Source organism: Bdellovibrio bacteriovorus (genome assembly GCF_001592745.1).
In the GTDB taxonomy this organism is placed as follows: Bacteria; Bdellovibrionota; Bdellovibrionia; order Bdellovibrionales; family Bdellovibrionaceae; genus Bdellovibrio; species Bdellovibrio bacteriovorus_B.
In genome coordinates, this window is the sequence record NZ_LUKD01000001.1 from 1,955,890 (window position 1) to 2,013,560 (window position 57,671).

54 protein-coding genes (1 of these 54 running past the window's edge) are annotated in these 57,671 nt (G+C 45.7%); 38 read left to right on the plus strand and 16 right to left on the minus strand.

Annotated features, from left to right (window positions below; all coding sequences use genetic code 11):
• Positions 1 to 159 precede the first annotated feature (159 nt).
• The 7 genes from AZI87_RS09365 to fliW all read left to right on the plus strand — a co-directional run bounded on the left by AZI87_RS09365 (position 160) and on the right by fliW (position 5,521).
• Positions 160 to 891 (plus strand): rod-binding protein, encoded by a 732-nt coding sequence (locus AZI87_RS09365; RefSeq protein WP_063206274.1) that lies wholly within the window; start codon positions 160 to 162, stop codon positions 889 to 891.
• Positions 892 to 969: 78 nt separating this feature from the next.
• Positions 970 to 1,299: a flagellar biosynthesis anti-sigma factor FlgM gene (flgM, locus tag AZI87_RS09370; protein ID WP_063206275.1), complete on the plus strand. Its 330-nt coding sequence runs from the start codon at positions 970 to 972 to the stop codon at positions 1,297 to 1,299.
• A gap of 82 nt (positions 1,300 to 1,381) precedes the next feature.
• Positions 1,382 to 1,903 (plus strand): flagellar protein FlgN, encoded by a 522-nt coding sequence (locus AZI87_RS09375; protein WP_063206276.1) that lies wholly within the window; start codon positions 1,382 to 1,384, stop codon positions 1,901 to 1,903.
• A gap of 78 nt (positions 1,904 to 1,981) precedes the next feature.
• Positions 1,982 to 3,388, plus strand: coding sequence for a flagellar hook-associated protein FlgK (flgK, locus tag AZI87_RS09380; protein WP_063206277.1), 1,407 nt, complete (start codon positions 1,982 to 1,984; stop codon positions 3,386 to 3,388).
• A gap of 70 nt (positions 3,389 to 3,458) precedes the next feature.
• Positions 3,459 to 4,541: a flagellar hook-associated protein FlgL gene (flgL, locus tag AZI87_RS09385; protein WP_063206278.1), complete on the plus strand. Its 1,083-nt coding sequence runs from the start codon at positions 3,459 to 3,461 to the stop codon at positions 4,539 to 4,541.
• Positions 4,542 to 4,601: 60 nt separating this feature from the next.
• Positions 4,602 to 4,829 (plus strand): carbon storage regulator CsrA, encoded by a 228-nt coding sequence (csrA, locus tag AZI87_RS09390; protein WP_041869353.1) that lies wholly within the window; start codon positions 4,602 to 4,604, stop codon positions 4,827 to 4,829.
• Between the two features lie 164 nt (positions 4,830 to 4,993).
• Positions 4,994 to 5,521: a flagellar assembly protein FliW gene (fliW, locus tag AZI87_RS09395; protein WP_063206279.1), complete on the plus strand. Its 528-nt coding sequence runs from the start codon at positions 4,994 to 4,996 to the stop codon at positions 5,519 to 5,521.
• Between the two features lie 348 nt (positions 5,522 to 5,869).
• Here fliW and AZI87_RS09400 read toward each other — a convergent pair whose 3' ends face one another.
• Entirely contained in the window at positions 5,870 to 7,093 is a 1,224-nt protein-coding gene (locus AZI87_RS09400) for a DNA recombination protein RmuC (RefSeq protein ID WP_063206280.1), read from the minus strand.
• A 99-nt stretch (positions 7,094 to 7,192) separates the two neighbouring features.
• Here AZI87_RS09400 and menA point away from each other — a divergent pair, with 99 nt between their 5' ends.
• Genes menA through AZI87_RS09420 form a run of 4 tightly spaced genes read left to right on the plus strand, consistent with a single transcriptional unit; the run spans position 7,193 to position 10,537 of the window.
• On the plus strand, positions 7,193 to 8,092 hold the full coding sequence (menA, locus tag AZI87_RS09405) for a 1,4-dihydroxy-2-naphthoate octaprenyltransferase (RefSeq protein ID WP_063206650.1): 900 nt from the start codon (positions 7,193 to 7,195) through the stop codon (positions 8,090 to 8,092).
• Entirely contained in the window at positions 8,089 to 9,081 is a 993-nt protein-coding gene (menC, locus tag AZI87_RS09410) for an o-succinylbenzoate synthase MenC (protein ID WP_063206281.1), read from the plus strand. Before menA ends, menC begins: the two co-directional genes overlap by 4 nt.
• Positions 9,057 to 10,217 carry an AMP-binding protein gene (locus AZI87_RS09415; protein WP_063206282.1) on the plus strand — a complete coding sequence of 387 codons (1,161 nt, stop codon included), beginning with the start codon at positions 9,057 to 9,059 and terminating at the stop codon, positions 10,215 to 10,217. Before menC ends, AZI87_RS09415 begins: the two co-directional genes overlap by 25 nt.
• Entirely contained in the window at positions 10,214 to 10,537 is a 324-nt protein-coding gene (locus AZI87_RS09420) for a (2Fe-2S) ferredoxin domain-containing protein (RefSeq protein ID WP_253696622.1), read from the plus strand. Before AZI87_RS09415 ends, AZI87_RS09420 begins: the two co-directional genes overlap by 4 nt.
• Here AZI87_RS09420 and AZI87_RS09425 read toward each other — a convergent pair.
• The 3 genes from AZI87_RS09425 to AZI87_RS09435 form a co-directional block, all read right to left on the minus strand.
• Complete coding sequence (locus tag AZI87_RS09425; RefSeq protein ID WP_063206283.1) at positions 10,527 to 12,455, minus strand: hypothetical protein; 1,929 nt, start codon at positions 12,453 to 12,455, stop codon at positions 10,527 to 10,529. The two genes, AZI87_RS09420 and AZI87_RS09425, sit on opposite strands and share 11 nt — an antisense overlap.
• Before the next feature lie 118 nt (positions 12,456 to 12,573).
• The gene (locus AZI87_RS09430) at positions 12,574 to 13,029 is read right to left on the minus strand and encodes a YkgJ family cysteine cluster protein (RefSeq protein ID WP_063206284.1); all 456 of its coding nucleotides are present in this window, start codon (positions 13,027 to 13,029) and stop codon (positions 12,574 to 12,576) included.
• Position 13,030: 1 nt separating this feature from the next.
• Complete coding sequence (locus AZI87_RS09435) at positions 13,031 to 13,453, minus strand: acyl-CoA thioesterase (RefSeq protein WP_063206285.1); 423 nt, start codon at positions 13,451 to 13,453, stop codon at positions 13,031 to 13,033.
• Positions 13,454 to 13,544: 91 nt separating this feature from the next.
• Here AZI87_RS09435 and AZI87_RS09440 point away from each other — a divergent pair, with 91 nt between their 5' ends.
• The 7 genes from AZI87_RS09440 to AZI87_RS09470 all read left to right on the plus strand — a co-directional run bounded on the left by AZI87_RS09440 (position 13,545) and on the right by AZI87_RS09470 (position 21,449).
• Positions 13,545 to 14,501 carry a polyprenyl synthetase family protein gene (locus AZI87_RS09440; RefSeq protein WP_063206286.1) on the plus strand — a complete coding sequence of 319 codons (957 nt, stop codon included), beginning with the start codon at positions 13,545 to 13,547 and terminating at the stop codon, positions 14,499 to 14,501.
• Complete coding sequence (locus AZI87_RS09445; protein ID WP_063206287.1) at positions 14,498 to 15,565, plus strand: prenyltransferase; 1,068 nt, start codon at positions 14,498 to 14,500, stop codon at positions 15,563 to 15,565. Before AZI87_RS09440 ends, AZI87_RS09445 begins: the two co-directional genes overlap by 4 nt.
• Positions 15,541 to 16,299: a class I SAM-dependent methyltransferase gene (locus AZI87_RS09450; protein ID WP_253696626.1), complete on the plus strand. Its 759-nt coding sequence runs from the start codon at positions 15,541 to 15,543 to the stop codon at positions 16,297 to 16,299. Before AZI87_RS09445 ends, AZI87_RS09450 begins: the two co-directional genes overlap by 25 nt.
• Positions 16,277 to 17,437: a hypothetical protein gene (locus tag AZI87_RS09455; RefSeq protein ID WP_253696628.1), complete on the plus strand. Its 1,161-nt coding sequence runs from the start codon at positions 16,277 to 16,279 to the stop codon at positions 17,435 to 17,437. Before AZI87_RS09450 ends, AZI87_RS09455 begins: the two co-directional genes overlap by 23 nt.
• Before the next feature lie 69 nt (positions 17,438 to 17,506).
• Positions 17,507 to 18,397: a PP2C family protein-serine/threonine phosphatase gene (locus AZI87_RS09460; RefSeq protein WP_063206289.1), complete on the plus strand. Its 891-nt coding sequence runs from the start codon at positions 17,507 to 17,509 to the stop codon at positions 18,395 to 18,397.
• 206 nt (positions 18,398 to 18,603) lie between these two features.
• The gene (locus AZI87_RS09465) at positions 18,604 to 19,743 is read left to right on the plus strand and encodes a citrate synthase (RefSeq protein WP_063206290.1); all 1,140 of its coding nucleotides are present in this window, start codon (positions 18,604 to 18,606) and stop codon (positions 19,741 to 19,743) included.
• 179 nt (positions 19,744 to 19,922) lie between these two features.
• Positions 19,923 to 21,449: a L,D-transpeptidase family protein gene (locus AZI87_RS09470; RefSeq protein WP_063206291.1), complete on the plus strand. Its 1,527-nt coding sequence runs from the start codon at positions 19,923 to 19,925 to the stop codon at positions 21,447 to 21,449.
• Positions 21,450 to 21,782: 333 nt separating this feature from the next.
• Here the strand turns inward: AZI87_RS09470 and AZI87_RS09475 are convergent, their stop codons facing one another.
• Genes AZI87_RS09475 through AZI87_RS09485 form a run of 3 tightly spaced genes read right to left on the minus strand, consistent with a single transcriptional unit; the run spans position 21,783 to position 25,683 of the window.
• Positions 21,783 to 23,546 (minus strand): hypothetical protein, encoded by a 1,764-nt coding sequence (locus tag AZI87_RS09475; RefSeq protein ID WP_063206292.1) that lies wholly within the window; start codon positions 23,544 to 23,546, stop codon positions 21,783 to 21,785.
• Positions 23,547 to 23,602: 56 nt separating this feature from the next.
• Entirely contained in the window at positions 23,603 to 25,009 is a 1,407-nt protein-coding gene (locus tag AZI87_RS09480) for a sensor histidine kinase (RefSeq protein WP_063206293.1), read from the minus strand.
• Positions 25,006 to 25,683 carry a response regulator transcription factor gene (locus tag AZI87_RS09485; RefSeq protein ID WP_063206294.1) on the minus strand — a complete coding sequence of 226 codons (678 nt, stop codon included), beginning with the start codon at positions 25,681 to 25,683 and terminating at the stop codon, positions 25,006 to 25,008. Before AZI87_RS09485 ends, AZI87_RS09480 begins: the two co-directional genes overlap by 4 nt.
• 122 nt (positions 25,684 to 25,805) lie before the next feature.
• Here AZI87_RS09485 and AZI87_RS09490 point away from each other — a divergent pair, with 122 nt between their 5' ends.
• The 9 genes from AZI87_RS09490 to AZI87_RS09530 all read left to right on the plus strand — a co-directional run bounded on the left by AZI87_RS09490 (position 25,806) and on the right by AZI87_RS09530 (position 36,441).
• Positions 25,806 to 26,207, plus strand: a complete 402-nt coding sequence (locus tag AZI87_RS09490) for an HIT family protein (RefSeq protein ID WP_063206295.1) — start codon at positions 25,806 to 25,808, stop codon at positions 26,205 to 26,207.
• Positions 26,208 to 26,212: 5 nt separating this feature from the next.
• Positions 26,213 to 26,455, plus strand: a complete 243-nt coding sequence (locus AZI87_RS09495; RefSeq protein ID WP_063206296.1) for a DUF1653 domain-containing protein — start codon at positions 26,213 to 26,215, stop codon at positions 26,453 to 26,455.
• Positions 26,456 to 26,608: 153 nt separating this feature from the next.
• On the plus strand, positions 26,609 to 27,976 hold the full coding sequence (locus AZI87_RS09500) for a hypothetical protein (RefSeq protein WP_063206297.1): 1,368 nt from the start codon (positions 26,609 to 26,611) through the stop codon (positions 27,974 to 27,976).
• A gap of 19 nt (positions 27,977 to 27,995) precedes the next feature.
• Positions 27,996 to 29,081 carry an imelysin family protein gene (locus AZI87_RS09505; RefSeq protein WP_063206298.1) on the plus strand — a complete coding sequence of 362 codons (1,086 nt, stop codon included), beginning with the start codon at positions 27,996 to 27,998 and terminating at the stop codon, positions 29,079 to 29,081.
• Positions 29,082 to 29,094: 13 nt separating this feature from the next.
• The gene (locus AZI87_RS09510) at positions 29,095 to 30,606 is read left to right on the plus strand and encodes a di-heme oxidoredictase family protein (RefSeq protein WP_063206299.1); all 1,512 of its coding nucleotides are present in this window, start codon (positions 29,095 to 29,097) and stop codon (positions 30,604 to 30,606) included.
• Positions 30,607 to 30,983: 377 nt separating this feature from the next.
• Positions 30,984 to 32,729 carry a chemotaxis protein CheA gene (locus AZI87_RS09515; RefSeq protein WP_063206300.1) on the plus strand — a complete coding sequence of 582 codons (1,746 nt, stop codon included), beginning with the start codon at positions 30,984 to 30,986 and terminating at the stop codon, positions 32,727 to 32,729.
• Entirely contained in the window at positions 32,726 to 33,490 is a 765-nt protein-coding gene (locus AZI87_RS09520; RefSeq protein ID WP_063206301.1) for a chemotaxis protein CheW, read from the plus strand. Before AZI87_RS09515 ends, AZI87_RS09520 begins: the two co-directional genes overlap by 4 nt.
• Positions 33,487 to 35,052, plus strand: coding sequence for a chemotaxis protein CheB (locus AZI87_RS09525; RefSeq protein WP_063206302.1), 1,566 nt, complete (start codon positions 33,487 to 33,489; stop codon positions 35,050 to 35,052). Before AZI87_RS09520 ends, AZI87_RS09525 begins: the two co-directional genes overlap by 4 nt.
• Before the next feature lie 9 nt (positions 35,053 to 35,061).
• Entirely contained in the window at positions 35,062 to 36,441 is a 1,380-nt protein-coding gene (locus AZI87_RS09530; RefSeq protein ID WP_063206303.1) for an aldehyde dehydrogenase family protein, read from the plus strand.
• Positions 36,442 to 36,490: 49 nt separating this feature from the next.
• On the opposite strand, the gene AZI87_RS09535 is transcribed toward AZI87_RS09530, so the two are convergent.
• Positions 36,491 to 36,697, minus strand: coding sequence for a hypothetical protein (locus AZI87_RS09535; protein WP_063206304.1), 207 nt, complete (start codon positions 36,695 to 36,697; stop codon positions 36,491 to 36,493).
• 181 nt (positions 36,698 to 36,878) lie between these two features.
• Here AZI87_RS09535 and AZI87_RS09540 point away from each other — a divergent pair, with 181 nt between their 5' ends.
• Positions 36,879 to 37,796 carry a hypothetical protein gene (locus AZI87_RS09540; protein ID WP_063206305.1) on the plus strand — a complete coding sequence of 306 codons (918 nt, stop codon included), beginning with the start codon at positions 36,879 to 36,881 and terminating at the stop codon, positions 37,794 to 37,796.
• On the opposite strand, the gene AZI87_RS09545 is transcribed toward AZI87_RS09540, so the two are convergent.
• From AZI87_RS09545 to AZI87_RS09565, 5 genes are all read right to left on the minus strand, one after another.
• Positions 37,793 to 39,796 carry a response regulator gene (locus tag AZI87_RS09545; protein WP_063206306.1) on the minus strand — a complete coding sequence of 668 codons (2,004 nt, stop codon included), beginning with the start codon at positions 39,794 to 39,796 and terminating at the stop codon, positions 37,793 to 37,795. The two genes, AZI87_RS09540 and AZI87_RS09545, sit on opposite strands and share 4 nt — an antisense overlap.
• A gap of 117 nt (positions 39,797 to 39,913) precedes the next feature.
• Positions 39,914 to 41,005 (minus strand): D-alanine--D-alanine ligase family protein, encoded by a 1,092-nt coding sequence (locus tag AZI87_RS09550; protein WP_063206307.1) that lies wholly within the window; start codon positions 41,003 to 41,005, stop codon positions 39,914 to 39,916.
• Between the two features lie 21 nt (positions 41,006 to 41,026).
• Positions 41,027 to 41,680, minus strand: a complete 654-nt coding sequence (gene elbB / locus AZI87_RS09555; RefSeq protein ID WP_063206308.1) for an isoprenoid biosynthesis glyoxalase ElbB — start codon at positions 41,678 to 41,680, stop codon at positions 41,027 to 41,029.
• A gap of 85 nt (positions 41,681 to 41,765) precedes the next feature.
• Positions 41,766 to 42,635, minus strand: a complete 870-nt coding sequence (locus tag AZI87_RS09560) for a hypothetical protein (RefSeq protein WP_063206309.1) — start codon at positions 42,633 to 42,635, stop codon at positions 41,766 to 41,768.
• The gene (locus AZI87_RS09565; protein WP_063206310.1) at positions 42,632 to 43,723 is read right to left on the minus strand and encodes a GNAT family N-acetyltransferase; all 1,092 of its coding nucleotides are present in this window, start codon (positions 43,721 to 43,723) and stop codon (positions 42,632 to 42,634) included. The genes AZI87_RS09560 and AZI87_RS09565 overlap by 4 nt, the downstream gene beginning before the upstream one ends.
• A gap of 156 nt (positions 43,724 to 43,879) precedes the next feature.
• Between AZI87_RS09565 and AZI87_RS09570 the strand changes: the two genes are divergently transcribed.
• Genes AZI87_RS09570 through AZI87_RS09595 form a run of 6 tightly spaced genes read left to right on the plus strand, consistent with a single transcriptional unit; the run spans position 43,880 to position 48,416 of the window.
• Entirely contained in the window at positions 43,880 to 44,116 is a 237-nt protein-coding gene (locus tag AZI87_RS09570; RefSeq protein WP_063206311.1) for a ferredoxin, read from the plus strand.
• Complete coding sequence (gene nth / locus AZI87_RS09575) at positions 44,100 to 44,810, plus strand: endonuclease III (RefSeq protein ID WP_063206312.1); 711 nt, start codon at positions 44,100 to 44,102, stop codon at positions 44,808 to 44,810. Before AZI87_RS09570 ends, nth begins: the two co-directional genes overlap by 17 nt.
• A 14-nt stretch (positions 44,811 to 44,824) precedes the next feature.
• Complete coding sequence (locus AZI87_RS09580) at positions 44,825 to 45,307, plus strand: DoxX family membrane protein (RefSeq protein WP_063206313.1); 483 nt, start codon at positions 44,825 to 44,827, stop codon at positions 45,305 to 45,307.
• Position 45,308: 1 nt separating this feature from the next.
• Positions 45,309 to 46,349, plus strand: coding sequence for a thiamine ABC transporter substrate-binding protein (locus AZI87_RS09585; RefSeq protein WP_063206314.1), 1,041 nt, complete (start codon positions 45,309 to 45,311; stop codon positions 46,347 to 46,349).
• Positions 46,346 to 47,809 carry an ABC transporter permease subunit gene (locus AZI87_RS09590; RefSeq protein ID WP_063206315.1) on the plus strand — a complete coding sequence of 488 codons (1,464 nt, stop codon included), beginning with the start codon at positions 46,346 to 46,348 and terminating at the stop codon, positions 47,807 to 47,809. Before AZI87_RS09585 ends, AZI87_RS09590 begins: the two co-directional genes overlap by 4 nt.
• Positions 47,781 to 48,416, plus strand: a complete 636-nt coding sequence (locus tag AZI87_RS09595; protein ID WP_063206316.1) for an ATP-binding cassette domain-containing protein — start codon at positions 47,781 to 47,783, stop codon at positions 48,414 to 48,416. The genes AZI87_RS09590 and AZI87_RS09595 overlap by 29 nt, the downstream gene beginning before the upstream one ends.
• Here the strand turns inward: AZI87_RS09595 and AZI87_RS09600 are convergent.
• Entirely contained in the window at positions 48,413 to 51,127 is a 2,715-nt protein-coding gene (locus AZI87_RS09600) for an ATP-binding protein (RefSeq protein WP_063206317.1), read from the minus strand. The two genes, AZI87_RS09595 and AZI87_RS09600, sit on opposite strands and share 4 nt — an antisense overlap.
• A gap of 269 nt (positions 51,128 to 51,396) precedes the next feature.
• Between AZI87_RS09600 and AZI87_RS09610 the strand changes: the two genes are divergently transcribed.
• Complete coding sequence (locus AZI87_RS09610; protein ID WP_063206319.1) at positions 51,397 to 52,113, plus strand: 3D domain-containing protein; 717 nt, start codon at positions 51,397 to 51,399, stop codon at positions 52,111 to 52,113.
• 90 nt (positions 52,114 to 52,203) lie between these two features.
• Positions 52,204 to 53,241, plus strand: coding sequence for an alpha/beta fold hydrolase (locus AZI87_RS09615; protein ID WP_063206320.1), 1,038 nt, complete (start codon positions 52,204 to 52,206; stop codon positions 53,239 to 53,241).
• On the opposite strand, the gene AZI87_RS09620 is transcribed toward AZI87_RS09615, so the two are convergent.
• Together AZI87_RS09620 and AZI87_RS09625 are read right to left on the minus strand one after the other, a co-directional pair.
• Positions 53,222 to 54,475, minus strand: a complete 1,254-nt coding sequence (locus AZI87_RS09620) for a hypothetical protein (protein WP_063206321.1) — start codon at positions 54,473 to 54,475, stop codon at positions 53,222 to 53,224. The genes AZI87_RS09615 and AZI87_RS09620 overlap by 20 nt on opposite strands.
• Positions 54,476 to 54,612: 137 nt before the next feature.
• Positions 54,613 to 55,587 carry a hypothetical protein gene (locus AZI87_RS09625; protein ID WP_063206322.1) on the minus strand — a complete coding sequence of 325 codons (975 nt, stop codon included), beginning with the start codon at positions 55,585 to 55,587 and terminating at the stop codon, positions 54,613 to 54,615.
• A 266-nt stretch (positions 55,588 to 55,853) separates the two neighbouring features.
• On the opposite strand from AZI87_RS09625, the gene AZI87_RS09630 reads away from it, so the two are divergent.
• Positions 55,854 to 56,810 (plus strand): N-acetylmuramoyl-L-alanine amidase-like domain-containing protein, encoded by a 957-nt coding sequence (locus AZI87_RS09630; RefSeq protein ID WP_063206323.1) that lies wholly within the window; start codon positions 55,854 to 55,856, stop codon positions 56,808 to 56,810.
• 481 nt (positions 56,811 to 57,291) lie between these two features.
• Positions 57,292 to 57,671, plus strand: the start of a protein-coding gene (locus AZI87_RS09635) for a flagellin (RefSeq protein ID WP_063206324.1). It continues 445 nt past the right edge of the window; the window shows 380 of its 825 coding nt (coding positions 1-380); it begins with the start codon at positions 57,292 to 57,294; the stop codon falls past the right edge of the window.

The window sequence follows — 57,671 nt, forward strand, 5'->3', positions numbered from 1 at the left end:
ACTACTCACAGATTCCAACGACGCGTTCGCTTGTTGGAAGCGGTTGGGGAGTTAGAGGGGGCGGAGGTTTTGTTTTTGGGTTCTGGCCGTCTGCGACGGCGTTTTCGTTTTTTTTAATTTCTAAGTTTCAGTTTTCAAACTTCGCACTGGGAGTTGCTTATGAGTGATTCTAGTGGTGCTGCTGGTGGGGCTGGAAATTTTAAGGCTTTTGGGTCTAAGTTTCTTTCTCGGCCTGTGCCTAAATCTCCTGAGCAGAAGCTTCGGGAAGTTTCGGATATGTATGAGAAGCATTTTCTTCGTGAGATGACGAAGGCGATGCGTTCCACTATTCAAGAAGGTGGATTTATTCAGACTAGTCATGCGGAAAAAATTTTTCGTGAGCAGTTGGATGATCACTATGTTGAGAAGTGGGGAGAGCGTGGTGGTGTCGGGCTCTCTGATATGATTTACACGCAGTTGGTTGAGAAATTTGGTGTGATGATGGGAATTAAGACTCAGGTATCTAAGCCTCAGGGTCCTCTCCCTCTTGACACGAAATCTTTCGCGGCTCGTCCGTTTCAACATCCTGGTAAAAAACAATCCGTGTCTTATCGAATTGATAATACGCAAGGTCCTCAAGGTGCAGACAAGGCGCCTGAAGCTGTCAAAGCCCCATGGGACGGGGTTTTGCTGGGGAAGAAGACTTTGGCAGATGATCAGACAATGATTGAAATTGAGCACGACAATGGTCTTAAAAGTCAGATGGTTTTTAAGGGTGGAGTGTCTAAAGTTTCGACAGGGGAAAAACTGCAAGCTGGCGACACCCTTGGGTTTTTAAGTCCTGAGGCGAAGTCACTCTATTGGACAGTCGAGAAGGGTGCAGAACCTGGACCAGAAACTGTCTCAGAATGATTTGGTGTAACTGTCCCATTGTGATACTATGAAAAGAACAAAGAGTGTATTCTAACACTCGAAAGCAGGAGGCCTTCAATGAAGATCACGCACAACAAAGTTGGACAGAATTTGAATCTGACAGATTCTTCTCGCTCTAACAAAGCGGATGCAATTAAAAATAATTCCGCTGGTGCGCCGACAGCAAAAGCAGATGCATTGACTGCGTCGACTCTCGGTGAATCTTCTCGCGTTGAACTTTCTCCACGTGCGCAAGAAGCAAAAAGAATCAAAGAACTTGCGATGTCGGCTCCTGACGTTGACGAAGCCAAAGTTGCTAAGTTCAGAAAATTGATCGACGACGGAAAATACAACGTCGATGCAAAAGCTATCGCCGACAAAATGGTCGACGAACATTTAGATTTCTAAATTGCCGGAAGCCGGTAGAGCTAGCACCCATGCAGGGGTTTATTAACAACCTCACCGCCCAGGCGGCATCAAGGATGATGAAATGATGGACGCAACAGTAGAAAGAGCGTTTCAAAAGTTAGAAGCCAATCTCGAGGAACTCACAAAGATCTATCGTTCTCTTCTCGATATCGTACGCAAAGAAAAAGACCTTCTTCTTCAAGCGGATCGCGATGCTTTGGAAGAAAGCAATAAACTTAAAGAAGAATTGCTTTTCAAACTTCGCGCGCAGGATGCTTTGCGTTCTCGCTATGCGATGGATCTAGCAACAATGGTCGGAGCCGACGTGGAAAATCCTCGTTTGCTGGAGCTTGCACAAAAGTTAGCAGGCACTCCCGCAGCCGATCGTCTTCGCACTCAACATTCCGCTTTGGACATGTTGATCAAAAGAATCACTGACATTAACAAAGACAATGAAGAATACGCTAAGTCTGCTTTGCACACGTTGAATGGTGCTCTTGGCGAAATCAAAGATACTCTCTCCGGTAAAAAAACTTACGGAGGCAAAGGCCAATACAAACAAGGCCCTCAGGTGTCTGGCAACTTCGTTAGTAAAGAAGCGTAAGCGCGGAAGCGCGCAGTGCCCTAGGGCGGAGCCCGAAGGCTGAAACGGTAACAACGACCCACCGAAGATGAGGATAGGATGTCTAAAATCTCGGCTATGATGGATACGGGTAAGCGCTCTCTGATGAATTCTCAGACAGCATTGCAAACGGTCGGTCATAACATCGCCAATAAATCAACCGAGGGCTTTTCACGCCAGCGTGTTGAGCTATTGTCGAATCAGCCTATCGGTGAGGGAAATCTTCAAATCGGTATGGGTGCCCGTGCCGGTGTCGTGACTCGCGTTAACAATCCTTGGTTAGAAAAACAAATTCAAAAAGAAGGCATGAACATGGGCTTCCATGATTCGCGTGCCGATGCTCTGGGCCGTGTAGAGCAAATCTACAATGAGCAGAACAATAAAGGCCTGAATCAGTACATGACTGATTTCTTCAACTCGTTCCGTGAACTTTCTAACAATCCCGAAAGCTTGGCATCAAGAACTTTGGTGCGTGAATCTGCTGTTGCGATGTCGAAAGATTTCGGTCGCGTGGTGGGGCAATTAAAAGCCGTGCAGGAAGATCTAGATGGTCAGGTGAAGACGACTGTGAACGAGATCAATCAGTTGACGAAAGAAATTGCGCAGCTGAATGAAAAAATCCAAATGATCGAAGTTCAAAAAACTCCGGCCAATGATGAGCGCGATCGTCGTGACTTAGTTCTAAAAAAACTAGGCGAAAAGATCGACATTTCTTGGGCGGAAGGAAGAGACGGCATGGTGACAGTCACTGCCGGTCGTACAGGTATCCTGGTTTCAGGTATAGGCTCTTCAGAACTGAAAGCAGAACAAACCGGCAGCCGTGACCGCGTCGAAGTATTCTTCGTGGGTACGGGAACTCCCGCAAACATCACAGATCAAATCACGGGTGGCCGTATTGGTGGTGCTTTGGAAGTTCGTGACCGTGTGATTGAGGACCTTTTGAATCACGTCGACAACATGGCTTACACATTGGCGAAAGAAGTCAATAAAGCCCATATTGAGGGATTTGATAAAAGTGGTCGTCCTGGTGTTTTATTTTTCGAAATGCCGGAACAGACAAAGGGAGCTGCATCGGTTATCGGATTAAATAAAACAATCTTTAACGATGTCGGCAGAATCGCGGCCGGAGCCCAGTCTGGTGCAACGGGTGATAATACTGTTGCGAACGTGATCTCTTCCTTGCAGCACCGTCAAGTGATGGATGGTGGAACTTCGACTTTAGATGATTACTACAACACGCAAGTCGGTCAGATCGGTGCGGTCGCCCAACGTGCGGTGAAATCTCAAGAGTCTCAGAAAAACGTGATGAATCAGCTCACAAATATTCGTGAGAGCATCAGCGGCGTTTCTTTGGATGAAGAGACCACAAAAATGATCGAGTTCCAAAAAACTTACGATGCTTCTGCTCGTTTGATCAAAACAGCAGACGAAATGTTTGATACAGTATTGAATTTAAAACGGTTATAGGCCGTAAGGCCGCAGAGCCGTAGCGCCTGATGGCGCGAAGGCTGAAGCAGCATAAGGATAGAAAGTTTAAATGAGAATTGCAGATAAAATGTCATTCAATCAAGTGAACCAGAATCTGACGAAGAATCGTTCAGATATGGCGGACTTGCAGAATCAAGCTGCAACTCAAAAGCGTATTAATAAACCGTCAGATGATCCTTTAGCGTCAGCGCGTGTGCTGGCTTCTCGTACAGAAGAGCGTGGGAACACTCAGTTTATCAAGAATATCAATAACGCCCGTTCTTTCCTGGAGTTCTCGGACCAATCTTTGGGCGAACTTTCAGAAATCCTAGTGCGTGCGAAAGAGTTGGCTGTCAGCCAATCGAATGATGCCAGCGGAAACGAAGAAACACGTCTGGTCACGGCGTCTGAGATCGAGCAGATCTATAATCAGGCGATTCAAATCGGAAACCGTAAACTCGGAGAGCGTTACGTTTTCGGTGGCTATAAAACTCAAACCACTCCCTTCAATCAGGCCGGAGAATACTTCGGTGATGATGGAGACATGAAGATCCAAACTCATAAGGATTCTTTCGTTGCCATGAATATTCCGGGCAGCAAAGTCTTCTTAGGCCGAGGTTTGGGTGGCGACGGGATTGTTCGGGCTCGTTACGAAGCACCGACAACGGTTGAACAGTTAAAACAATTCCAAAAAGAAGAACAACAACGCGAAGAGGCTAACCGCGAAGTCGAAAGCAACTTCGTAGAGACACGTGGACCTGCATCAGACCGCCGTTCAAGTCGTTCTGACAAGCAAGATCCGGTGACAGGTGGTGGGGGAACCAACATCTTCTCAACCATTAAGGACCTTGAGATTTCTTTGCGTACCAATGACAAGCAAGGCGTTCAAGCCGCCTTGGACACCCTGGATCAGGCGATCTCTCAGGTCGTTCTAACCCGTTCTGAGGTTGGGTCCAGAATCATGGCTGTGAACAATACCATGGACTCCCTGCAAAAAGCGGTGGTGGACAATAAGGTGGCAGCATCCCAATTGGAAGATGCTGACGCTTTCCAGGTTATTTCAGATATCAATAAGACCGACAGCACCCTAAAAGCGACTCTCGAAACGTCGGGAAAGCTTATTCAACCAAGCCTTCTTGACTTTCTAAGATAAAAATAATACCTACAGTTCCGCTTAAAACTACCGATAACGACTGCAGCAAAAGGAGTTGTCATGCTGGTTCTCACACGGAAGTTGGGTGAAAGCATCGCTATCGATGACCACATCAAAATCAGAGTAGTTCAAATCAAAGGTAAACAGGTTCGTTTAGGCATTGAAGCGCCCAAAGACACCAAAATTCACCGTGAAGAAGTCTACGTAGCTATTCAGGAACAAAACCAGCAGTCTGCAAGTGTGCCCGCTGATAAGACACGCAGTGTCGCTAAACTCCTTAAGCCTTAGTCATCTTAAGACCCGCTCCCAGTGCGCTGAAGAAGCGGGTCGTCAAATGCTCTAAATTTTAATTGAGTCTCCCTAGATTTAGGTCCAGATTTATAGGTGTATTCACCATCATGCCGTCTTGGTGTGTCTAAAATTATGGATGAATACGTTTTCCGGGAGGATGAATGATCATTTCGACATCGCGCTTCGGCCAAGTTGAGCTGAAACAGGAAGATGTTCTGACGTTTCCAGAAGGCCTATTGGGTTTCGGGGATCTACGTAAGTTCGCTCTTCTTGATGATCCAAATGATGAAATCTTCGCCTGGTTGCAAAGCTGTGAAGCGCCTCAAATCGCTTTTCCAGTTCTAGAGCCTGAGTTGTTTGCTCCTCAATACAAAGCCACATTGACGAAAAGTGATATGGAAGCTTTGAAATTGGCGGCACAAGAAAAAGCTCGCTACTTCTCTATCGTGACTATTCCAGATGATCCTACGCAAATGACGGCGAACCTAAAAGCTCCTGTTGTTGTGAACGTAGAAGCACGCACAGCTCGTCAATGTGTCCTTCAAGACAACAACTTGGCGATCCGTGAGCCTATCTTCACGAAACTTCAACAGCGCGTGGTTCAAAACCCTGCAGTGGCTATCAAGAACCAATCTTCTGGTATCGACGTAGCGACGAAATTGAACATTGTGAAAGAAGCGGGATTATAATTCCGAATCAAAATTAAGAATGAAAAAAGGCTTGGTCACCCAAGCCTTTTTTATTTGTCCGAGCAACAGACTTCCACTGATCTTTTATCCGTTCGATTGATTCTTGTGTTGAAGTCAGAATTGCAAATAAAAAAAGCGGCCTCAAGACCGCCTTTCTTATGGACGAGAGTCCCCTCACCAAAGGAGGCTCTCTATGAAAAATACCCCTCAACAAGGTACTTTTCGGAAGTTTATAGAATTACTTAAGTTGTTAATCCTGATTCTGTTTTTACTAATCAGTTCGTGCAGTTAAGTTCTTAAGCTTGCCATAACCGGGATTCATCACGGATGAAGCGGTTTTGAGGCCGCTTAAGCATTCTCTAACTGAGGTAATGATTTTTCCGTTTTAGCGCCCAAGCGCTTTAGATCTTCCACTTGGTCAATCAAGTTCCCGCGACCTTCAGAAACTTTCTTAATCACATCTTCATGTGCTTTTTGAGCCGCGGAAAGTTTTTCGCCTAGGTTTTGAAGGTCTTTTAAAAGGCCTGCGAATTTTTCATAAAGAAGGCCACCACGCTTCGCGATTTCAAGCGCATTTTTTTCCTGACGATCTTGCTTCCACAAAGCCGCCACCGTTCTTAGTGTTGCTAGCAAAGTCGTTGGACTCACGATCGCCACGTTTCTTTCCCACGCGTACTGGAAGAGCTCTGGCTTCAATTTAAACGCCAAAGCAAAAGCCGGCTCTAAAGGCATGAACAAAATCACGAAGTCCGGTGAAATCAACTTATCGGCTGCGTGATATTTTTTCTCTGATAAACCGTCGATGTGTTTTTTCAAAGATTCAACGTGAAGCTTTCCCGCACGCTCAAGATCTTCAGGGGTTTCTGCCGAAGAGTATTGTTCGTAAGCGATCAATGTCATCTTTGAGTCGACGATTAAATGTTTTTCGTCGGGCAGACTGACGATAACGTCAGGACGAAGAATTTGTCCGTCTTCGCCACGCAAATCCAAGTCTGTTCCCTGAATGATGTACTCTTCACCTTTACGAAGGCCCGAGCGTTCCAGAATATTTTCTAAGATCAGCTCGCCCCAATTACCTTGCGTTTTTACTTCACCCTTAAGGGCTTTTGTCAGATTCTGCGTTTCTGCGGACATGACTTTATTTAGTTCCATGAGCTTCGAAAGTTCCCCGCGCAGCATGCCGCGCTCAGAGCGTTCTGTGGAATAAGTCTCTTCCACTTTCTTTTCGAAATCTTTGATGCGCTCTTTAAGAGGTTCCAAAACAGAAGCGATATTTTTGTGGTTCTGATCGGTAAACTTGGCAGACTTTTCTTCAAAGATTTTTTGCGCCATCACTTCAAACTGAGTGTTCATTTTTTCCGCCAGCGCTTCTTGCTGTTTGCGAGCATCGGTCATCAAGACCTTTTGTTCAGCGAGGCTTTGTGAAAGAAGATCATTTTTCATCTGCAATGCTTGAACATCCGCCTGCAACTGAGCTTTTTCAGATGTCGCTTGGGCTTTCATTTTGAAATAAACCACGAGGCCCGCGATAAGCGCTCCCGCGAAAAAAGAAAGGACAACGAATAGATTCATGAAAAGACCTCCGACGGTTTCTTTTTGCACTTAGAAATTGCATTGGTCATCAGAAAAAGTTCTGATAGAAATGGTTTAAAGTTAACTCGAAATGGTGCGATGCAAAATATGACTTCTTCTGCGATTCAAATCAAAAGTATCCTTCTGGCGTTCCGTCCGAAAACTCTCACGGCAGCTTTGGTGCCTTGTTTAGCGGGAACCGCCTTGGTGCGTGCCATTGGTCTTTCTTGGGATGGTTGGGTTTTATTTTACGCTTTAGCGGCCTCATTCTTAATTCAGATCGGAACGAATTTGGTTAATGATGCCGTTGATTTTAAAAAGGGCGCAGACACGGAAAAACGCATCGGCCCTCAGCGCATCACTCAGGCGGGGATTTTGACGGCGGGTCAGGTGATGGCCTTGGGATCTGTCTGTTTTCTTTTAGCCGTTCTTTGCGGTATTCCGCTCGTGATGAAAGGCGGCTGGGTCATCGTTGCTATCGGAATCGCTTCGGTATTGATGGGTTACTCTTATACGGCGGGCCCTTTTCCTTTAGCTTATTTGGGATTGGGCGATCTGTTTGTAATTCTATTCTTTGGTTTGCTGGCCGTCATGGGAATCGTATTTCTGAATACCGGTGAGTGGATGCAAGAGGCTTTCGTTTTGGGATTGCAGATCGGATTTCACGCCACCGTTCTTATTGCGATCAATAATCTTCGCGACCACAGCGGTGACGCTTTAGTGAATAAAAAAACTCTGGCCGTCCGTTTCGGAGTGAAGTTTTCACGCTATGAAATCGCGACATTGTGTTTTTTGCCTTTTGTATTGAATCTTTATTGGTGGTTTGAAGGTTACAAGATTCCGGCGATCGTTTCGATGTTTGCAATGCCGCTGGCATTTAAGATCACAAAAAATGTTTTCAATACAGAGCCCAGCCCCGCTTACAATAAATTTTTAGGTCAGGCAGCCGGTCTTCACTTGGTGTTTGGTCTTTTATTGGCGATAGGATTCGCGTTTTGATTCAAATTTCTTACAGCCCTTATTCTTTGCAACCTTTGCAATCGCTCAATGCGGTGGCGGGGGCGGCTGCTCGCGAAGGCGTGCTGCTAAAAATTGAATGGGCTGATGGTCTGAAAGGCTATGCGGATCTTCATCCTTGGCCAGAACTAGGTGATTTAACTTTAGAAGAACAGCTTTCGAATCTTCGTCGCGGTAAAATGTCGGCGCAAGTCGAGCAATGTTTTTGGTTGGCCCGTCGTGATGCCCAGGCACGCAAAGAGGGTAAAAGTCTTTTTGATGGTGGTGAGAAACTAAAAAACAACTTTCTGCTTTCGGATTTCACGGCTTTAAAACCCGGTTTTCTTGATGAGTTAAAAAAAGAAGGCTTCACCACTTTGAAAATCAAAGTGGGTCGCAATCTTCAAGAAGAGGCGGGGGTTCTTACGCATGTTGCGGCCGCAGGAATGAAGATCCGTTTGGATTTTAATGCCGTGGCGACGTGGCAGATCTTTGAACGTTTTATGGGAAGCTTGCCCGCAACGGTGAAGCCTTCCATTGAATACGTGGAAGATCCGTTTCCTTTCGATATCGCTGCATGGTCCGAAGCAAAGAAGCTCGTAAAGATTGCCGTCGATAACCAATACGACAAAGTGCCTTGGGAAAAGTTGCAAAAAGCCCCTTTCGATGTGCTTGTGATTAAGCCCGCAAAAATCGACGTCGATAAGGCCCTTGCTCAATGTAAACAATGGAATCTGAAAGCCACGGTGACAAGCTACATGGATCATGCCGTTGGCATTGCTCATGCGGCAGCGATCGCCATGGAATTAAAGAAACAACACGGCGAAATGATTCTGGAAGCGGGTTGCCTGACTCATCGACAATTCAAAATGGACATGTTTTCGGCAGAGCTCAACACGCAGGGACCTTACTTACTCAAAGTGAAAGGCCGGGGTGTAGGGTTTGATAAATTGCTTGAGGGGTTGCCTTGGCATCAGCTCAAAAGAAGTTAGATCTTCATTCAGATAATAACGAGATCTTACTGAATCCACGTCTTCCTCAAGAAGACTTTGAGGCCCTTCATTCGTTAGCACTCTCGATACAAAATGAAAGAAAATTAAAAGGCCATGTCTGGATTGCAACTTCTGGTTCGACGGCGGATTCAGCGGCGCGCACAAAACTTGTGGCTTTATCCAAAAAAGCGTTGATGAGTTCGGCTTCAGCCGTGAATCTGCATTTGCAAAGCACGTCTCAGGATGTGTGGGCGCAAGTTCTGCCGCATTTTCATGTTGGCGGTTTGGGAATCGAAGTGCGGGCAGAGCTTGCCGGTGCGAAAGTGATTTCGGCATTGAAGGACGGGCGCTGGGACGCTCATCACTATTACAGCATTCTTAAAAGCGAAAAGTGCACGTTGTCCGCTTTAGTGCCGACCCAAGTGTACGACTTGGTCGCTCATTCTTATCAAGCTCCCTCGACATTAAGGGCTATTGTGGTGGGTGGGGGCGCTTTCGAAGTCGAGTTATTCAAAAAAGCACGATCGTTGGGGTGGCCTGTGTTACCCAGCTACGGAATGACGGAAACAGCTTCGCAAATTGCAACTGCGAACCTGGATTCTTTAAAGAGTGATGAGTTTCCTGACATGGGGTTGCTCTCGCATGCCACCGCACGAACAAATGAAAATGGTTACCTAGAAGTTCAAGCGGATTCGTTATTCACATGTTATGCCCAAAATACTCAAGGTGGAACGCGCTCATGGGATCCGAAGGTGGAAGGCTGGTTTACGACGGAAGATCGCGGTCAGGTTCTTGACGGGGTTCTGCATGTGCAGGGGCGTAGCAAGGACTATATTAAAATCGGTGGCGAGGGGACAAACGTCGCGCACCTAAGATCTGTCTTAGAAAACTGCGCTCTGGCTTTGAATCCAAGCTTTCCTTTGAAAGTGACGTTGTTAGATATGCCATCTGAAAGGTTAGGAAGTGAAATTCACATTGTCAGTCTACTTTCAGAAGCAGAAACTGATAACATAGTGAAAGCCTATTCTGATAAGGTGCTTCCGTTTGAAAAACCGCGCAGGGTCCATTACGTGAAGAACATCCCACGCAGTGATCTGGGCAAGATTTTGTGGGCGCAATTAAGGAGCTTGTTATGATTAAAAAAGAAGAAAATCCATGGTCGAAGGGCATCGTGCTTGTTTGTACGAAGTGCCATAAATCTATCAGCTCTAAAAGTCTGCATGAAGAAGGCAATGCGGGTGAAAATCTAAAAACATTTCTGAAAAAATCCTTCAAAGAAAGTGGTGATCTTTCAAAAATTCGCATTGTGACTTCAAGTTGTTTGGATGTCTGTATCGACGAACTGCAAGCTTTGACTTACGCCAGTGTTGATGGGGACACCGAAACGTTCACGGTCCACCCCGAGGCAGACCGTGATGAGTTGATGCAGATTCTGCGAAAGAAAATTAAGGAATAAAAAGTGTTCCGCTCAGAGTCTCAGAGTAGAGTCCTGGCACGAAAGAGCTTATTGACACATTCGTTCCGTTTGGAATTCCCAATTTCGAAATATAGAAGGTTGTTGTAGCACTTCCGGCAGGGATTGTGACTGTACTTGAAAGTGGTGCCGAGCAGCTGGCATCACTGAAAACTCTATTGTTCACACCGTCCGAAAAATTCACAGTAAGTGCGATACTCAGGCTGCTTGGCACGTACGCTGGATTGTAATACGCATCTTTACGAGTCATGATCACCGGCACACAGCTTGGCGCAAGACTCAGATCCCAAAAATTAGATGGCGCTTCGTAGGTAATTCGTGTCGCCACAGTTTTCACTCTTAGTTCTGTATTATTCATTTGGGTTAATCCGCCGAGTTTAAAATGGTAAGTGCCATCATTAATGGTTGCTTTGAAATAAACTCGCGTCGCATCTGAGCCAGTTGCAACATTAGTTTGAGTTATTTCAGACCCAGCACTGCATATATCGCTGGCGTAAAAAGTTCCTACTGAGCTTTCCACTGTAGATAAATTGATAGTGGCATTGCTTGAGGCTGGCATGCGAGTGCCATTATCGTTCATAACAACAATGTCGAAATGTTGACACGAGTGTCGTGTGACATCACGAGGTCCCCAGATTCCCACCTTCGTGGTCGTATTTTTATTAGAAAGATCCACTTTCATATTGTACGGGGCAAAGTCGTAATTGTAGGCACTTCCTGACGCGGTGGTAGCCGAAATATTGAATGATTTGTAAGAGTCTGAATCTGTTCCAGAGGCGTATTTCACGTAAATCGTAAACTCGCTTCCATAATCAGGCAAATTTACGATTGAGGATTCCGTAGAGCAAGATGTATCCGAGTAAAACTTCATCCTTGAGTCTGAGGTTGTTAGGCTAATAATGCCGTTGATATTGTCGTACGCCATTGTCCGATTATAGAGGTTCGTGCGCATCTTCATTGGATAGCAAACATCTTTATATATTTGATAGCGATGGTCTTCCAGCGAAAGCCAGCGAGTTGCAGTTGACGAAGAGTCGCGCATCGTTACTAGATAATCGGTTGGATTTGCAGTTAAAGCGGAAGGTGAAGCAATCTTGAATGTCATCGTTCCCGATTTAGCATTCGTCGGAAATTTGTAGATAATATCGATGCCATCTTGGCCAGCGGGAATGGAAAACGTTGTTTGTCCGGCAGTACCTGAGGAATCATTGTCGCAGTCTTGGAAGGTATTGTAAGCGGAAATTGGCGTAGTCACGCCTTGAAAAGTATTTTGCACTGAAAAGCTGATCGCCGAAGTGTGCGTAGCACGATAGCCTTGGGCGTTTGTTAGATAAACACGCATAGAATCGCATTGACCCGAACCCGCAAACCCGGCAGGCCATGTTTTTTCAATGTTGACCGTTGTTGCCGGGCTTGAACCATTGCCGCCGCCATGATCTTCAGGGTCTTGCAGAATTAGAATCGCTGTATCACCAATCAGTGTTTCACCTTTGATGTAGATGTAATCAACGTCAGTGCCATTGCTTCCACCCACGATACCCCAGATATTTTCTAAATCATTTTTCGTTAGATAAAGATCAAAAGACCCATCAGAACAATCGCGATCGTTTGTGACGCCCGTAAGACTTGTCCCTGTTGTATCGGGAATTGAAGGCGGTTGATGCCAGGTCGTTTTATCGAAGCTTAAAAGAATATTTCCTACGCGGGCATCGCAGCTTCCTTGAATGCGCACATAGTTTTGCAAATCAAAATCCTGATCAAAGGGACTGGATCCCTTCAGGGAAGGCGCGGGCAACTTTTTGCCTAACGAAGCCACTTCCAATTCAGGACTTTTGCAACTTGTTAACAAGGCCGCAGAAAGGAGTAAAACAGAGAGATATTTAGAGCTTACGTTCTTCATGGATATCTCTTCGACAAAGGACGAGGGGTCCTTAAGATTCAGAATGAGATTCTTAGAAGAACTAAATTTCTTGTAAGTCTGATGACTCAGGCTGAGACGAAAAAAAGAAAGGGCTCAGTTATTTGCCCCAACCCTTCTCACTTTGAATTTGTTCACGCAACTGGGCTTCAATTTTTTCAGCGGGAATCACTTCACCGCGACCGACACCAGGGCAGAAGGCTTTGACATCTTTCGCCCACGACTTCGCGTTCATCACTTCGGGCCAGAAGGGCCATGTGCGACATTGAGTGGGGCGCGCTTCATAAGCGCCACAGCTTTTTCCTTTTAGAAACATGCAATCCGGGTTTTTAGGATCTTCTTTCAAATGCCAGATTCCGCCGCTGCGAGCACAGTATTTTTTCGTGAACTCTCCCACGCGCATGTTGAAGTGCTTTGCAAAGCGCTTGCGGTCTTCAAGACTCAAAAAGACGTAGCCATATTCACCATGAGACGTGCAGCATTTGCCAGAGCCGGTGCATTCAAAACGAACTCCCTTGCGCCACCATTCATCACCTGTAAATTTGAACTCTTCCATCCTAGCCTTTCGACGTTTCCAGGTAAGGTTGCAAACGCGATTTCATTTCGGCAGGCAAAGCTGCTTTTTGCTTTGTTTTTCCATCCACCACGGAATGAACCATGTGAACCACCGCATTTGTTTTACCGGACTGAGTAAACACATACTTCATTTTAAACGAAGTTTCACCAAAACTCGCCACTGTCACCGCGATGTCGTAGGTTTGACCAGGAAAGAAAGGAGACAAAAAGTCAGATTCGGTGTGGCGGATCGGGATGATCAAATCACGTTGGCCAAACCAGCCCTGATAGGTATAACCAGCGGCTTGAATAAACTCCTCAAATGCGTCGTGGGCGAATCCGAAAATATTCCCGAAAAACATGATTCCCGCAGGGTCGGATTCCCTGAAGGTTAGGGTCTTTTTGGTGTGAAAGATTTTATTCATAATGTCTCGAACTTTAAGGCCGGAGAGCCCTTGACAGCAAGCAGATAAATCGACAAGTTATCGGCTTACGACCCACCTTCAGGAGTTAAAATTGCAGCGAAGTGTCATTGATCTTAAAGTCTATGATCCAAAGGATTTTCCGGCTTATTTGCCGAAGCTGAATAAGCTTTATGATGATCTCTTCGCAGGTGGAAAAGGCTTCCGCGCAAAACTCATTCGCATGATGAGTTCCAATCTTTCTTTAGATCCCAAAGCCGAACTTCTTTTAGGTCAAACTATCGAGTTCATCCACAACGCCTCTTTGCTTCACGATGATCTTATTGATCGTTCTCATCTTCGCCGTGGCAAAACGGCGGCATGGTTGAAGTACACTCCCGAATACGCTGTTCTTGCGGGTGACTACCTTTTGGCGCGTGTGATGGTGAATCTTTCTGGTCACGGCAATATCAAGCTGGTGCAATACACGGCGGAAGTGATCTCGGACCTTTTGGAAGGGGAGTGGCTTCAGGATTCAGTTGTGGGCGACTTTTTTGTGACGCTCGAACAACTGGATCGTATTCATAACTTAAAGACGGCCAGCTTATTTAAATGGTGTATTCGCGCTCCATTCATTGCGCAAGAAAGATACGACGAAGAATTGCATCGTGTACTTGAAGAGATGGGAACTTTGTTGGGTCAGCTTTTCCAACGCAGTGATGATCTTCTTGATTACGACATTCGTAATGATGAAGGCAAAGCCATTCTTGGCGATTTGAAATCGGGATATTTAAATTCATTTGGAGCTTTCGTTTCGAAAGGCCGTTCCCGTCAAGAGATCGACACTCTGGTGAAGAGCAAAAATCTTGAAGAGTATTACGCCAGCATCGGTGGTAAAGCTCAGTTTGATCAAAAGCTTCTTGAATTTGACGAAATGAACAAAGGCTTGATCCAAATGTACAATCATCACTTGGAGCGCCTGAAAACTTTCTTAAAGCCCGGTGAGGAAGGTTTGATCGATCAACTTCGTCCTTTGACTGAGATTCTTTACTGGAGAAGGAAGCCGTCGTGAGTGAATTGATCACGCTGTCTAAGAATTCTCCTGAGTTTGAATCTTACCTTCTTGGAACATTCTCGAAAACCCATCGCGCTCTTCCCGTCCAAACACTGAATGTGAATTCAGCGTCTGAGACGGTGACTTTCCGTATTCTGCCTTTGGAAAGTATCAAGAAACCCTCATCGTTGACGGTGCTTTTACAGACTTTCAAGGCGCGCAGTTTCTTGCTGATCTTGGCTCCGTTGTTTTTAGTTCTAACGAAAAACATCGCTTATCGTACGGTCGTAGATCCTTTAACGACAGCCATCGCCACAGTGGGTGTATTGCTTGCGTTCATTGCGGTAAATCTTCGCAATGACTACATGGACCACATGAAAGGCGTAGATCGCGTCCTTGAAAGAAGTGGCAGCCGTTCAATTCAAAACGGTTGGGTGACCGCCGACCAAGTTAAAAATTATTCGACGGTTCTACTTAGTATGGCCATTCTTTGCGCACTTCCGATCATCTTTGCGTTTCCAGAAGTCGCGGGAGTTATTTTCTTAAGCTTGATCATTGGATTGTGGGCTCAGTTTAAAAAACAAAATTCCTTTAAGTATCAGATCGGCGGAGAACTTGCCCTGTTTCTGATGTTAGGTCCCTTGTTAACCGTTGGATATCAGCTTGCCATGGGGGCCGGTTTTGACTGGGAAAGCGTGTGGCTAGGGTGCCTTTGGGGATGGCTGGTTCTTTTTGTAGTTCAACTGAAAAATTTCATGAACATCTTTCCTAGTGCGCAAGCGGGTTTCACGAATACGGTGAATTGGTTGGGCTTTGATAAAAGTCGTCGCCTCTTGGCCGTGTGGTGGATTTTGTTCCTGGGTTTCAATTTGCTTTTCCACGTTCAGTATGCCGGATTCTATTGGGGTTTTTATTTATCCCTGGTTCTGGTTCTTCTCTCTTTCAGTTTTATTTATAAGCTCAAAAATATTTCCAGTCCTGTTGGCAGCGAACTGCGCGCCGTTTTCAAAGCGGGATTTTATCTTTTCCTGATCACCATAGGCTTGTGGGTATTTGAATGTCTGTGGTATCTGGGAACATAAGCCCGTCTCGAACTTGTATTTTAGCTTCTGCAAATGCTTTAGAAAAAGCGCAGTACTGGGCATCCTTTTTAAATTGCCCGGTAAACCCAGCGAATAAAGACGATTTCTTTTTTCATTTCGTCGTTGAAGCAGATCGCGTGTATGTGCGCGATCAAGAACGTCGCCTTTTAGAAATCGATTTTGATAAAAATCATCTGGATTACGAACGCAAAGGTCATCGTGGTAAGAATGAACTTATTGCCAAGGCTTTGGGTGTTGCGAAGGGCTGCCGAAAAATTTTAGACCTTTCAGTGGGTTTAGCTGTCGACAGCGTGTTTTTGACTCAACTGGGATTTCAAGTCACCGGCGTTGAAAGATCGCCAGTGCTTTATGCTCTTTTAAAGGAAGCGTTTGAGAAAACTCAAAAAGAGTATCTGAAGTCTTACGAACTTTTTTATTCTGACAGTCTGAACTTTTTAAAGGAAAAAAAGGGTCAGATCGAAATTGACAGCATTTATTTTGATCCGATGTATCCGCATAAAAAGAAGTCTGCATTGCCGAAGCAAGAGATGGTCGTCTTTCGTGATCTCGTTGGACATGATGATGATGCGGCGGATGTCTTGAAGGAAGCTCTAACCTGGCCGGTGCAAAGAGTGGTTGTGAAACGCCCTTTGCATGCAGAAGAATTGTTGCCAGGGGTCCGTCACGCATACGAAGGAAAGGTGGTCCGCTATGATACTTATGTGGTTGGGTAGTTTTTTTCTGGTGATGTACGGTTTGACGGAATCTCAGAAGCACTTAGGGACTCTTTTCTCGTCCTTGCATAAAAAAGTTCTTAACATGGGAATGGAAACAAATTTGGTAAAGACTTTTATCCGTTGCGCTGATGTGGTGATCTTTGAAGTTTCACCACAGCGTTCCCTCTACACGGGGATGGCTTTGTACAATCTGCGTGTCTTACCCTTGGCTCCAGCGACTTTGATCATGGCGATGAGCACACTGGGCGTCTGGTGGATCGCGATTCTTAGCCTTTTGTTCTTGGGCTTCAGTGGGTATTTTATTTTAGGTCTTTGTGTTTTGGGTCTTTTTATTTTCACTTCCAGCGCGAAAGCCAAAACACTCTTACAGTTTGCTTTTAGCGTGGGAATTTTTCTGATCGGCGGCGAAAGCATGATCAAAAATTCCACGGTCATTCAGAATCTTTTAGGCCAAAGTGATTTGGCTTTCTTTTTGGCCGATGGTCGCTTTCCCCCGGTGTTGACTCTTCTTGCCGCAAGTCTTCTTTTGAGTCTTGTTATCAAAACAGAGTTTTGGACTCTGGTTTTGGGATTAAGCCTGCTAATGACAAGCACGGTGTCGCTAAACGGCGTGATGGGGCTTGTTGCCGGTGAAAGAATAGCGCGCATGATTCTTTTTTGGTGGCACTCGCGGTCTTTGAATCAAGATTGTCAGCGTATCGGAAAGCACCTTGCGGCTATTTCCATTCTTGGAGTTCTGATCGGTTTCTGGTTGGCAGGCGAAGCACGCAATCTTTTCTATTTTAATTTTTCAACGGACATGGCTTCTTTTCAGGATAAGAGCCTGCAATTTGTCGGACTCGTTCTTGTGATTTTAGTGTGTCAGTTCTTAGCGCAAATGATTTGGGGCCACTTCGGAAGTCGCGTCAAAGTCGACGAGCTGCAAGAGGCTAAATATTTTCCACCTATGTGGACTGAGCGTGAATATCTTTCTTTGCCAGCTATGTCCTGGGCCAAAGAGAAAGTGCAAAAGCGCTTAAGCGAAATTCGCTATCACCTGCAGGGACTTGGTTCTTTGAAAGAGGGACAGGTGCCAGAGCACATTCAAAATCGTCTGAAGGATGAAGAGCAGCAGTTAACCCGCCTGGTATTTTAAAACCCCGACTAAGGGCTGTGACTTGCGATAAGGATGACACTCACGAGTGTCCTCCTTACAATATTTTTCATGGCAGACGAGACTGATTTTAAAGAGCGTATTTCTGAACTCGAACATGAACTCGCAGTAAAAGATGCTGAGCTTCATCGTTATCGCCTGGAACTTTCCAAGGCCAACACGGCATTAGAGAAGCTGATCACGCAAATCAGTCAGGAACTGAAGTTCGCTCAGACGCTGCAAAAGTTTCTTTCTCCGACAGAACTTCCCAATGTTCAGGGTTTTGAATTTAGCACTAAGTTTTTACCAGGCACGCGTTCCGGTGGTGATTACTTTGATATCTTTGAGCATGAAGACAAATTGAAATTTGGAATTTTGATCTCGAGTGCGAGTGGTTATTCTCTGTCGTCACTTTTGCTTTCCGTGATTATTAAAATCTCGTCGCAGATGGAAGCTCGTCGAGGACTTGAAGCGCATAAGGTCGTGGCTTTGCTGGCAAAAGAGATCGTGCCGCATATTTTGAATGAAGATAAAGCCAGCGTCTTTTATGGCGTGGTCGACCGCCGTAGTTATGAAATGCAGTACTGTTCCGTCGGTGTGATAGATGGCTTTTTACAGGTCTATGGTCAAGACAGCTTGGTAGAGCTTCTACCAACGGGGCCTAGCTTCTCGAAAGACTTTAACACGGAGCCTCAAAGTCGCACGGTGCAGCTCAATCCTCGGGATCGTCTAGTGATTGCGACCGAGGGGTTGAAGAATTCTCAGAACTCGTTAGGGGTGAACTGGGGTGGGCACGGACTTTCTGAGGCTATTTCTCGGGCGCCGAAACAAGGTGTTCACGAACTGCGTAACGAGATCTTATTCTCGAATGAAAAATACACGGGTAAGACGGATCCTGTGAGGGATCAAACCTTGATCGTCACGGAAGTAAAAGACAAGGTCATCAAGCTCGCTAAAAACTAAAACGGCCTGATGTTTTATGAAAAACGCTCTCCTCTAGAGCGTTCCATTTCTTGAATTCCAGCTCGATTTTCGTGGGTTCTTCGTCGGGGACCAAATCGTTTTCAACAACGGGTTTATGGGACTTTAGATGTGTAAGTCCGTGACTTGTTGTTGAATTTGTTGTTATGAGTACAATGTTTAAGTGAAAAGTCAGAAAGGAAACTACAATGGCTGAAGTAAATATCTACGAAGGCGCCTTGGATAAGGGTTTGGAAGGCGTTGTTGCGTGTACGACGAAAGTATCTTTTATCGTCGGTGATTCTTTAAATTTCCGTGGTTACACAATTGACGATCTTGCGGAAAATTCAACTTTTGAGGAAGTTACTTACCTTCTTTGGAATGACAAAATGCCTAACGCGAAAGAGCTAGAGACTTTTTCTGCGACACTTCACAAAGAAATGGCATTGAGCCCAGAATTTATCCAAGTTCTTAAAGCAATTCCTACAAACGTTCATCCAATGGGTTGGTTGCGTACAGCTGTATCATTGATGGCTCACTGGGATTCTGACGCTAACGACAACTCTGCTGAAGCGAACCTTCGTAAATCAGTTCGTTTGACGGCAAAAATGGGAACTTTGCTTTGTGCATTTGATGCTATTCGCAAAGGCCAAGAACCGGTTCAACCTAAGGCTGATAAATCTATCGCTTGGAACATGATGTACATGCTTGGTGGCGGTAAAGAGCCTAATGCTGAGCACGTAAAAGTGATGGACACTTGCTTGATCCTTCACGCTGACCACGAATTGAACTGCTCTGCATTCGCAACTCGTGTAACAGCTTCTTCATTGTCAGATCTTCACTCTGCGATCGTATCTGCGATTGGTGCGTTGAAAGGACCTCTTCACGGTGGTGCCAACGAACAAGTGATCTTGATGCTTCAAAAAATCGGAACAATGGACAAAGCACAACAATTTGTTAAAGACGCTTTGCAAGCTAAAGAAAAAGTAATGGGTATCGGTCACCGCGTTTATAAAAACGGCGATCCACGTGCTCGTATCTTGCGTGGTATGTCTGACAAATTGACTAAGGCCGCTGGCATTCACCACATGTACGAAATGTCCACTTTGATTGACGACACAATGTACAAAGAAAAAGGTTTGATGCCGAACGTGGACTTCTATTCTGCAACTGTTTACTTCTCTATGGGTATCCCCACAGATCTATTCACTCCGATCTTTGCGGCTTCTCGTATTTCTGGATGGTGTGCTCATGCGTTTGAACAATACGCAAACAACCGCATCTATCGTCCTCGTGGTAAATGGGCAGGCAAAGAAGGTCTTAAGTGGACTCCTGCGGCTCAAAGATAATTTGTTGAGCTTCAAATTTTCTACTGCGAAAGAGGAGACTTCAGGTCTCCTCTTTTTTTTGCTCTTTTGCAGAGTATTTTTTTTTCGAAATATATGCGTCCCTAGCCCACTCAGCGCTGCCCAAATTCCCCAATTCGGAACAGAATTTTCTTTAATGAATGGAACCTGAGGGGGAGGCTATGAAATTGTTTCTAATCGCTTTTCTTCACACGTTGCTGTTGGTGAGTACACAGGCTAACGCGCAATTTACGCAGGCCGCACGCGCAGACTACTTGAACATCATCGATGAACTCGATCTGGGTGACATGCGAAACACGATGCTCAACGTGGGGAATGAGGGGTTGAACCCCAGCCGTTACTGGACGGCCGCCATGGAGCAAGCCTGGAAGGTCGGAGGCTATTGGGATGCGAACCTGAAGCGTCAGGCAAACGAAAACTTTCTTTTACTCCTTGAAGACATGCACGGGGGAGTTGTGGACCCAAGCACAATGGGTTCCGACGTTAAGATGTCGAAGAAATCTTTCGTGAGCGATAAGCAGCTTCGCGTGTTGATGTACACGCATGGTTTACGCTCGCAACCTTTACTGATGAGCTTTTCTCCACAATCAGCTCCGTATATTTCTTTAAAAGAAGCCCTTCGTCGTATCACTTACTATTGCAACAATGGCATGTGGACGAATCTTCCGACACCCGCAAAAAAAGTGGAGCTTGGCGGAAGTGATCCCGCAATTCCTGCATGGAAAGAACGTCTGCGTCTGTTAGGCTATAAAATCTCAAGCGTGGATCAGACTTTCGATACGCAGATGATGACTGCAATCAATGACATCCAATGGTTGAACAAAGTTGTGCCCGACGGTTCTATCACCGCCAGCGGAAGTACCTATAAATATCTGAACACAGGCTGCATAGAAAGAGCTCGTCAGATTCGCTTAGATATGGAAAAGCTTCGTTGGTTCCCGCAAACCTTTGAAGACCGCTATATTTATGTGAACTTGGCGATGACTCAATTCAATTTGATCGACAAGCAGACGGGCACCAGTATGAACTTCCGTACGATCAATGGTCGCACCGCGCGTCCTTCACCAACGATGAAGGACAAAGTGGTTTACATCGTGATCAACCCGTACTGGGTCGTGCCACCGACAATTTTCCGTGAAGACAAGATGGAGGATTTAAAAGGTTTAAGTCCATCGCAAATCACAGAATATTTCGACAGCCATAACTATGAACTTTGGAACAGCACTTTCACTAGACGCGTGGACCCATCCACCGTTGATTGGAACAGTCTAGACCCCAATTCAGACAACCTGTTCTATATTCGTCAGCGTCCACACTTGGGGAATGCTTTGGGAGTATTGAAGTTCATGATGACAAACCCTTACGCGATTTATCTGCATGATACGAATCAGCGTGAGCTTTTCGCCGATGGACAAAGACAATTGAGTTCTGGCTGTATTCGCTTGGAACAGCCAGTGGAGTTGGCGGAGTATCTGTTGAAAGGGACGAACTGGAATCGCAGTGCTATTGAGGCGGCGATGGCGAAGCCGGGTGAAGTCATGGAAAACGACACCCGCGTTAACTTGCAAAAGCCTATTCCGGTTTATCTTGTGTTCCAGACTTCGAGTTTGAATTCGGATGGGGTTATTCGGTTCTCTGAGGATACTTATCGTCAGGGAGCGCGGATGCTTCAGCGCGGGGCTTATTAGTCTTTCGCTTCGAACGGGGGATTTGGCCTGAAGAGAGGTCTTCGTGCTGAGTCGCTTCGTTCGGGCACGCCTTCCAGGCTCTGTCGGTGCCGAGGCTTCGCCTCGGTTCGCGCCATCGTGGCGCCACCGAAGGCCCTTCACTTCGGACTCGTCCCGAAGACCTCTCTTCAGGCCAAATCTTGTTCGCATCGGAGCTTGTAAGCTCGGCTGTTTCAATCTTCAGATAATAAAACTAGGAATGAAATAAAATTTGAATTTTGTTGTGAGTTCGGAAAATGAAGCTGAGGAATTGTCTTCAGCTTCGTTTCGGTATTTTGGCTTACGCTTTTTTGGTTAGCGGCTGGATGGGATTATTGTTGAGGTTGTTCCTGTGGTTCCGATCACGCTTCCGGGGAGGGGAGTTAGGATGGAGGTTCCTGTTGTTGTGCCCAGCGAGGTGAGGCCTATGGAGCTTGTTGAGCCTAGGTAGGTTGTGCCGTAGCCGTATTGGATTTGTTGGATTCGGGACATTAAGTTGTACATTTCTTGTTGGAGTGAGGATACGGCTTGGTATTTTTGCAGTGTTTGGGATTGGTACTGTTGTTGGTATTGCATCATGCTTTGATATTGTTGCATCTGCATTTGCATCATTTGTTGTTGATACTGGGATTGCATTTGCAACATTGTTGAATCATAGCCGGTCATTGATCCCATGCCCATCATTGTGCCGTAACCCATCATGTTTCCATAGCCCATCATGGATCCCATTGGGTAGCCACTCATCATTGATCCCATCATGGTACCGTAGCCTCCCATCATGGAACCCATCATGTTTCCCATTCCCATGATTCCACCGACACCCATCATGCTTCCATAGCCACCCATCATATTACCCATTCCCATCATGGATCCCATACCCATCATCGGGTAACCACTCATGCCGCCGTAACCGGACATTCCCCACGGGCCCATGCCTCCGTTGAAGATACCGCCGCCCATGGTGTTTCCCATCATGCCTGCGGGATAACCGAAGGCTCCACCCATTCCCATATTTCCGTAAAGGCTTCCGGTGCCGTAAGCTCCCATCATTCCCATCGGGCCGTTCATGTTTCCGGTTCCTCCCATGCCGTTTCCGCAGCCGAAGGCGCCTTGGCCTGTTCCGCCACCTAGGGCGCCGTAAATTCCTGCGGCTAAGTAGGGGAAGCCGTAGCTCCAGCTGGGATAACTTTGTGTGGGCCATCCGATGTTGGAGTTGTATTCCGCCACCATCTTGTTTTGTTGATATCCTGTGTACGTTGCTAGTAATCCCGTTCCGACGTTGGCGATCACGTTCGCCCAATCAGTTTGCGGTTTTTGATATTGATAACCGCCGTTACCTTGTTGCATACATTCAACACAAATGCCGCCTTCGGTTTGTGCGGTCATGCGTTCGCGTTGTTCTTCTAATGCATTTTGTTTGGCGTCTTTTAAATCTTCTTTCGAGCGTTCGATCAGTGATTCTAAACTTTCAATTTCGCGCTGAAGTTTTTGCGATTTGGCGTAAGACTTTCGGTATTCACTCAAACCTTTTTTGCAAGTGTTTGCATCTGAGCGCCCCCCTTCACTGGGTTTGAAGCGCGAGTTCGAACAAATTGAAGCGCTGACGGAGCCGGCCTTACCTGGATCACAATACTGTTTCCATTCAGAAATCGTGAATCCATGCACGGGCGTCATCGCGGTGCCAGGAAGTTGTTCTGAGCCTTGTTGGCCTTGCGCTGAAAACTCGCCTTCTTCTTGCAAGCCTTTGTATTCATAACACTGACGATTGTTTTCAATGTGTTCAAAGACGAACTGGGCATAGTCATCGGAAACCGTTTTTTCAATATCCGCCTTGTGTCTTTCAGATTCGCGATCGGTCTTTTTCTTTTCAGACTTTTTTGTCTTTAGCTGCTTTTGCGCTTCGCTGATCGCAGACTGAATTTCTTTAGTCTCATCATCTTGATTTGTGGCTCCGTTGCCTGCGCGTGTTTGGTATGAGCAGCCTTGCATTCCGCCCCACATGCCCGTGCCCCACATCGATTGGGCCCCAGAGGCGATCGGGCAGGAAATCAAAAGTACTAAACCTAAATTGCGAAGCATAAGACCACCTTGTTTGTGATCTTAGGTTAGCTAACAAGTATGGAGCGAATATGGAGCTAGGACTTCGTGAACGAAAATGAGACTTTGGCACCCAAGACTTTGCCATCTTCAACCTGGTTGGAGGCACGAAGCAGCCCCCCATGCAGTTGAGCAATTTCTTTCATAATGACGGATCCAATCCCGACAGAGATGCGCTTGTTGTCAGATGATTCCGAAACCAAAGTGCGACTGGATTTTTTGTGGCCGAATTCTAAAAGGCCTTTTTCGCTAAAACCGGGACCATCATCGATAAGTTGAAGTTGCAAATCTTTTCCCGATTGAGTCAGCTCAATACGGATTTTAGATTTTGCAAAGGAACTGGAGTTCTCGAAAGCATTACGAAGCATGCGATCAATAAGACGAGGGGCCCCCATCAATACAAAAGTGTCTCCTGTTTTCTGAAAATCAAATTGCAGCCGAGGATAGCGCTGTCTGAAAACGGTGATTTGTTCTTGAATTCTCTCATCAAGGCGAATTGTCTCGGTACCTAAAGAATATTTCGGCTCTGTGATTTGAGCTAAGAATAAAAGGTCCTCAACCAGTTTACCGAAGTACTCAACTTCGGTAAAACTCAAGGATAATACTTCCTGTCGCTTTTCTTCTGAAAGCTGGTGGTTGGCAGTTTGCAAAGTTTCCAGAAAGGATCGCAGCGACGCCAAAGGAGTTCGTAAGTCGTGAGCAAGATCTTGCAACAATTCACGACGCGTGCGATCTGCCTTGCGCAATTGTTCCACCATATTTTCTAAGTCACCCGCCATTTCGTTAAACGCATTCGTCAGTAAGGCCAACTCATCAAACTTGCGTGACGGAAGGCGTGCTGAAAGATTTCCTTCGCGCAAAGAATTAAGTACATCCAAGGCTTCGCGGGAGCGTTCTTGATACTTAGAAAATTGGTAAAGCAATGCGATCCCGATAGAAATAATGATACAAGCGATCAACGCAGTCAAAGTGACGATCGGTCCAATAGGAGGCTTGTCTCGAGGTCCGCCAAACTTGCTTAGAAGGAAGACTCCTTCCTGATTGGTGACGGAAATCACTTCTGGAGGAGGGCCCGGCATGCGCTGAGTTTCAGAGGGACTCGCGGAAATCGCTAGATCTTTTTTCAAGGCATGCATTTGATCGTCCGTCAGGGCAGACGACAAAACTTTTTTTCCCGTGGTCAAACTCACACCATCTGCATTGATCAGATCATGTTTTTCTAAGCCATTTTTGCGTGAAAATTCATTTAAAAGAGGAAGGGCCTTAAAAGGATCTTTGTCATAAGCATCTAAAAGCGCTCGGTTCATCCCCGCAGGCCGTAAGAACATTCGATCTCGCTCAAAACTAGTCAGAATCCATGATAAGGCAATCGCCACGACCACGAAAACCAAAATAATCGATGCAAAGATCAAAAAGTTTTTACGAAAAAGAGGTTTAGTTATCATACCGCTTTCTCAAGCCGGTATCCTTGTCCATAGACCGAGTTGATTTTAACACCTTTGACTCCGTTTTTAGAAAGCTTCGAGCGGATATGGCTGATGTGTGAATCGACGGTGCGATCATAGATTTCTTCACCGGAAGCCAAACGCTCAATCAGTTGCTCTCTGGTCACAATCGTCTCAGGATGTTCAAAGAAAGTCGTCAGAATTTCAAACTCACGGCGGTTTAAACTAATCAAAGCTTCGCCGTGTTTTAAGACCTGTTGATTTTTGATCAGTGTCACGCCGTTGAAGCGTACTAAATCCAAAGTGGCCTTCATGTCAGAAAGCTGATTGCGGATGCGAAGGGCTAATTCTTTTTGACTGAAAGGCTTGCGAATATAGTCATTCGCTCCTTCCTCAAAACCACGAACCACACTTTCTTCGTCTGTTCTGGCTGTCAAAAAAATCACGGGTGTATTTAATTTTTCTCCACGCAGCCACTGACAGAAATCATAGCCGTTGCCGTCTGGCAGATTGACGTCTAAGAGAAATAAATCTGGCGGCGATGTCACAGAGGCTCTGTTCTTGGCCTCAGTTAAGCTTTGCACCCATTCTACTTTGTAAGATTGAAGTTCCAGTTGAAGTTGGATGGCTTTTCCAAGAATGGGATCGTCTTCTAAAAGAAATATCGTCGTCATAATATTAGCCTACCATGTCAAGAGTGCTTACTCATGATTTTATTCTCTACGGCAACTGTTGAAGAAATGTGGAAGTCTGGTCTAATGTCTCAGTACAGAACAATGGCGACAGGAGATTCGAGATGGCCTCTATTTTCACAAAAATTATTTCTGGTGAACTTCCTTCTTACAAAATTTATGAGGATGATCACGTGCTATCCTTCTTGGCTCTGGACCAAGTGAATTTGGGTCACACACTTGTGATCTGCAAAGAAGAGATCAATCATTGGACCGAAGTTCCTGCAGAAACCTACGCGCACCTGCACAAGATTTCTCAAAAAATCGGCAAGGCCATTCTCAAAGCGGCGGGTTCTCCTCGCGTAGGACAAATCGTTGCAGGATTTGAAGTGCCTCACTATCACTTGCACCTTATCCCGGCGTGGTCGATTCCAGATCTAGATTTCAAACGAGCACAACGTCGCTCTGACACTGAAATGAAGCAAATCCAAAACGAAATTATCAAACACTTAAATGAAATGAAGTAATCCAGATGGCGGAACAAAACAGTTACGAAAACATTATTCCGGGAGCTATTTACCAACACTACAAAGGCAAACCTTACCGAGTGATCGGCGTTGGTAAGCACAGCGAAAGCTTGGAAGATGTAGTTTTGTACGAGGCTCTTTACGAAAATCCGTTGGGACGTTTGTGGTGTCGACCGGCTTCGATGTGGTCCGAAATAGTCCAAGTCGATGGTCAGAAAATGCCCCGTTTCAAATTCCTATTTAAGTAATAATTTCAGGTTGTTCCACCACCTCCGGTGGGGCTTCTCATTACGTTTTCATTTGAATATCAGGACCTTATCAGTTGGAAACAAAATAGGGTCCGTCTTTTGACCTTTACATGCCGCTTCTCTACAAACGGGCCTCACGGAGAAGCAGTATTCATGAAACGTTTGTTATTAGCTATTTTTACCCTTTCCAGTATCGCTAATGCCCAAGAGCCCACAAGCTCTTCAACAACGACAGCTCCGACGACAGAAATCCAGGCCCCGGTATCGGCCCCAACAACAACTCCTATCGAAGAAGAAGACGAAGATGACGAAAGCCGTGAGGCAGCCGTATCGACTTCAACGGCAAATGGAAATGTTGAAAAGGCTTATCCTAAGTTTGAGTTTACGTCGTACGGTTACATCGTTTTCGGCCAACGCGAAACTTTCAAAACAGTACAAAACCTCACTCCTATCACGCGCCGTGAAATGGACTTGGCAGAGATTGCCTTTGAAGGTGAGTACATTCTTTCTGACAGTTCCAAAATCGAGTTCGAAATCGAAATCGAACACGGTGGTGTAGGAACTGTTGTCGAGTTTGATCCTTTTGAAGAGTTCGGTGAGTTCGAACAAGAAATCGAAAAGGGCGGTGAAGTCGTCCTTCCTGAATTGTACTACAAAAAAACTTGGAAGAAGACGAACACCGCTTTGAAAGTGGGTAAGTTCCCATTGTTCATCGCCCTGGGTTCTGTTCAAACGAAGCCGCACATGTACGCTTCGATCTTGGCTTCCGATCTTGAAGCTCGCATGATTCCATTGAACTGGACAGAAACGGGCGTTCAAGTAGAACAAAAATTTTCTGACTTCACAGCGCGCCTGGGTGTTGTCAGTGGTTTGAACTCTGAGTTCTTCCGTACCTACAACTGGATCGGTGGCGGTTATCAACGTCACTTTGAAACAACAAATGCGGATGACCTTGCTACATTGGCAAGTATCGAGTGGGGAAGTGTTGCTAAAGGAAAGGGTTTTGCTCTTTCTTATTACGCAGGAAACACGACTGGCAACCGCTACAAAGTCGACAAGTTGAAAGAGGATGCAGAAGTGACTCTTTGGACGTTGATGGGTGGTTACAAATTTGGTGGTTTTGGATTTAGCGGTGAAGTGATCGAAGGAACTTTGGAAAACTCCAATTTAGTTTCTGCGGCAAATGCGACTTTGGGTGGTTTGGCAAAACCAAAGGCGTTTGCTCCACTAGGTCACAAAGCCCGTTTAGAGTCTTTGCAAATCTATTACGATTTCGCATCTATCAGACTGACACCGTTCTTGAAATGGGAACACGTGAACACGTTTGAAGAAGTTGAAGGCAACATCAACAAAAACCCTCGTTACGATGTGACTCGCAACTCGGGTGGCTTGATGTGGTTCTTTGATCAAGGGGCCTTCTTGAAAGCTCAGTACGCGACGGAAGTGACTGAACTTGAGGGCCTGCCTGAAACATATCAGGCAAACATTGCATTCGGTTTTGATATAGACAGTTTTAAATAATCAATAAGGAGAAAAGCTCATGAAAGCTTTGAAATTAATGGCTGCAGCTTTGGCCTTCGTAGGCGCAACGGCACAAGCGGCGACAAACCAAGAAATCATTAATCACGTTTCTTACAATGTGATTCTTGCAACCTACAACGACCTTGCTTCACAAGCGGCAAACTTAAATGCAGCCGTGAACACGTTGGCGGCAAACCCAACAGAAGCCAACCTTGCAAAAGCTCAAGATGCTTGGCGCGCAACTCGTATTCCTTGGGAAAGCTCAGAAGCTTTCTTGTTCGGTCCGGTAGATTCTTTGGGTATCGATCCTCTATTGGATACTTGGCCATTGAACATCTTGGATCTTGATTCTGTTTTGAAATCAAACCGCGCTATCACAACTGATTTCGTACGCGCTTTAGGAACAAACCTTCAAGGTTTCCACACAATCGAATATCTTTTGTTCGGTGACGGCAAATCAGCAAACACGAAGCCAGCTTCTGCTTTGACTGCAAAACAGTTTGAATACTTGAAAGCAACAACGGCTTTGTTGGCTGAAAACACGGCTTACCTTGCAAATTCTTGGTCTAAAAACTATGACCCAGAAAATCCATCAGCTCCAGGTTACGTTCAAGTGATCAGCAACCCAGGATTCGACAATCCATTCTACTCTTCTGACAGAGCAGTTATGGAAGAATTCGTTCAGGGTATGATGGGCATCCTTGATGAAGTTGCTAACGGTAAAATGTCAGACCCAATGGGTGCGGATATCAACTCTGCAAACATGGCATTGGTTGAGTCTCCGTTCTCTTGGAACTCTTTGAATGACTTCACAAACAACATCCGTTCTGTGTACAGCATCTACACTGGCCACTACAGAAGCACAAAAGGCCCTGGCGTAAAAGCTTTGGTTGAAAGAGTGGACGCGGCGTTGGCTGCCCGTGTTGAAGGCGAAATCTTGAATTGCATGCAGTTGATCCAAGCTATCCGTCCTGCGGGTGGTGGTGACTTCGGTCAAGCGATCTTCACTCCTGATGGTCGCGCCCGTGCTCAAAAAGCTATCGATGCTTTGAACGCTCTTCACGCAACAATGGAAAACGAAGTTCTTCCAACACTAGATATGTAATTTGGAGATTCCTATGAAAGCCTGGATCTTACTTTCAGCTTTTAATATCTTCGTCGGAGGAGTTGCTTATGCGGCTCCTTCTGTCGATATGGACTATGTTCACGCGGTTAAATCCGGTGGTGACACGACGATCATGATAAAAGGGGAATCCATCCGGGCTTTCCGCAATCCTGCGACGAATCTGACTGAAGAGGAAATCGCACGTCATTTGACGGGCGATGCTCTTTTTGAAAGAAATTTTTCCGACGATGCCAGCCGTTTTGATCACGGTTTGGGCCCAGTATTTAACAATACAAGTTGTAATGCCTGTCACTCCAAAGATGGACGTGGTGCTCTGCCGGTGATTCTTCCCGGGCAAGAGTGGGTGCAACTTCGTCAAAACGAATCTATCTTTTTGCGCATCAGTATCGAGGACGGCATCCAACGTCCTAAAACTGCAGAGAACCATTGGGGTGCTCCGGTTGCGGTTCCCGGTTTTTCCGATCAACTTTTCCACTTAGGCTCTATGGGAGTCCGTAAAGATCTTCCCGGTGCAGGCCAAGCGCAAGTTTGGATGAAGTACGAGAAAAGTACATTCACTTACCCTGATGGCACAGCTGTGCAACTTCGTAAGCCTGTCTTTAAAATCACGGCCGCTTATGATGAATATTTTGACTCCGTGACAGGTGAAACGAAAAGTCGCTTGTATGAAAAAGACGTAAAAACAAGTCCGCGCATGGGAACTCCGATGATCGGCTTGGGGCTTCTTGAAGCTATTAAAGAATCAGACATTTTAGCTTTGGCCGCTCGTGATCTTTCCGCTGAAGGCGTAAAGGGCACAGTGAACTGGGTGTTTGATATTGAAAAGGCCATGGCGAATGATCCCTATCCCGTATCGATGGGACGTTTTGGTTTGAAAAATAACACTCCTTCCGTATTGCACCAATCTTTGGGTGCTCTTCGCGGTGACATTGGTGTTACAAATTACGCGTTTCCGATGGAAAGTATTTTCGGAACGGCCTTGTTTGAATCATTTGTGCAAGATCCGAAAGCACCTGCTCCACTTGAAGCCAGTGATCAGGTGGCAAATGATCTGGTATTTTACTCGCAGACTTTGGCGGTGCCTTCACGTCGTAACGTGACAGAGGCGGAAGTTGTTCGTGGCGCTCAAATTTTCCATCAAGTCAGCTGCACAAGCTGTCACCAACCTAGTTTTGTGACGGGACCTCACAAAATCGCCGCTTTCAGCAATCAAAAAATTTATCCTTATACTGACATGCTTTTGCACGACATGGGTGAGGGACTTGCTGATGGACGCCAAGACTTCGATGCAAACGGACGTCAGTGGAAGACTCGTCCCTTATGGGGCATGGGGCATACTCACACAATCAATCCTCGCGCGGGTTTCTTACACGACGGTCGCGCCCGTACGGTTGAAGAGGCCATCTTATGGCACGGTGGTGAAGGCGAGTATTCCAAAAACAAATTCGTAAATCTTCCCAAAGCGGACCGCTCCGCTTTGATTCAATTTATTCGTTCACTTTAGGAAGTGTTTCATTATGACTGGTTCAGAAAATCTGGACCAGGACGTAGTGGAAGTTTTCAATCTTGTTATAGTACCATCGATATCAAGCTTCTATTGGGGCTGGTAAGGAGGTGGTGCTTATGGTTAATACATGTGACATAACCAAGGCGGAGGTGGCGGTTTCTTAGAAACCCCAGGGCCTTCGCCTAGGATTCGAAAGAATTCTTAAACCTTAGAGCGACTCGAAAGAGTCGCTCTTTCTATTTCTGAGCTTTTCTAGATTATGTTTTATCCGTAACAGTCTTAAAAATATTCTCTGCAATCCTAACTTAAATACTGAATATTCCGATAAATTCCTAAGACTTCACACACTTGCGGAAAGCGGGAATTTTCAATTCATGTCTGACGAAAATAATATTAACGGAAATCCGGGACAGGATGACTCTGTCGTTCTGATCGACTTCGCGCAAGTGGAAGAAGTCTCTCGCGTCTTTTTTGAAGAATCCAAAGAGATTCTTGAAGAACTCGACGCGCAAATCTTAAAGCTGGAAGACGCGCCTTCAGATCAAGATCAGATCAATGTGCTGTTCAGAAAAGTGCATACCATCAAGGGCAGCGTGGGTGCCGTGCCTGGGGGGCAACTACTAGGTTCTTTAGCGCACGAATTTGAAGCTCTTTTAACTCGAATTAAACGCGAAAATCACACCGTCACCAAAGAGTGCATTGATCTATTTCTGAAGAGTTCGCGTATCATGAAAGTTTTAGCTCAGGCCTTGCGGGACAAAAGTGAACTGTATCCCGAAGAACTCAGCGAGGCGATTGAACTTATTGCGAGCTACGGTAGCTTTGACTCACTCAGTGAGGCGGGGACCGCAGTCGCAAAAACTCATAAGTCCCGTCCGACAAGCCAGGGAATGAGTGCTGATGAACAAGGCGTGTGGTTGTCGCTAAATCAATTGAATGAATTTTTGCGCCTTTCCGGAGAACTTTTGGTTCTGAAGAACTTCTTTCAGATGATGAACCAAACGGTGAACTTCCGTTTGCAACCAGAATTGTTTGAAAGACGCCAAGCGGATTTTTCTCAGAACTTGAATAAGATCAGTGATCAGTTTCAGCACCAGGTGCAAAGTGTTCGAAAAGAAAAAGCCAGCGAAAGCTTTAAGTCGTTGCAATTGCTTGTACGTCAGGCCTCGACAGAGCTGAATAAAAACGTTCAGCTGGAAATCCTGGGTGGGGACCTGATGATCGATAAGGGCTTGGGACAAGATCTTTATGAAGCCCTGGTACACATCGCCCGAAACTCGATTGACCACGGTATCGAGGATCAATTTGAGCGGGCTCTTCAAGGCAAATCTCCGATTGGAAACCTAACTCTTGAAATTGAAGAAAAAAATAACACCATTCATCTGTCCTTTAAAGACGATGGTAAGGGTCTGGATAAAGAACGCATTCTTCAACGAGCACTGAAAAATGCTCTGGTCTCTGAAGCTGAAGTTTCGCAGCTTTCGGATGAACAGATATATAAATTTATCTTTCACGCCGGATTTTCGACAAAAGACAAAGTCACGACGATCTCGGGCCGAGGCGTCGGTATGGATATCGTATTTGCCATCGTTGAAAAATATCAAGGAAAGATCCGCATAGAGAATACGCCAGGTCAGGGGGCCTCTTTCCGCCTTGAAATTCCAGTGCCTCAACACATTATGGTGGAAAGTGCGTTACTGTGCTCTTGGAGTGACTTCCGTTTAGCGGTGCCATTGACTTCGGTGGCTCACATCAGTTCTTGTCAAGAACTGCAAATGACGACGGTGAATCATCTGCGTTTCTGTCAGTTCAGTGGATTGACGGTTCCGTTATTAAATTATCACGAGATCTTAAACCATCATGTATCGGCAGCAGAAGATTTGGTTCGTGGTTCCTCGGCCGTATTTATTAGAGTCAAAGAAGGTGTATTCGCTCTTCTGGTTGATCGCATTGAGGCGCAAACGGATCTGGTTGTAAAAGGCTTCGGCAATATCGTCAAAGAACAGAAAGGCTTTAAAGGCGTTTCTATTTTGGCGGACGAAAAAGTAACTTACATTGTCGACCCAGAAAAGATGATTCAATTCCTATTTCAGCTCGAGACTATGCAGGAGGCCGCATGAGTGACTTCTTTAGTGATGACTTTACGGCCGAGCTGAAAGCCTATTTCCTTGATAGCGTCTGCAAAGAGGCCGACAAATTCATTGATTTAACTGATGAGTCGACGTTACGTCGTATTCGTAACGAAGTGGGCGAGCAAACTCGCGCTTGGGCGGTCGACGCGAAAACGAATGAGTTCGTGCATTTTTCTCAATGGTTGGAATTATTTGAAGAGCGCACTCAAAGTTTTAAAGAACCCCGAGAGCTGATCAAATCTCTTAAAACACTGAAGGCCTATGCGGAAGCGTTGATTCAGGAAAAGGCAGATACCGCGGACCATCCCGTGCGCTTTGCACTTTCGGCAGAGCTTCGACAAGACGTTCAGCTTCTTCATTGCCGTTGGGGAAATCAGGACTTCGCGATTCCATTGCTCAATGTCGTCGAGATCAGCAGTCAGATTCCACTGTATCCCTTGCCGGATAAAAAAGACGGCCTTATGGGCGTAATCCCTTTTCGTGGTGAAGCTGTTCCCGTGATCAGCTTTCACGATCACGGCTTTAATCATTCTGAAATTAAAAACACTTTTTATGTTATCTGCGAGCATCAAGGCGTTCGCTTTTCTTTGCAGGTGACTGAAACCGATGACTTGATGAGCTTAAAAGAATCTGAACTGTTGAATGTCGAAAGCCATTCTACGGTTATTCAGACTGCCTTTGTGTCGAAATTTTTTATTAAAGGTAACAAGAGCATCATGATTCTAGATCTTGAAAAACTGGTGGCATGATGAATACACATTATTTGTTTCCTGGAAAATTAGCGGCCTTTAAAGAAGAAACCGTGATTTCAACTTTGCTGGGTTCCTGTGTCGCCGTTGCGATATTTGATCCCACGACAAAAATTGGCGGTTTGAATCACTATCTTTTGCCTGAAGGTCTGCCAGAGGAAAGTCAGAATAGCCGCTATGGCAGCTACGCGATTCCTCAACTCATTGAAGAGTGCGTTCGCTTGGGTGCCAATCGCAGCCGGATGCAGGCTAAAATTTACGGTGGCGGGAACGTCATCAGTGTTTCACAACTTGGCGACGGCATTGGTAAACGCAACATTGAAATCGCTGAGCAACTGATGCGCGAATTCAACATCCCGATCATCGAACGCAATGTCGCCGGTGAAAATGCTCGCACCATTAAAATGAATACATCCACATTTGAAGTGATTCATAACTCGCCTCGCGACACGGGTTCTGTGGATAAACCTGTGGACGTATCTGGCTTCAGACCCTTGTCTATAGCGAAAAACGTGAAAGTGCTCGTTGTTGATGATTCGGCAACGGTGCGTACTCTTTTCACGAATATATTTACGAAAAGTGGTTTGGAAGTCGTAGGCTCTGCCGCAGATCCTTACCAGGCTCGCGAAATGATTCTTAGTAAGAAGCCTGACGTGATCACCTTAGATATTGAGATGCCGAAGATGTCTGGCGTGATGTTCTTGGAAAAACTGATGAAACATCATCCGATTCCTGTCGTCATGGTTTCTTCATTGGCAAGCACGGGTGAAGCGGCACTGAAATCTTTAGAACTGGGCGCAGTTGAATTCGTTCACAAACCTTCGCAGTTTGATCCCGCTGTTCTAAAAGATCTTGCCGCAATGCTGGTGGATAAGGTGCGGGCAGCAGCCTCGGTGAATGTGTTGAAGAGATTAAAAGAAACTCCGCCCGTTGTTGAAATTAAGACGACAGCGCCTGTAAAAATGAATGTGCGAAAAGCGGCTGAACTAAAAGTTGTTGTTTTGGGTGGCAATGCGGGCAGTGCGGATGCCGTAGAAAAATTTGTGAAAAATTTGGCCGCCGACACACCTCCCGTCGTGGTTGCGTGCAGCACCGTCGCGAATTTCGCGACAGCTTTTATTAGTAAGTTAAAACAAGGTTCGAAAGTGACTCCTATTCTTGCAAAAGACGGAGAGTTTTTAAGAATGGGTCACGTCTATTTTATTCCTGCTGAACATCACGGAAAAATTCAGACGGGTGGAACGGGGCCGGTGCTAAATATCGCTAAGGGCACGCCTGTTTCGTCGCAGCTACCTTCGGCCAATGTTCTTTTCCAATCTGCCGCGCTGTCTTATTCAAAAGGTGTTTATGCGGTTTTATTGGGAGGCTTCGGCGCTGACGGCGTAGATGGTCTTATTGAGGTGCAGAAAAAAGGCGGTGCCACTGTGGTGCAGCACCCAGATGAGGCACAATTCCCGTATGGGCCACAGAAAGCCATTGAACTAGGAGTGGCGGATGAGATACTTAAGGCAGAGATGTTGGCGCATCATCTGATGCAGTATCGAAACCAAAACTTATACTAGGATTCTTTCTTGGAACTTTCGAACTTTATTGGCGGGGAGTTCATCCCTGCCGAAAGTAAAAACACGTTTTCTAAATTCAATCCCTTTACTGGCGAAGTCTTGGCTCAAGTTTCATCTTCGGATGCAATGGATGTCATTAAAGCTTTACAGATCGCCAAAAAAGCCGCGACAAGTTTCAAAGACAGTTCCTTAGAACAAAGAGCGACTTATTTAAGATCACTTGCGCAGGCTCTTCAAGAGGATGCCGATCACATTGCTTACGAAGAAGCCCTTCATCAGGGGCTACCTCATGCTTTCGTATTAAAGAACAGCGTCGAAGTTTCCATTCGCATCTTGCAAGAGACTGCCGAAAGCCTTTTGCAATCGCAAGATCCTCAAAAGCTTTTTCAGCCCTCAGGCATTGTCGGTATCATCACCGCTTGGAGCTGTTCTTTACGTTTGATCGTAGAAAGACTTGCACCGGCACTCGCGGCAGGCAATGTGGTTCTTGTCAAAGTTTCTGAGCATTCTCCCATCACGGTAAAAGTTTTGGGCGAAGCTTTGCAAAAAGCTCAGATTCCCGCAGGCGTTATCAACCTTTTACAGGGAAATGCTGAGGTCGCGCAAATCATTGCCGGTCACCCCAGCATTCGCGCCGTAACCGCCGCGGGAAAAACTTCTACGTTAGAAGCCATTGCAAAAACGGCTTTGCCACAGTTCAAAAAATTACAGTTAAGTGGCGGGGCTAAAAATCCATCCGCTATTTTGGCCGACACGGATTATAAGAATCTTCTTCCCGAAATTCTTCGTCCCTTTTTAGTGGGGCAAGGACAGATGTGCTGGAATATATCTCGTTTGTTTGTCTTGGAATCGTTTGCTCCTGATTTTTTAGAGGCAGTGAAGAACTATTTTGCTGATCTCAAGCCCCTGAAAGATCCTCGCGGAAATGAATCCTGGACACCCTTGATTTCACAGAATTCTGTTTCAGGCATCGATGAAAAAATTAAATTTGGCGTTTCAGAGCACGGTAAAATTTTTGTGGGCGGAAAAGCCGAAGGCGCGGGCTATTTTTACAAACCCACGGTGATGTTGGATCTTCCTAATTGCAGCGTCTTACAACAGGATGAACTGCATGGACCTCTTTTGTTGATCACGCCGGTTAAATATCAGCATGAAATTCAAAAGTGGGCCAACACTTCTTATGTCGCTCACTCCTCAGTGGTGTGGGGACCCGCGGAAAAAGTGATGAAGGTTGCTGCGGCTTTAGACACGGCCCATGTTTGGGTGAATTCTTGGATGAATGGTGAAACTACCACGATCTTCGGGCACAAACACTCGAGCTTTGGCAATCTCGACATGTCTTGGAATGGTTCCTTTTATTCGGATGTAAAAAAATTGGCGGGGACCTAACGTCGTCAAGACTCTGACGAAATCAGGTGTTGGAAAATTGACAAGCCCTTTAGTTTAAAATGTGGGTTTTGTTGCGCGTTTTCACTTCGCATTGAGTGCAGAATGCTTCTTCTGTGATCTCACCTGTGGATCGGTCTGCGATGTGTTTTAGTTCAAGTACAGTGCCGCAAAGTATGCAATTGTTTTGGGAAATTATAAACTCACGATGTTTTGGAGAGTCTGTTTTTTCAAAATAATTGATCTTGCTGTATTCCATGTTGTCTCGTCCTTCGAGTTCTTCGCTTACGTACCGGCAAAGGCTCCATCCTGGAGCAAAACTCATTCACTGCAAAACCTGTTCACAGGCCAACGTCCGGACATCGGACGCTTGTTAGCTTCCATTCACTTCTTGTCCGGCCTCCGTTTTGGATAAGGCGAGCACCGAAGGAGAAATAAATATGAAACATAAAATTTCTAAATTGATGTTGTTCGCCGCTCTTATTCCGCTCTGGGGTTGCGTTGAGGTTAAAGATAAAGAGGTGGGAGTCTCTCCTCCGGCGACTCCTACCCCCAAAATGATCGAGCGGAAGTTTTCGGATTTAGTCGTGAACCAAGATCTTTATCTCTATAAAGGTGGGTTTCGTACGAAACAAGAAATGGAGGCACTGGTCGCCAACGAAGGGCTTTTAAGGGAAGTGCAAACTTATTCACTTCAGTTTCAAAAGATCACATTTTCCGCAGAGGGCCGTCTTTTTACAATGGGTCATGTGGTGATCTTGAAAGCAGAAGAACTGATTTCCGAAGAAGGACATATTTTAACTTTTCCTGAAGAACAAGTGGCCCCTTTAGGGCACGAAGGCCGTCACGGTGGGCACATCGCCCTCATCGCTACCAATGCAGAAGGCTTATTGAACATCGTTCTTCGCGGTGAGAATGGCGGACAAGGTCATCCCGGCAAGGATCCCGATCTTGCTTTGAAAGGAAAAAAGGGAAGAGACGCCAACTCGGGCTTATGCGTGAATGGAAACATCCGAGAGGCATGCACACCCGATCCAGGCGGACAAGGATTGCCAGGATATCAAGGGCTGCAAGGTCACCGTGGTGGAAATACTGGAACTTTAAGTCTTGAAATTAAATCTAAGAGTGAGTTTCAGCCAAAAATTTATCGTTTGGTTGGCAAGGGTGGGCCTGGTGGCGTCGGTGGCAAAGGCGGCCAAGGCGGCGACGGTGGAGATTCCATTAATCGCAAGAAGCCTCGAGTGGGAGCTGGCAGTCAAGGACCTGAAGGTCCTCAAGGAAAGCCTGGCCCCGATGGTCAGGACGGCATTCAAGAATCTGTGTGCGCCGTGAACGAATCCGGTGCGAACTGCATCTAACTTAATTCTTCTTCGATAGGCGCGTGACTTAAAATAGTTTGAACAAGCGCATCGACATGCACGGGCTTTGTTAAATAGTCCGTGCAGCCCGCCTCTAAACATCTTTCCCGATCATCCTTCATCGCGTGGGCGGTCAGAGCGATGATCGGTTTTTTATATCCCGCCTGACGTAACTTTTTCGTAGCCGTGTAACCGTCCATGATCGGCATTTGAATATCCATTAAGATGATATCGTAATTTTCATTCAGCGCTTTATTCAGACCTTCTTCGCCGTTCGTAGCTAAAGTCAACTTGGCGCCTCGCTTGCTTAACATTCGCTGTATCAAAAGACGATTGTCTTCGACATCATCCACTAAAAGAATTGAAGTTTCTGAAAGCTGTTTTGCGTGGATAAAATCTTTCTTTGGTAGTTGGAAACCTTTCTGCGACGCGCTTGCAGGATCCAAACTGATGCGAATGGTAAAGGTGCTTCCTTTTCCGGCTTCACTTTCTTCTAGAAGAACTGTTCCGCCCATCATCTCGGCCAACTTGCGTGATAGCACCAAGCCCAATCCCGTTCCTTCGTACTTTCGAGAGACAGAGCTGTCGACCTGACTGAAAGGTTGGAAAAGCAACGAGCGTTTCTCTGCCGAAATGCCCACGCCCGTATCTTTAATAGTGAACAGAAGATTCGATCCGGAAACTTCATAAGTCATCCGCACGTAACCTTGATCGGTGAACTTAATCGCATTGCCTAAAATATTTGTAAGCACTTGTCTTAGGCGCAAAGGGTCGGTGGTGATCGTGTCAGGCACAATGCCTCGACGATTGAACTCGATGTGAATAGGCTTTCCGTGAGCGCGTGCCACCATTAAGACGTGAATATCATCAAGCAACGTAGAAAGAGAAAACGAACTCTGTTCAATCTCTAAGTGTCCTGCTTCTACTTTCGATAGATCCAAAATGTCATTGATGATGCGGGTGAGGTTTTCACCCGTACGTTGAATGATGTTTAAATATTGCAGCCTTTCGGTTTCGGAAAGCTGTGAGTCTTTAAGCAGATCTGAAAAGCCGATAATCGCCGCCAAGGGCGTGCGAATCTCATGACTCATATTTGCCAAAAACAGACTCTTCAGCTGACTGGCTTGTTCGGCTTGTCTTCGTTCGCCGATGCTGTGGCGCAAATCGAAAGCCATTTTATTTAAAGACTCTGCCAGTTGACCGATTTCGTCGCCAGAACGAACGGGTACTTCGACATTAAATTGACCTTCACCAATTTTTTTTGCGGCCGTGTTGATCTCTTTTAAGCCTTTTGAAATATTTCTGCTGGTCACGATCGTCAAGATCAAGCTTGTGCCTTCAACGATCAAAACGGCAAATAATAAAGTGATCAATAATACTTTTTCTAACCAACGTGAACCTTCCCCCAAGGTGTAAGAGAAGTTGCCTTCCAAAACCGTCAGTCGATCGTTCAGTTCGTCAATTTTATCTAGGGTTTGGATCAGCTGTTTCTCAGAAGCATTGTTTGTGATCAATTGATGCAGACTTTCACCGTAAGAAATAAGCTCATTCGTCAGGTCGTCACCTTCGCGCCAGATCCGAATAGCTTCTTTCATATAGTGGAAGTCATGAAACTTCATCAGAGTGATAACACCCGGGATATCATCTTCATGAATTTTACCTTGAAGAAAACCTTGATAAGCTCCATCCAGATCCGGTGGAACCTGCTCTAAAGAACGACGGGCTTTGCTGTCTCCCAGCGGGATCTCTAAATTTTCACGGAATGACTGATAGAATTTGGGATCACGCGTGCGTGCGTATTTATGCAAACTGATGACGGCATCTTTTTGCGCTTTGGACCACAAGCTTTCGCCCGTTACAAAACTACGCACTGATGAAAGCGTGTTCATGGCAAAATAGAGAGAGAATAATTCCAAGGCGATGAGCAAAGCCATAACGCCGATCACGGCATACAGCTTATTAGATACAGACATATATTTCCAAAAGCGTCGAAGTCCCATGTAATACTTATCGGAAATTTATAACATTAGTAAACAAAAAACACTTTCGGATTTACAGGACATGAGATGAAAAGACCTTCATTTTGAAGGTCTTTTAGACAGATTGATTGCAACCGCTTAATCTAAGTAAGAGGTTTTAAGTTTTTGTTCCGCTGCGTGCTTTTCAAGACCGAATTGAATCAGTTTTGTAATCAATTCTTTATACGATACACCCGTGGCTTCCCACATTTTCGGGTACATCGAGATCTTCGTAAAGCCCGGAATGGTGTTGATTTCATTTATGAACAACTCGCCGTTTTGTTTTAAAAAGAAGTCCACCCGAGTCAAACCATCGCAACCCATTGCTTGGTAAGTTTTCTTAGCTAAATCCTGTAGTTTTCCCAAGGTTTCTTGGGAAATTTCAGCGGGGATTTTTAACAAGGCCCCATTGTCGTCAATGTACTTAGCCTCATAAGAATAAAATTCGTGCTGTGGGATGATCTCCCCCGGTAAGGAGGCTTGGGGTGCATGGTTATGTCCCATCACCGAACATTCGATTTCGCGTCCTTGGATGAATTCTTCGGCTAAAACTTTGGTATCGAATTGGAAGGCGTCTTTCAGTTTCGTCTCAAAGTCAGTGGCTGATTTAATTTTATGAACGCCGACGGAAGAACCTGCATTCGCGGGTTTAATAAAGAAAGGGCTTCCCAATTTAGCTACGATGTCGTCGTAGTTGTTTTTCTGAAACGGTGTTAAAAGCATATAGCGGGCATTAGGAATTTGAGCGGCGACGAAAAGTCTTTTCATCACTTCTTTATCCATACCCGCAGCCGATGACCAAACTCCACAGCCTACGAAAGGCACTTGCACCATTTTAAATAGACCTTGAATCGTTCCATCTTCACCCATGGTTCCATGCATAATAGGGAAGGCGACATCAATTGGAGTTTTAGAATGATCTTTCAAAGAATAAAGAACAGGTTTTCCCTGGAAGGAAATCAAAGCCACAGGTTCAGCGTTTGCCGGAAGTGACGAGTCCACGATCTTTGTTGCTTGTGTGAATAAAGACATGTCGGGGAAGCGATACCAGCTTCCTTCTTTACTCAGACCGATCAAGATGGGAGTGAATTGATCTTTATCCAAAGCATCCGCAACATTTTTAGCAGAGCGAAGAGAAACTTCGTGCTCTGCAGATTTTCCACCAAAGATAAGAGCGACTGTTTTTTTCATTTTTATTATCCAATTCCTAAATTAAGCCCATTCAACTAGTTCGTGCGCCAGACCAAAAATTCCCTTAAAGACTTCGTTTGGCTTTGCATCGTCATACATGTAGGCCGGAGTCGTGACTATTTTACCTTCACGATCAGTGATGTAGTCATCCACGGGACATTCTTCGTGAACCGCACCGGTTTTTTGAATTTCTGCAGCTGTTTCTTTGTCGTCACCTATAGTGATCGTGATTTTTTTATCACCTAAAACACGCGCCAACAAAACCGGAGCGATGCAAATCGCGCCGATAGGTTTGCTTGCTGCATGGAATTCGGTGATCACACGTTTTACTTCGGGGTTGACATCACACTTCGCACCTTTTTCGGCCCAGTTACAAAGATTTTTCGCAGCTCCATAGCCGCCAGGGAAGGCGATGGCATCGAAGTCTTTAGTTTGAAGTTTGTCTAAAGCTTGCACCTGGCCACGAGCAATGCGAGCGGCTTCAACAAGCAGTCGGCGTTTGTCGCCCGATGCTTGTCCTGCTAAGTGATCCATCGCAGGGATTTCTATATCTGGTGCAAAGCAACTGACTTCGGCACCCGCTTGATTAAGAGCAATAAGTAAACTGACAGCCTCTGTGATTTCGCTGCCATCAAGATACCCGCATCCGGAAAGAACAACGGCGATCTTTTTCATAAAAAAACCTCCTGCAAGGGAGGTTTTAGAGTACTGTCATTTAGAACTCTTGGCAATGAATCGAGGCCGATTAGGACTGTGTGCCTTAAGGAGTTCCTCTTTTAAAATTTTTTAATTTTGTACAAGTCGTCACCAAAACTTTTTGGCTCTGAATCGGGTAAAGCTGACGATAGCAATATTCCTGCATGCGTGAAAAGAAAGGCATGTCAGGACTCAAAGTCACCCAGTAATTCACCTTCTGCTTTTCCACGGTTTCGCCGCGTTTCAACGCGATTGTCCAATTGAAAGAGACTTTTTTTGTTTTAATCGTACAGTTTTCAAAACCACCGCAGTTAGGTTGAGCTTTAATCAGATCCGGAACGGGACGCATTTCTTCTTCCACCTTGAGGTTGGAACAAGTGATGTCGCAGCTATCGACCTGGAGGTCTTCTTTGCAATACTTATCCAAGGCATCGGATTTTTCGCAGGCGTAAGCCAAACCATAAAGGCGTTCGAAGCCCAAAACCATTTGATTGTCGTCAGCCATGGTTTTTAATTCAGGTTGATAACTCATAACTCTTTGAGCATTCGCGATAGAGGCATCTAATTTTGCGACAGAACGGTGATCTTCACGCGTGGATTCCGCACCTTCTTGGTCTCCCTTGTAGGCTTTGCTTTGATAAGCATACGTATAAAGCCACTCATCGGCTTTTTCTTCTTTATTTGTGATAGTGATAGCTTCTTGCAAAACATAAAAAGGCTGAGGATTGTTCTCGAGCGTTTGCTCGGTTTCCTGAAACAGAAAATCATTTTTAGCCATGGTCAACGGATCCGCCTGGCCCCAGGCTGTTGCCAAAGAATCTTGAACTTCGGCGACCGTTGCTGGAGTTTCCGTTTCTTCTAAAGGTTCTTTAATACAAGAGACAACACTGCTTAGAACTAGCAGCGATAATAATCCGTGTTTCCATGAAATCATATTGAATCCCAGCCCCAAATCCAGAGGTTTAGTGGTAATACTTTTTCGAATTTTTCGACCGTTTCGTCTTTGAAAATGCCCAACGCTCGATAGTCGACGGGACCGAAAAGAAGACGAACCATGTCGGTTTCATTTTTAATAGTGTAAAGATCCTGACCAATGCCAAAGACAAAGTGTTCAGGGTGTTTTTCAAGAACGATGTCAGCGACACCTTCGGCGCGGAAAGCGCGTTTGATTTTTGCTGATAGCTGGTCAAAGTTCACAAGCTTAATCATGCCTAAAAAGCCCTGATTCATTGTCACTGGTTTTTGTTGTAACTGTTGAATCAGGTTTGTTGCATGTCGTGGGCAAATGATCGTGTAAGGTTGATTTTTTTGCGCGCGAATAAAGCTGAAAAGAGCCATCAGTTTCGAAACAGATCCGCCCCATTCATGAATATAGCCGCCTAAGTCCACTCCTTTACCTTCGATAGCGTAGGCTGCCAACTGACCGTTAGATTCCCACGCGGTGTAGACTTTTGTTTGTGGAATCGAAAGAAACTTTCGAGTCTCTTCAATCGTGCGCACCGAGTTCACGGAATGTGAAGAATACAGACGATAAATAGCATCAGGAGAAACCTTAGTGTCTGTAGAAAAACGCAAGTTTATTGGCGGAACATCGAAGTTTTCTTCGACCACAAAGCTGATCTCACTGCCGGCAAGTTCAAATCCCATACGACGGTAAAAGTCGAAAAGATCTGTCCAAAGAATGGCGATATCACAAGACTGGTCAGTCGCGGATTTTAAGCAGTCAGAAATAACTTGAGTGCTATAGCCCTGTCCGCGGTGGTTATCGTCCGTCACGACAGAGCCAATGGCCCCGACCTTAAAAATCACGTGTGGGGACTTAATAATAAGAGGTTTCAATACGGCATGCGATAAAACCTGATCTTCATCAGCTATTATGCGCATATTGTGCAAGTTGTTAGATGAAAAGGCTGTGGGATATTCCGCAGCAATCGACCAGGAGGCTTCATTGCGCAACTTTTTGTTCAAAAAATCTAAAACACGAGGCAATTCGTTTTCTGACGGCGAGCGAGGTCCTTCCATGAACTCTCCTTTAATTTCCTCTCTAGAATATCTGTAAAAAGGCCAGGACCCCAGCATTCAACAAAGGACGTCGTGAAAAATGCGACCCAAGTCGGGAACGGGGTTTGACATCAAGGTCAAAAGTTTTATATTAAGGTCGCATATTTAGGAGACCTCATGGCCGATAAGAGTCAGCAATGGAAAGAGAATAAACCAGGCAAGATTTTCGTGGATCAATCTTGTATTGCTTGTGACGCCTGCGTTCTGACCGCTCCTAAGAATTTCTCTATGCACGAAGAAGATGGCCATGCCTTCGTAAGCAAGCAACCCGAATCTCCGGAAGAAGAAGCTCTATGTAAAGAGGCGATGGAAGGTTGTCCTGTAGAAGCTATCGGTAATGACGGTGACCAATAAAAAGACCGTAAAAAAGCCGGTCAAAGCTGCCAAAGCACCGGCTTCAAAAAAGGCTTCTTCTGCTAAAAAAGCCGCCCCCCTGCTAGCCACCCTAGCCCTGTTTAAAAGATATTATCCGGATGCTCACTGTGCTTTAAATTTTACCAATCCTTTTGAGCTCTTGGTGGCCACGGTCTTATCTGCTCAGTGCACGGATGAGCGTGTAAATATGGTGACCCCGGCGCTATTTAAGAAATACCCGACGCCGCAAAAAATGGCCAAGGCTCCGGTTGAAGACATTGAACAACTGATTCGTTCTACAGGTTTTTTTAAAAACAAAGCGAACAATCTAAAGCAGGCGGCGATTCAGCTGACAGAAAAACATAAGTCCGAGATCCCACAAAACCTCGAGGCTTTGGTCGAGCTTCCCGGCGTGGGTCGTAAAACGGCGAACGTGGTTCTTGGGAATGCTTTTGGGATCGCCAGCGGTATCGTCGTTGATACTCATGTGACGCGGTTATCTTATCGCTTGGGTTGGACTCAGACGGACAATGCTGTGTTGATTGAAAAAGAACTGGTAAAACATGTGCCCGAAGAAGATTGGGTGATGTTCTCTCACTATCTGATCTCTCATGGTCGGGCTATCTGTAAGGCGAGAAAACCTGATTGCAGTCACTGCTTTCTAGAGGAGACTTGCCCTAAGAAGGGTGTCTAGTTCACAATGTGTTCATGTTGGTTGCATTTTTTGAGAGCGTTAAATACGTAGGCCATCTTTTACCTATTTCTTTCTTAAGAATTTTCTTAGGTTATTACTATTTAGAACAAGCCATGGTGAAGTATCGCGGTGATTTTTTAACTCGTCCGCGAATCGCCGATCAAATGGCGGAGTGGTTGCCTGCAAGCCATGCTCCGAACTGGTTCAAAATCTTTGCGAGCAGTCAGATGATTCCCAACTGGCAGACCGTGGCCTTTATTATTTTAGGCTTGGAGTTTGCGGTTGCGATTTCCTACATCGTTGGTTACGTGGTTCGCCCTGTGGCTTTATTAGGAGTTTTGTTGTGCGTGACGATGCTTTTTGTTTCGGGTCCCGCAACGGAAGATCTCTATAAAACATTCTTAGCCATTCATTTGATTCTTGCCTGGGTCGGCGCAGGTCGCTGCTTAGGTTTTGATTACTACTTCTTCAAACGTCGCCGCGGATTATGGTGGTAGAGTGAAACATTTTGTCTTTTTCTTAGCTGTTATTTTTCTGGGGCTTTTCTTGGCTGTTTTAAATAAGACAGATCAAGGAGGAAGCACGAGTTCTCTGCCCACATTACGTGTGTTTGGATACGCCTCTTTCACGGGGCGCTGGGGTCCGGGGCCACTATTAAAAGAAGCCTTTGAAAAAAACTGTAAGTGCAAAGTGGAATTCATTGAAGGCAGTGACTCTGGAATTCTTTTACAACGACTTAAAATCGAAGGTGAAAGCCTGGGGGCTGACGTTGTCGTCGGCTTAGACCAATTTGATATCTCCAAAGCCGTTGCGGAACAGCCGTGGCGGAAACTCAGCCTGGGACAGTTGGACGTCTATGATTCTGTTCGTCCTGCTTTAGCGAATAGTTTTTTTGTTCCCTATGACTGGGGTGCTTTGACATTTATTGCCCGCAAAGACGAATTGACACGTTTGCCTTCAAGCTTAGATGACTTGTTAGCTCCAGAACTTTCTAAGCGTATTGCTTTGCAAGATCCACGAACAAGTTCTCCGGGGATGCAGTTTCTGTATTGGGTGGTGCGCTCAAAAGGAGAAGAGGAAGGCTTTAAGTTCTTGCAGAAGCTGATGGGTCAAGTGCATAGCTTTTCACCGACGTGGTCCACGGCTTATGGTCTTTTCACCAACAAGCAAACGAAGCTTGTGTACTCTTACGTGACTTCGCCGTTGTATCATGAAATGGAAGAAAAAAAGAGCGACTACATCGCGCTTCCGTTTAACGAACCTTTGCCAGTGCAGTTTGAGTTTGTGGGCATTCCGGATTTTTGTCGTCACTGTGACTTGGCTGAAAAATTCGTGAATTTGATGCTGTCACAAGAAGGTCAGCGCATCATCATGGAAAAAAACTACATGTTTCCGGTGATGAAAGGCGTGATGGAAGACACGGCCTTTGCCCCTTTGGTGAACGTAAAAACTATAGAGCAAGTCGAAATTCTTTCGTCATCCGAAGTCGATCGTCTTTTGAAACGCTGGACGGAAATTCGTAGGAGCGAACTCAATTGAACTTGAGAAATGCGCTTCGTTTTAGCGTCGTTATCTTTTTACTTCTTCCGTTTCTTTTTTTGCTAACGCAGTTTCGTATTACTCAATGGCCTGACACCGGTGAACTTCTGTGGGCCTTTAAGAATAGTTTTATTCAAGCCTTCTTTTCTGCGGTGTTTGCCCTAATTATAGGTTTTTGGGTGAGCTTGGGCCTGCTTTCGCTCAATTCCGGTCCCTATAAGAAGCTGCGTTTCGTTTTAGAAATTTTCTGTCTGCTCCCAAATTTTCTGCCGCCGATATTCATTCTGCTTTCCACCTTAAACGTCGTTGATCCTTTTCCTATGGGTGTAACTGGTATTGTCTTGATTCACACCTTAATGAACTTTGGATTGGTCGCGGTATTGTTAGCTGGAATTATTGAAAACAAGATGGGTGGAATGATCGAGCTTGCCTATGTAGAAGGCTCCAGCCGATGGCAGTTTCTTACTCGCGGACTTTTGCCATTTTTAAAAAAAGATTTTTGGCTTTTAGGTCTTTTCATTTTCGTCGTCTGCTTCGGAAGCTTTGCCGTCCCCCTTATTGTCGGTGGGGGCAAAGGAACGACAGTGGAAGTATTAATTTATGAGAAAATCCGTCTTTCCAACAATTGGGGAGATGCCGTTCTTTTAGCCTTTCTGCAATCCACCTTCATCTTCGCTTTGTCCTTCATAGCCAGTCGAGGAAAAGGGGCTCACGTCACGCGTGAAGCCAATTTGAACCTTATCAAGTCGTTCAGCGGAGTTTTCATCATTGTCGGTCTTTCCTTCATGTATCTTTTTGGATATCTGCAAGGATTCTTTTCGGGCTTGGCATTGATCACCAATTTTTACGAATTACAGTCAGCTCTTTTTTGGAACTTTTTAGGCAGCATGGCTTTAGGAGTTACTGTCGGTGTACTTTGTTATGCGGGACTGATGCTGATTGCTTATTGTTGGCCGAAAGCATGGTTCGAAAAATTCCTGAACGGTTATGTCGCACCCTCAACCTCTTTAGCTTGCTTCAGTCTTCTTTTGATCGGTCCCAATGAAGGTTTTTATCCATTTATCAAAATTCCTATTGCTCTTACTTTGTTAAGTCTTAATAGCCTCTTTCGTATGGGTTGGGACGGGGAGCTTCATGCTTTGCAATCCCAGATTACAGTCGCTTATGCCATGGGGGCTTCACGCAGTCAGATATTTAAAGAAATTCTTTTTCCGCAACTGTCGGCTCGCGCTGGGTTGTTGGCAGGGATTGCTTCCATTTGGGCTTGCGGAGATTTCGCAGTATCGAGAATACTTGCGCATCGGGACCTTAGCATCGCGATGATGACCGAAACTCTGATGTCGGGTTACCGTTTGAATCAAGCCATTGTGTTGAGCAGTTTAATTATTCTGGCGGGACTGCTGTGTTTTTTCATCTGTGTGGGGGGAAGTCGTGTCCTACGTCGAAAATTTGCACCGTGATTATGGCGATTTTAAAATCGACATCGATCGTTGGGAAATCCTGGATCAGGGCGTGACCGTGTTATGGGGGCCGTCAGGTTCTGGAAAGACGTCGGTGTTCCGTATCCTATTAGGCCTTGAAGAGTGTCCGGGAATGAAGTGGGCGTTTCAGGGGGTCGATCTTGCGAAATTAAAAACCCCTGATAAAAGATTGGGTGTGGTCTTTCAAACTTTAGATCTTTTCCCGCATATGACGGCCGAAGAAAATATTCTTTTTGCTGCCAGAGCTCGCAGTGTCGACTCACGCAAGGTAGCCGCCCGCATGAAAGAACTGAATGAAGTCATGCAAATGGAAGGCTTCTTACAAAGAAAGGCGTCGGTTCTTTCGGGCGGGGAAAAACAGCGTGTGGCCATAGCTCGCGCCATCGTCGGCGAACCTAGGCTGTTGCTTTTGGACGAGCCGTTTTCGGCCTTGGATCAAGAACTTCGAGAGGAAAGCCGTAAGTTATTAAAGCGTGTGATCGAAGTGGAAAAAATTCCGGCGTTACTGGTGACACACGATCAACGTGACGTGGAAGTGTTGGCTAATAAGGTTTCAAAGATTCGCAACGGGCAGTTGCAGTCTTAAACCGTGTACCGCTGAATCATATCTATTAAATAAGATTTCTTAATCGGTTTTGTTACGTGCTCTGAGCAACCAGCGTCCAAAGATTTTTGTACGTCTTCAGCCATCGCATTGGCACTGACGGCGATGATAGGAATGGGCTTGCGATGTGTTTCGGCTTCCCACTGACGAATCTTTCGAGTGGCGGCATAACCGTCCATCACGGGCATTTGAATATCCATTAGAATAAGATCAAAAGGTTCAGAGAAAACTTTCTCAACCGCTTGGAGGCCGTTTTCCGCCTGAACCACTTCAAAAGGCAGTTTTTTAAGATATGTTAATAACAAGAATCGGTTGTCTTCGGTGTCATCGACCACCAAAATGCGCGAGTTGCGCGTCAGATCCTTTTCCTCAGGCGGCGGAGGGGTTGGTGCGGCGAGTGCGGCGGGTGCAGCTTCGACTCCTGGCTCTGCGGGAATAAATGGAATAGTAAAGAAGAAAGCACTTCCGGCGCCTTCTTCACTTTCAAACCAAATGCGGCCGCCCATCAACTCGACTAGGTTCTTTGAGATTGTCAGACCTAAACCACTGCCACCGAACTTACGAGTGATCGAGCTGTCCGCTTGAACGAAGTTTTGGAATAACAGATGTTGCTTGTCTAAAGGAATTCCAGTGCCGGTATCTTTGATTCCAAAACGAACATATTTCTTCGTTTCATCTTCAAAATCCGCAGTCACCGTGATTTGCCCTTGCTGAGTGAACTTGATCGCATTTCCAATCAAGTTGAAAAGAATCTGTCTTAAGCGGGTGGGATCGCCTACGACCAGGCGAGAAGTGGCGCTATCTAAATGCATTTCTAAATTAAAGCGCAGATTTTTTTCAGCGGCCTTCTGTTTCAAGATGTCACAAATATTGTTGGTGGTGGCCTGAAGATCAAATGCAATCTTTTCCAGGCGAACTTCGCGGGCTTCGATTTTTGAGATATCCAAGATGTCGTTGATAAGGGCCAAAAGATTTTCACCGGCATTGGCGCAAACTCGCACCAGTTGTTCTTGTTCGGGTTTCAGATCTGATTCAGTCAGGATGTCCGTGATGCCGATGATGGCATTCAAAGGGGTGCGGATCTCGTGACTCATACGAGCCAAAAACTCGGACTTCGCCTGCGAGGCTTTCACCGCCGCTTCCCGAGCTTCAATCAATGCGTTTTCTGCGGTGATACGGTCGGTAATATCAGTACAAACAAAAACAAAAGTAAGATCTTTTCCCGTGCGTCCAGGCAACGCCGCCCAGTTCATCAAAATCGGAATACGGCGGTCTTCTGCATTCACGATTTCGGCTTCAATACTGTGCCGTGTATGTAAAAGCCAGTTGTAGTTGCTAAATTCTGGCTGTGCGTGAACCAGCGTTTTTAAATCGATATGTGAAAGCTGGCTGGGAGTAATTCCCAGTAGATTCATCGCGGATTCGTTGGCTTGGGAAACGACATAGGAGCTTTGGCGCCAATCATCGTGATGAGTCACGCGTACGATGAATAGGAAGGCTTTGATGGACTGGATCACGCTGTCTAGGAATTCTTTTGATACCGTCGTCGTTTCCAGACGGTCCGCCAACTGATTGTACTTGCTGACCAGAAGACCGATTTCGTCTTTGGAGTTATAATTGATCTTCTGAGTTAAGTTCGACGTTCCTAATTTTTCCAAGCGGTCCGTCAGAAGTTGAATAGGTTCGACAACTTTTCCGGTAGCGGCAAAAGTGGCAAAGAAGAAAAGAATGAAGATCAACACCGCAGCGGCACTAGATGCAATAGCGATACGGTCCAAGACGGCAAAAGCTTCGCTTTCATCAATCTTTGTTTGGATGTACCAAAGTTCTCCGTTTGGAAGATAAATTTTTCCGATTGAGCGGATGACTTTTTGACCGCGGTAGTCTGTGCCCAGCTCGCGCACTTCACTTAAGTTTTCAATCTTTTTGATATCTTCGTCGCCGCGGTTGGAGGAAAGAATTTCGGCTTCGGAACTTTTAGAACTTTGCCCACCTTCTACACGGAATCGCCCGGTGTTTCGTAAACTCCAGTCTTCTCCATAGATCAATGTCTCACCCGTTTGTCCCATGCCGTGAGTTGCCCAGGCAAAGTTGTCGCTGGTGATTCGATCGATTTCCGAAATCGAAATTTTTAAAATTAAAACGCCGACGACCATGTTGCGGCGAAAAATGGGTGCTGCAACAAAACCCGTCGCCGAACTCGGGCTGACGGCATCTTTGTCGAAATCAAGAAACAAGGTCGAACCTTCTTGAGCTTTCATGCCCCACTGAAACAGATCTTTCAGTTTGTTCGTGCCGTGGGTGTCTCGAAGAATAGAAATACCGTCTTCGATGTCTTTGCGAGTAGTATAGACGACGACACCTTTAGGATTCACCAATGCCATGTCGTAGATGTTAAAATCCAAAACATAGTTATCCAGAAGACGACGGAACTCTGGATGGGATTCCATATTTGTATCTAACATCAGATCGTCGGTTTGTTCGTGCGATGAAATAAGATTGATCGCAGTTTGAAGATCGCGAAAGTAGTTCTCGATTGCTGTGGTTTTGCTGATGCGGATTTGGGTCAGGCGTTCGTAGGTGCTATCAATGACCGTGGACTCTACGATCTTAAGGCCGATCAAAGCTACAACGAAAGTCGCCAGAAAGACCGAGATGAGGTTGAATAAAAAAATCCTTAAACGTAAAGTCATGAACCCTTTTTAATGCCCTTGTCTTTCAGTGATAGCGTATCCCTATTTTGCGGGCAACGAGTTGTTCTCTATCAAAGCGAAAACAGGCCTTTTTCTGCTCGGACTGAAGCCAGTTTTTTATTACAAATTGTCTTTCGATTTCGATGCATGTTGATTACTTTTTTGACAGGCATGAAGGCTTTGCAGGCGGAGTATGTATTTTCAACGGGAGACTCGGCCATTTCGGTGAAGTTTTGGTATAAATAAGGCCACACGGAGGCCTTGTGGTTATGAAATCATCCCAGTCATTAGTCGCATTACTGCTGATGCTTCCGTTATTCCTCGTCTCTTGTGCAGTTTCAAAATCTTCAGACGGATTTGGACTCACTCCTTCAATCTACTACAAGCCCACCATCGTTCAGTCGAATAATAAATGCAGTCTTACGCATATGCGTGATTTGATCACTCCGCAAGGAGATACGCTGACGTCGATGTGTGAGTCAGACTATAAGCAATGTTTAATGCAAGGCTCTTGTTTCGTACAAAAAGACGGAACGATGACTTCGTATAACTACCACTCAACGATCGAAGGTATCCCGCGTTTTGTTGAAGTGGATTTGACCACATGTCCATTCGGTTATGGCGCCTATGGTGATTGTTTGGATCCCTATTTCTCTGTTGCGGCCGACTTGAGTTATCACAAAGTGGGTGATGTTATTTTTATTCCGCGTTTAGTGGATGCGATTCTTCCCAATGGAGAAATTCATGATGGCTTCGTGATCGTGCGTGACTCGGGCGGTGCTATCACAGGGCGCGGCCGCTTCGACTTCTTCACGGGTTTTTATAATCACTTGGCTAAAGAAAACACGCTAGCGACATTAGGTTTTGGCGATACGAAAAATCGATTTGATTACCGCCTTGCCACTGATGAAGAAGCTCAGGCGGCGCGTGATAGAAGAAACTTTCCTGGCCTGAAGCCCTCTGTGGTGGCCGAAGGCATTCGTTAGAGTATTAACTCTGGACATTCTTTTTGCTTTCAAAAAAAGGCAGTGCTAAGCAGGTCTTGGTGTCGTCATTTTTTTTCGAAGGAAATTGATATGAAAACCGGGCTGCTGGCGTTTGCTATTTTGTTGGTCTCTGCTGTTTCTTTTGCTGAAGTTCACTATCTTCCGCTGGGTCCTGGCAAAGTGCTGGCCTACGAGTATGTTGAAGGTTCTCCCAGTGCCCCGACGCTGATACTTTTGCCGGGAGTGAACCGCGGCCTTTCTTCAAACGACACGTCTGTACGACTGTTGATCCAACAGGGTTGGAATCTACTTCTTCCATCTTTACCGGCGCATCCTAAATCCATCCAGGGCTTAAAACTCTCTGAGAGTCCTTACTTCACTTATGATAGCTCTGTTCGCTCACCAGACTTTGCAAACGATGTTTCGGAGCTCGTGCACGCACTAGGTATTTTAAGAGCTGTGCCCGTAACTTTATCGTATACGTCGTCAGTAGGTGCTTATCTCGATGCCAAAGAGTTTCCACATATTATTGAAACTGTTCCTATGGCCGTGCCAACGGAAAGCGATCCTGATGCTGCGAAAACAGCAGAACTTTGGGAGTCTTGGTTCAAACTAAATCCCTTTATGGCGCCCTTTTGGATTCGTCAATTCCGCGATCAGGCTTACACTTCTCATTGGCATAAAACTGTCGACAAAAATTTATCGGCTGACAGTGATTTCTATGGTGAAAATCCTCGTGTGAGCGATATTAAAAAAGGCTATGTCACAATCGCTCGGGCCGCTGAAGACTTCGATTTTACGAAGTGGGATTTTCATTCAGAACAAAGGACTCGCGATTTTGTTTTTGCAGAAAATGAAAATCCGGAACGTTTGAAAAACCAGGTGGAAGTCTTAAAAAGATATTTGGCGACTGGTAAGCCCGTACGAGTGATCTTGGTACAGAACGTGGGGCATGTTCTTCCCACAGAAAATCCAGAAGTGTATGCGGCGACATTAGGGCTTTTACTGCGACAGTCCCGCAGAGCGCAAACGCAATTTGCGGTGGTCAGCACTGCGAAATCTGTAGAGTCCATCGAATGGAAAGATCGCAGTGCTTTGGATGCTTGGATTAAAGAGAACCAACGTTAAGCATAAAGGTCATGCCTTCTAAGGGCTTTTCCATATCCTTTAAGATCTCGCCCCAGGTCGGCGTCGCGTTCACGCGGAAAAGATGTTTAAAAAGAACCTTGTGAACCGGCGTCTCGTAACCAAAGTAGCTTGAAAGACCATTTGTCAGAATGTCAATTTTGCCCTTGGACTTTTGCTCTTCAAACATTGTTAAGTAATATGAGTAGCTCGAGCATCCATCAAAGAAAAAGATTTGATGTTTGCGCGGATTGAATTCAAAACCACCGGCTTTTTCTTCCAAAGAGCCAATGTCTAAGTTGCCTCCCAAGCCAGAGTGACCGGCATAGATAATAACATCTGCGTTTTCAATTGCGTGTTTAAAAAATTTTGCGAATGTGACGTTTTTACTGGCGACTGCGGTTTCAGCAAGAAGGCGAGTGATGCGAACTTGGATTTCGGAGCCATCGGCCTTTCTTAAAGTTTTTGTGAACTGGTGAATGGGACGGTTTTGATAACGAGCTACAATTTTCTCGTTAAAACCAGCTTGGCGCAGCCATTGATTCATTTCTTCAAAAGCCGTGCGGCCTTCATCTTCAGGGTCTTTCGCGCTGTCTGCGTAACCATTGATTGTTGTGATTTCAAAAAGATCACCGTTGCCGTTATCTCCTCGAAGTTTGTCTAAGGCAGCATCCGTTTCAGATGAAGCATTTTTCAAAGCGGTGACTTTTATGTTCACGGTTTTTGCCATGGGCGCTTGGCGAAGGAACTCGCAGCCTTCGCGGAAAGGGTCATAGAAGTACCAGAAGTCGCCGAAGCTTGTGTAATGCTCGTCCGTGCATTTCTCTTCATAGAAATTATCAAGATCGCTGGGCAGGGTGATTTTCCACGATCCTGTTTCTAGAATTTTTTTGGCCATATTTTTATTCACGAGCATCACACCGTCGACTTTGTAGGCTATGGTGCGAACGCCGGCAGACCTGCGATTTTTCAAGATCTCGTAAGCTAAAGGGAACTTCGGGGCGCCAACTCCAGGTGTGTCGGCATTGATACCGTAAAAGCCCACCATAGTAGGTGATTGCATGTATCCGAAAAGATGTTGGGCGTGGAGGTCGGAAAGTGTGACTGCATCCGAAGTGTCTGTTGTTGTAAACTCAGTGCTATAAGAGAATTTGACTTCGACGGAACTAGGAGAAAAAACCGCGGCCGACGCCGAAAGCGTCGAAGCCAGAACCAAGAAAAACGCCAGGGACTTCATACTAAGGACCTCCTGCTATTTTTTGCCGGAAGCCCTTTTTATGGGAGGCCGTGAAGGCCGTCAATACGTCCTCACGAGGCCTTGTTATTCTTTCAGAGGGGCCGATGGGATCATGCCCTCTAAACGCATATACTCTTTTAGAAGCTTCCTGTGACAGAAGCAGAAACCCAATACGGCATGTCCAAGCGAATGTCGTCTTTGTTAATCGCATCTCTGTAAAAGGAAACGCCAGCCTCCAGAGCGGCCGTTGCTCCATAGTAAGGCGTGGGGGTAGAGAGTTTACCGACAACTTCTGCATCCCAGTTGATTTGCGGAGCATGATAGTACTGATGTCCATCGCCACGAGCGACGTGATTCCAGTTGTTGTTCTTTTCATAGCCTTCATCTCGCCCTTGAACGGCGTCGCGAGCTTTGTAGTTACCAACCACTCCCGCTTCAAAAAAGGACGTTATACGATATTTGCTTGAAAGCTGGGTGAGGAATTCGTTTCCTAAGGCCCAACCTTTGGCATTTCTTCCGCCGCGCACAGTGAGCTGACCTCGCGCCGAGTTCACCCATTTCGCAAGATTCAGGGAATAAGTCGAACCCAAGATGAGATCCGCAGTGCCCGAACCCAACTGCATGTTATAGGCCGCTGTTTGCGTTGGGTTCGAAGTGAATGTTTCGTCAATGCTTCCTGTCGGCAAAGTCACGCTGATGTCGGAAAGAACAAGATGTGCTTCTTTCGCGTAGGTCGCAGTCATCGCCATCAAACGAACATCCCCGATCCCTTCGGTGTAATCGCGCGTTTTGAAATTGAGGCCGCCCGGAATCGGTTCATATTTTGTCTCGACCATATTTTTAATATGCGGAACAAAAGCAAGGAACGTCCATGTCGGACTGTAAAGCCACGTTGCTGTGATCATATTCACGTCGACGGTCGACGCATCAAAACCGTAAATGCGTGTGTTGGCATTGTTCGTACCTTGAAGATCGTATTTGTAATAGCTGTAAGTAAGAAAAACCGACGGAGGTTTTGGTGCGGGAGTGATGGAGGTACCTGTGGTTTCAGATTGTGCAAAACTAGATGCGGAAAAAGACATCGTCAGAATGAATCCCAAAATTTTCTTCATGAAAGTTCTCCTTTGCTGGAGCATAAAACTCGTGAAGACGATTTTCAGTCAATGAAATTCACTCTAAAAAATCTAGAGCAATTGCTTTAATCTGCGAATGAAAAACAGGTAGATCTGATGGGAATATTTGGCACAACGAGACCCGTGTTTTTGTCCCTAAACTGTCGCCGTGTCAATTTGATACACACTCTTACGGGCCTATATCGCGCTTTAGGCTGACCTAGTTTTTGCTTGGAAGAATCCCGGTATAACCCAGGACGTTTATTATGAAATCAGTTGTGAAGCCTTTAATGATTATCTTATTTGCGGGAATTGCGTCGCCGCATGTGTTGGCGCAGGTTTCATCGTCGGCGGCTTCGGTCGTGATTGAACATGCTGCTGAAAGCGAACTTCACAAGCTCTTTGCTAAAGCTCAAGAACACGCTGTTCTTTCAAAACCACTGCGTGATCGTGTTGATTTCTTTTCGGCTCAATTCTTAGGAAAACCTTACCTGGGTGGCGCGCTTGGAGAGGGAAGCACATCTTCTTTTGATAACGACCCGCTCTTTCGTTTTGATGCGTTTGATTGCACAACTTATGTTGAAACCGTCGTAGCACTTTCGTTAGTTTCTTCAGAAGAATCTTTTAAAAGTTTACTGACACAGATTCGCTACATGAATGGCAACGTCAGTCTTTTCACACGCAATCATTTCACGAGTGTCGATTGGAATCCAAATGCAGAACGACTTGGAGTTTTGCGGGACATCACCAGGGATGTGGGATCTTCCCAGACGTCGACGTTGGAAACTCTCATTGAAAAGAACACTTGGTTTGCGCGCCAAGCTCCCGACATGGTGAAGGCGAAGGACAACGAGGCAAAGAAGATCGAATACATTCGCGCAAGTACGCAGAGCATGGGTCAGGAAAAAGCTCGTCTTAATTTCATAGATAAAAAGACCTTGGTTTCTAATCGGGATTTGCTTCGCTATTTTCCCAAGGCAGGTGTGATCAATATCGTTCGTGCAAATTGGAAAGTGAAAGACGCCATCGGAACGGCGTTGGATATTTCTCATCAGGGAGTTTTCTTTGAACGCGACGGTCAGATCATCTTCCGTCACGCAAGTTTTAAACGCGGGTCTCAGTTCGTCGTCGAAATTCCGCTTATTGATTATGTGAAAAACAACTTTGGGGATTCTACTTTTGCCGGAATTAATATCCTGGGATTAAACGATCTCCGTTTCTAAAAATATGTAACATAAGCGTTGAGAATTTCTTGCTTTCAATCCTTTGGTCGAGGCTTCCCTAGACCTTCGTCTTAAAATTTTTTGGTCCTTAATATCCAGTCTTTTCAATACTTAAGCGGGGTCCTGAGAAAATTCCTAGACCTAAGCCCTAAAGTTTCCTGGACCATGGTCCGAAGAGTTCCTCGTACACGTTGGTGCAAAGCTTCAGACGCTCGGACCCCTCCAAAACTCGAAAGAGTTCCTAAAGGCAACCTTCTCTGATGGCTCGGTTCCTCGAAGATCGGGACAGTCACCCTGATCCCGAGGGACCCTCCAACCTAAATTTTTAAATTTATTTTTTAGTGAGTTAGTAAATTTTAAAAAACTGATCATCGTACGTTGGTGGGATTCAAGATTGTTCTGATGGCAAGTGGTGCTGCCTAGGTCCATGAATAGTTCCGTAAAATCAGCGCGCGAGATCTCAATCCCTTAGGAGGTTCTCATGGGCTTAAGAATCGCAACAAACACTGCATCAATCGCAGCACAACGTGTGCTATCCAAACAACAAAAACGAGCGGAACATTCAGCGCAAGCTCTTGCGTCGGGTTCGCGTATCGTTAATGCCGCCGACGACGCTGCCGGTTTGGCGATCTCAGAAAATTTCAAAGGACAGTTAAAAGGTATTGCGCAAGCGCGTAATAACGCGAACAACGCGATTTCATTCTCGCAAGTGGGTGAGGGTGGATTGAGCGAAGTTTCAAATATCCTGATTCGTCTCCGTGAGCTCGGAGTACAGGCGGCCTCTGATACTGTCAGTGATACGGAGCGCGGGTTCCTCAACAATGAGGCCCAGCAACTCATCCAAGAAGCAGACCGTATTGC

Coding starts and splice junctions, on each gene's coding strand:
- AZI87_RS09420 (WP_253696622.1), top strand. CDS start 10,214: ATGATTAAAAAAGAAGAAAATCCATGGTCGAAGGGCATCGTGCTTGTT.
- AZI87_RS09570 (WP_063206311.1), top strand. CDS start 43,880: ATGGCCGATAAGAGTCAGCAATGGAAAGAGAATAAACCAGGCAAGATT.
- AZI87_RS09425 (WP_063206283.1), bottom strand. CDS start 12,455: ATGAAGAACGTAAGCTCTAAATATCTCTCTGTTTTACTCCTTTCTGCG.
- AZI87_RS09550 (WP_063206307.1), bottom strand. CDS start 41,005: ATGAAAAAAACAGTCGCTCTTATCTTTGGTGGAAAATCTGCAGAGCAC.
- AZI87_RS09600 (WP_063206317.1), bottom strand. CDS start 51,127: ATGACTTTACGTTTAAGGATTTTTTTATTCAACCTCATCTCGGTCTTT.
- elbB (WP_063206308.1), bottom strand. CDS start 41,680: ATGAAAAAGATCGCCGTTGTTCTTTCCGGATGCGGGTATCTTGATGGC.
- menA (WP_063206650.1), top strand. CDS start 7,193: ATGCAAAATATGACTTCTTCTGCGATTCAAATCAAAAGTATCCTTCTG.
- AZI87_RS09615 (WP_063206320.1), top strand. CDS start 52,204: ATGAAAACCGGGCTGCTGGCGTTTGCTATTTTGTTGGTCTCTGCTGTT.
- flgL (WP_063206278.1), top strand. CDS start 3,459: ATGAGAATTGCAGATAAAATGTCATTCAATCAAGTGAACCAGAATCTG.
- AZI87_RS09560 (WP_063206309.1), bottom strand. CDS start 42,635: ATGATTTCATGGAAACACGGATTATTATCGCTGCTAGTTCTAAGCAGT.
- AZI87_RS09490 (WP_063206295.1), top strand. CDS start 25,806: ATGGCCTCTATTTTCACAAAAATTATTTCTGGTGAACTTCCTTCTTAC.
- AZI87_RS09580 (WP_063206313.1), top strand. CDS start 44,825: ATGTTGGTTGCATTTTTTGAGAGCGTTAAATACGTAGGCCATCTTTTA.
- AZI87_RS09450 (WP_253696626.1), top strand. CDS start 15,541: ATGTCTGTGGTATCTGGGAACATAAGCCCGTCTCGAACTTGTATTTTA.
- AZI87_RS09535 (WP_063206304.1), bottom strand. CDS start 36,697: ATGGAATACAGCAAGATCAATTATTTTGAAAAAACAGACTCTCCAAAA.
- flgM (WP_063206275.1), top strand. CDS start 970: ATGAAGATCACGCACAACAAAGTTGGACAGAATTTGAATCTGACAGAT.
- AZI87_RS09545 (WP_063206306.1), bottom strand. CDS start 39,796: ATGGGACTTCGACGCTTTTGGAAATATATGTCTGTATCTAATAAGCTG.
- flgK (WP_063206277.1), top strand. CDS start 1,982: ATGTCTAAAATCTCGGCTATGATGGATACGGGTAAGCGCTCTCTGATG.
- nth (WP_063206312.1), top strand. CDS start 44,100: ATGACGGTGACCAATAAAAAGACCGTAAAAAAGCCGGTCAAAGCTGCC.
- AZI87_RS09505 (WP_063206298.1), top strand. CDS start 27,996: ATGAAAGCTTTGAAATTAATGGCTGCAGCTTTGGCCTTCGTAGGCGCA.
- AZI87_RS09630 (WP_063206323.1), top strand. CDS start 55,854: ATGAAATCAGTTGTGAAGCCTTTAATGATTATCTTATTTGCGGGAATT.
- AZI87_RS09430 (WP_063206284.1), bottom strand. CDS start 13,029: ATGGAAGAGTTCAAATTTACAGGTGATGAATGGTGGCGCAAGGGAGTT.
- AZI87_RS09485 (WP_063206294.1), bottom strand. CDS start 25,683: ATGACGACGATATTTCTTTTAGAAGACGATCCCATTCTTGGAAAAGCC.
- AZI87_RS09480 (WP_063206293.1), bottom strand. CDS start 25,009: ATGATAACTAAACCTCTTTTTCGTAAAAACTTTTTGATCTTTGCATCG.
- AZI87_RS09460 (WP_063206289.1), top strand. CDS start 17,507: ATGGCAGACGAGACTGATTTTAAAGAGCGTATTTCTGAACTCGAACAT.
- AZI87_RS09500 (WP_063206297.1), top strand. CDS start 26,609: ATGAAACGTTTGTTATTAGCTATTTTTACCCTTTCCAGTATCGCTAAT.
- AZI87_RS09515 (WP_063206300.1), top strand. CDS start 30,984: ATGTCTGACGAAAATAATATTAACGGAAATCCGGGACAGGATGACTCT.
- AZI87_RS09625 (WP_063206322.1), bottom strand. CDS start 55,587: ATGAAGAAAATTTTGGGATTCATTCTGACGATGTCTTTTTCCGCATCT.
- AZI87_RS09365 (WP_063206274.1), top strand. CDS start 160: ATGAGTGATTCTAGTGGTGCTGCTGGTGGGGCTGGAAATTTTAAGGCT.
- AZI87_RS09375 (WP_063206276.1), top strand. CDS start 1,382: ATGATGGACGCAACAGTAGAAAGAGCGTTTCAAAAGTTAGAAGCCAAT.
- AZI87_RS09510 (WP_063206299.1), top strand. CDS start 29,095: ATGAAAGCCTGGATCTTACTTTCAGCTTTTAATATCTTCGTCGGAGGA.
- AZI87_RS09400 (WP_063206280.1), bottom strand. CDS start 7,093: ATGAATCTATTCGTTGTCCTTTCTTTTTTCGCGGGAGCGCTTATCGCG.
- AZI87_RS09465 (WP_063206290.1), top strand. CDS start 18,604: ATGGCTGAAGTAAATATCTACGAAGGCGCCTTGGATAAGGGTTTGGAA.
- AZI87_RS09610 (WP_063206319.1), top strand. CDS start 51,397: ATGAAATCATCCCAGTCATTAGTCGCATTACTGCTGATGCTTCCGTTA.
- AZI87_RS09455 (WP_253696628.1), top strand. CDS start 16,277: ATGATACTTATGTGGTTGGGTAGTTTTTTTCTGGTGATGTACGGTTTG.
- AZI87_RS09520 (WP_063206301.1), top strand. CDS start 32,726: ATGAGTGACTTCTTTAGTGATGACTTTACGGCCGAGCTGAAAGCCTAT.
- fliW (WP_063206279.1), top strand. CDS start 4,994: ATGATCATTTCGACATCGCGCTTCGGCCAAGTTGAGCTGAAACAGGAA.
- AZI87_RS09475 (WP_063206292.1), bottom strand. CDS start 23,546: ATGCTTCGCAATTTAGGTTTAGTACTTTTGATTTCCTGCCCGATCGCC.
- AZI87_RS09620 (WP_063206321.1), bottom strand. CDS start 54,475: ATGAAGTCCCTGGCGTTTTTCTTGGTTCTGGCTTCGACGCTTTCGGCG.
- AZI87_RS09470 (WP_063206291.1), top strand. CDS start 19,923: ATGAAATTGTTTCTAATCGCTTTTCTTCACACGTTGCTGTTGGTGAGT.
- csrA (WP_041869353.1), top strand. CDS start 4,602: ATGCTGGTTCTCACACGGAAGTTGGGTGAAAGCATCGCTATCGATGAC.
- AZI87_RS09495 (WP_063206296.1), top strand. CDS start 26,213: ATGGCGGAACAAAACAGTTACGAAAACATTATTCCGGGAGCTATTTAC.
- AZI87_RS09435 (WP_063206285.1), bottom strand. CDS start 13,453: ATGAATAAAATCTTTCACACCAAAAAGACCCTAACCTTCAGGGAATCC.
- AZI87_RS09525 (WP_063206302.1), top strand. CDS start 33,487: ATGATGAATACACATTATTTGTTTCCTGGAAAATTAGCGGCCTTTAAA.
- AZI87_RS09540 (WP_063206305.1), top strand. CDS start 36,879: ATGAAACATAAAATTTCTAAATTGATGTTGTTCGCCGCTCTTATTCCG.
- AZI87_RS09565 (WP_063206310.1), bottom strand. CDS start 43,723: ATGGAAGGACCTCGCTCGCCGTCAGAAAACGAATTGCCTCGTGTTTTA.